This window comes from Cellulomonas pakistanensis (assembly GCF_016862755.1).
In the GTDB taxonomy this organism is placed as follows: domain Bacteria; phylum Actinomycetota; class Actinomycetes; order Actinomycetales; family Cellulomonadaceae; genus Cellulomonas; species Cellulomonas pakistanensis.
On the sequence record NZ_BONO01000026.1, the window covers coordinates 1 to 56,765 of the forward strand.

The 56,765-nt window shown below is 76.4% G+C and carries 50 protein-coding genes and 1 pseudogene (1 of these 51 running past the window's edge); 35 read left to right on the forward strand and 16 right to left on the reverse strand.

Annotation, left to right across the window (positions count from 1 at the left end; genetic code table 11):
* Positions 1–716, forward strand: a pseudogene (locus Cpa01nite_RS15230) (hypothetical protein); the annotation flags it as partial.
* Between the two features lie 194 nt (positions 717–910).
* Here Cpa01nite_RS15230 and Cpa01nite_RS15235 read toward each other — a convergent pair.
* Complete coding sequence (locus tag Cpa01nite_RS15235) at positions 911–2,467, reverse strand: methyl-accepting chemotaxis protein (RefSeq protein WP_203669605.1); 1,557 nt, start codon at positions 2,465–2,467, stop codon at positions 911–913.
* A 259-nt stretch (positions 2,468–2,726) separates the two neighbouring features.
* Here Cpa01nite_RS15235 and purB point away from each other — a divergent pair, with 259 nt between their 5' ends.
* The gene (gene purB / locus Cpa01nite_RS15240) at positions 2,727–4,193 is read left to right on the forward strand and encodes an adenylosuccinate lyase (RefSeq protein WP_203669606.1); all 1,467 of its coding nucleotides are present in this window, start codon (positions 2,727–2,729) and stop codon (positions 4,191–4,193) included.
* 180 nt (positions 4,194–4,373) lie between these two features.
* Here the strand turns inward: purB and Cpa01nite_RS15245 are convergent, their stop codons facing one another.
* Positions 4,374–5,633, reverse strand: coding sequence for a glutamyl-tRNA reductase (locus Cpa01nite_RS15245; RefSeq protein ID WP_203669653.1), 1,260 nt, complete (start codon positions 5,631–5,633; stop codon positions 4,374–4,376).
* Between the two features lie 52 nt (positions 5,634–5,685).
* Here Cpa01nite_RS15245 and hemE point away from each other — a divergent pair, with 52 nt between their 5' ends.
* The 13 genes from hemE to Cpa01nite_RS15310 all read left to right on the forward strand — a co-directional run bounded on the left by hemE (position 5,686) and on the right by Cpa01nite_RS15310 (position 22,903).
* The gene (hemE, locus tag Cpa01nite_RS15250) at positions 5,686–6,840 is read left to right on the forward strand and encodes a uroporphyrinogen decarboxylase (protein WP_203669607.1); all 1,155 of its coding nucleotides are present in this window, start codon (positions 5,686–5,688) and stop codon (positions 6,838–6,840) included.
* A 53-nt stretch (positions 6,841–6,893) separates the two neighbouring features.
* Positions 6,894–8,444, forward strand: a complete 1,551-nt coding sequence (locus Cpa01nite_RS15255; RefSeq protein ID WP_203669608.1) for a protoporphyrinogen/coproporphyrinogen oxidase — start codon at positions 6,894–6,896, stop codon at positions 8,442–8,444.
* Positions 8,445–8,510: 66 nt separating this feature from the next.
* Positions 8,511–9,497 (forward strand): hydroxymethylbilane synthase, encoded by a 987-nt coding sequence (gene hemC, locus Cpa01nite_RS15260; RefSeq protein WP_203669609.1) that lies wholly within the window; start codon positions 8,511–8,513, stop codon positions 9,495–9,497.
* Positions 9,494–10,390 carry a uroporphyrinogen-III synthase gene (locus tag Cpa01nite_RS15265; RefSeq protein WP_203669610.1) on the forward strand — a complete coding sequence of 299 codons (897 nt, stop codon included), beginning with the start codon at positions 9,494–9,496 and terminating at the stop codon, positions 10,388–10,390. Before hemC ends, Cpa01nite_RS15265 begins: the two co-directional genes overlap by 4 nt.
* Positions 10,387–11,436 (forward strand): porphobilinogen synthase, encoded by a 1,050-nt coding sequence (gene hemB, locus Cpa01nite_RS15270; RefSeq protein WP_203669611.1) that lies wholly within the window; start codon positions 10,387–10,389, stop codon positions 11,434–11,436. Before Cpa01nite_RS15265 ends, hemB begins: the two co-directional genes overlap by 4 nt.
* 5 nt (positions 11,437–11,441) lie before the next feature.
* A complete protein-coding gene (gene hemL / locus Cpa01nite_RS15275) occupies positions 11,442–12,764 on the forward strand; it encodes a glutamate-1-semialdehyde 2,1-aminomutase (RefSeq protein ID WP_203669654.1) in 1,323 nt (440 codons plus the stop codon).
* A 370-nt stretch (positions 12,765–13,134) separates the two neighbouring features.
* Entirely contained in the window at positions 13,135–13,845 is a 711-nt protein-coding gene (locus tag Cpa01nite_RS15280; protein ID WP_203669612.1) for a SipW-dependent-type signal peptide-containing protein, read from the forward strand.
* A 19-nt stretch (positions 13,846–13,864) separates the two neighbouring features.
* Positions 13,865–15,259: a S24/S26 family peptidase gene (locus tag Cpa01nite_RS15285; protein WP_203669613.1), complete on the forward strand. Its 1,395-nt coding sequence runs from the start codon at positions 13,865–13,867 to the stop codon at positions 15,257–15,259.
* On the forward strand, positions 15,249–17,021 hold the full coding sequence (locus tag Cpa01nite_RS15290; protein ID WP_203669614.1) for a choice-of-anchor G family protein: 1,773 nt from the start codon (positions 15,249–15,251) through the stop codon (positions 17,019–17,021). The genes Cpa01nite_RS15285 and Cpa01nite_RS15290 overlap by 11 nt, the downstream gene beginning before the upstream one ends.
* Positions 17,022–17,255: 234 nt before the next feature.
* On the forward strand, positions 17,256–18,920 hold the full coding sequence (locus Cpa01nite_RS15295; RefSeq protein ID WP_203669615.1) for an ABC transporter substrate-binding protein: 1,665 nt from the start codon (positions 17,256–17,258) through the stop codon (positions 18,918–18,920).
* 74 nt (positions 18,921–18,994) lie between these two features.
* Positions 18,995–20,128, forward strand: coding sequence for an ABC transporter permease (locus Cpa01nite_RS15300; RefSeq protein ID WP_203669616.1), 1,134 nt, complete (start codon positions 18,995–18,997; stop codon positions 20,126–20,128).
* Between the two features lies 1 nt (position 20,129).
* Positions 20,130–21,191, forward strand: coding sequence for an ABC transporter permease (locus Cpa01nite_RS15305; protein ID WP_203669617.1), 1,062 nt, complete (start codon positions 20,130–20,132; stop codon positions 21,189–21,191).
* The gene (locus tag Cpa01nite_RS15310; protein ID WP_203669618.1) at positions 21,188–22,903 is read left to right on the forward strand and encodes a dipeptide ABC transporter ATP-binding protein; all 1,716 of its coding nucleotides are present in this window, start codon (positions 21,188–21,190) and stop codon (positions 22,901–22,903) included. The genes Cpa01nite_RS15305 and Cpa01nite_RS15310 overlap by 4 nt, the downstream gene beginning before the upstream one ends.
* Positions 22,904–23,066: 163 nt before the next feature.
* Here the strand turns inward: Cpa01nite_RS15310 and Cpa01nite_RS15315 are convergent, their stop codons facing one another.
* Positions 23,067–23,471 (reverse strand): VOC family protein, encoded by a 405-nt coding sequence (locus Cpa01nite_RS15315; RefSeq protein ID WP_203669619.1) that lies wholly within the window; start codon positions 23,469–23,471, stop codon positions 23,067–23,069.
* 254 nt (positions 23,472–23,725) lie between these two features.
* Between Cpa01nite_RS15315 and Cpa01nite_RS15320 the strand changes: the two genes are divergently transcribed.
* Both Cpa01nite_RS15320 and Cpa01nite_RS15325 read left to right on the forward strand, forming a co-directional pair.
* Positions 23,726–24,673 carry a hypothetical protein gene (locus tag Cpa01nite_RS15320; RefSeq protein WP_203669620.1) on the forward strand — a complete coding sequence of 316 codons (948 nt, stop codon included), beginning with the start codon at positions 23,726–23,728 and terminating at the stop codon, positions 24,671–24,673.
* Positions 24,674–24,775: 102 nt separating this feature from the next.
* On the forward strand, positions 24,776–25,900 hold the full coding sequence (locus tag Cpa01nite_RS15325; RefSeq protein ID WP_373307447.1) for an NADH:flavin oxidoreductase/NADH oxidase: 1,125 nt from the start codon (positions 24,776–24,778) through the stop codon (positions 25,898–25,900).
* A 72-nt stretch (positions 25,901–25,972) separates the two neighbouring features.
* On the opposite strand, the gene Cpa01nite_RS18735 is transcribed toward Cpa01nite_RS15325, so the two are convergent.
* Complete coding sequence (locus Cpa01nite_RS18735; protein ID WP_239068829.1) at positions 25,973–26,611, reverse strand: DUF2510 domain-containing protein; 639 nt, start codon at positions 26,609–26,611, stop codon at positions 25,973–25,975.
* A gap of 186 nt (positions 26,612–26,797) precedes the next feature.
* On the opposite strand from Cpa01nite_RS18735, the gene Cpa01nite_RS15335 reads away from it, so the two are divergent.
* From Cpa01nite_RS15335 to Cpa01nite_RS15365, 7 genes are all read left to right on the forward strand, one after another.
* The gene (locus tag Cpa01nite_RS15335) at positions 26,798–28,996 is read left to right on the forward strand and encodes a glycoside hydrolase domain-containing protein (protein WP_203669621.1); all 2,199 of its coding nucleotides are present in this window, start codon (positions 26,798–26,800) and stop codon (positions 28,994–28,996) included.
* Between the two features lie 52 nt (positions 28,997–29,048).
* On the forward strand, positions 29,049–30,374 hold the full coding sequence (locus Cpa01nite_RS15340) for a glycosyltransferase (RefSeq protein ID WP_239068830.1): 1,326 nt from the start codon (positions 29,049–29,051) through the stop codon (positions 30,372–30,374).
* 142 nt (positions 30,375–30,516) lie between these two features.
* Entirely contained in the window at positions 30,517–31,689 is a 1,173-nt protein-coding gene (locus Cpa01nite_RS15345; RefSeq protein WP_203669622.1) for a hypothetical protein, read from the forward strand.
* On the forward strand, positions 31,686–32,087 hold the full coding sequence (locus Cpa01nite_RS15350) for a hypothetical protein (RefSeq protein ID WP_203669623.1): 402 nt from the start codon (positions 31,686–31,688) through the stop codon (positions 32,085–32,087). Before Cpa01nite_RS15345 ends, Cpa01nite_RS15350 begins: the two co-directional genes overlap by 4 nt.
* Positions 32,084–32,512 (forward strand): hypothetical protein, encoded by a 429-nt coding sequence (locus Cpa01nite_RS15355; protein WP_203669624.1) that lies wholly within the window; start codon positions 32,084–32,086, stop codon positions 32,510–32,512. Before Cpa01nite_RS15350 ends, Cpa01nite_RS15355 begins: the two co-directional genes overlap by 4 nt.
* 115 nt (positions 32,513–32,627) lie before the next feature.
* Entirely contained in the window at positions 32,628–32,828 is a 201-nt protein-coding gene (locus tag Cpa01nite_RS15360; RefSeq protein WP_203669625.1) for a hypothetical protein, read from the forward strand.
* Positions 32,821–33,627: a hypothetical protein gene (locus Cpa01nite_RS15365; RefSeq protein WP_203669626.1), complete on the forward strand. Its 807-nt coding sequence runs from the start codon at positions 32,821–32,823 to the stop codon at positions 33,625–33,627. The genes Cpa01nite_RS15360 and Cpa01nite_RS15365 overlap by 8 nt, the downstream gene beginning before the upstream one ends.
* On the opposite strand, the gene Cpa01nite_RS15370 is transcribed toward Cpa01nite_RS15365, so the two are convergent.
* Positions 33,615–34,070 carry a ScoMcrA-related endonuclease gene (locus Cpa01nite_RS15370; protein WP_203669627.1) on the reverse strand — a complete coding sequence of 152 codons (456 nt, stop codon included), beginning with the start codon at positions 34,068–34,070 and terminating at the stop codon, positions 33,615–33,617. The two genes, Cpa01nite_RS15365 and Cpa01nite_RS15370, sit on opposite strands and share 13 nt — an antisense overlap.
* A gap of 179 nt (positions 34,071–34,249) precedes the next feature.
* Here Cpa01nite_RS15370 and Cpa01nite_RS15375 point away from each other — a divergent pair, with 179 nt between their 5' ends.
* The 4 genes from Cpa01nite_RS15375 to Cpa01nite_RS15390 all read left to right on the forward strand — a co-directional run bounded on the left by Cpa01nite_RS15375 (position 34,250) and on the right by Cpa01nite_RS15390 (position 38,414).
* Positions 34,250–35,314: a TIGR03885 family FMN-dependent LLM class oxidoreductase gene (locus Cpa01nite_RS15375; RefSeq protein WP_203669628.1), complete on the forward strand. Its 1,065-nt coding sequence runs from the start codon at positions 34,250–34,252 to the stop codon at positions 35,312–35,314.
* Positions 35,311–37,071, forward strand: coding sequence for an alpha-amylase family protein (locus Cpa01nite_RS15380; RefSeq protein ID WP_203669629.1), 1,761 nt, complete (start codon positions 35,311–35,313; stop codon positions 37,069–37,071). Before Cpa01nite_RS15375 ends, Cpa01nite_RS15380 begins: the two co-directional genes overlap by 4 nt.
* A 75-nt stretch (positions 37,072–37,146) precedes the next feature.
* Positions 37,147–37,944: a hypothetical protein gene (locus tag Cpa01nite_RS15385; protein ID WP_203669630.1), complete on the forward strand. Its 798-nt coding sequence runs from the start codon at positions 37,147–37,149 to the stop codon at positions 37,942–37,944.
* Positions 37,945–38,192: 248 nt separating this feature from the next.
* Positions 38,193–38,414 (forward strand): hypothetical protein, encoded by a 222-nt coding sequence (locus tag Cpa01nite_RS15390; RefSeq protein ID WP_203669631.1) that lies wholly within the window; start codon positions 38,193–38,195, stop codon positions 38,412–38,414.
* Between the two features lie 43 nt (positions 38,415–38,457).
* Here the strand turns inward: Cpa01nite_RS15390 and Cpa01nite_RS15395 are convergent, their stop codons facing one another.
* The gene (locus Cpa01nite_RS15395) at positions 38,458–39,738 is read right to left on the reverse strand and encodes an alpha/beta fold hydrolase (RefSeq protein ID WP_203669657.1); all 1,281 of its coding nucleotides are present in this window, start codon (positions 39,736–39,738) and stop codon (positions 38,458–38,460) included.
* 138 nt (positions 39,739–39,876) lie between these two features.
* Here Cpa01nite_RS15395 and Cpa01nite_RS15400 point away from each other — a divergent pair, with 138 nt between their 5' ends.
* The 3 genes from Cpa01nite_RS15400 (at position 39,877) to Cpa01nite_RS15410 (ending at position 42,354) form a co-directional block, all read left to right on the forward strand.
* On the forward strand, positions 39,877–40,701 hold the full coding sequence (locus tag Cpa01nite_RS15400; RefSeq protein ID WP_203669632.1) for an SDR family NAD(P)-dependent oxidoreductase: 825 nt from the start codon (positions 39,877–39,879) through the stop codon (positions 40,699–40,701).
* 182 nt (positions 40,702–40,883) lie between these two features.
* Positions 40,884–41,954, forward strand: a complete 1,071-nt coding sequence (locus tag Cpa01nite_RS15405; protein WP_203669633.1) for a phosphotransferase enzyme family protein — start codon at positions 40,884–40,886, stop codon at positions 41,952–41,954.
* A 25-nt stretch (positions 41,955–41,979) separates the two neighbouring features.
* Positions 41,980–42,354 carry a nucleotide pyrophosphohydrolase gene (locus tag Cpa01nite_RS15410; RefSeq protein ID WP_203669634.1) on the forward strand — a complete coding sequence of 125 codons (375 nt, stop codon included), beginning with the start codon at positions 41,980–41,982 and terminating at the stop codon, positions 42,352–42,354.
* A 10-nt stretch (positions 42,355–42,364) separates the two neighbouring features.
* Here Cpa01nite_RS15410 and Cpa01nite_RS15415 read toward each other — a convergent pair whose 3' ends face one another.
* The 3 genes from Cpa01nite_RS15415 to Cpa01nite_RS15425 form a co-directional block, all read right to left on the reverse strand.
* Entirely contained in the window at positions 42,365–43,255 is an 891-nt protein-coding gene (locus Cpa01nite_RS15415; protein WP_203669658.1) for a ribonuclease Z, read from the reverse strand.
* A 166-nt stretch (positions 43,256–43,421) separates the two neighbouring features.
* A complete protein-coding gene (locus tag Cpa01nite_RS15420) occupies positions 43,422–43,889 on the reverse strand; it encodes a hypothetical protein (RefSeq protein ID WP_203669635.1) in 468 nt (155 codons plus the stop codon).
* Positions 43,890–44,058: 169 nt separating this feature from the next.
* Positions 44,059–44,481, reverse strand: a complete 423-nt coding sequence (locus Cpa01nite_RS15425) for a ribosomal maturation YjgA family protein (RefSeq protein WP_203669636.1) — start codon at positions 44,479–44,481, stop codon at positions 44,059–44,061.
* A 108-nt stretch (positions 44,482–44,589) separates the two neighbouring features.
* Between Cpa01nite_RS15425 and Cpa01nite_RS15430 the strand changes: the two genes are divergently transcribed.
* Entirely contained in the window at positions 44,590–45,336 is a 747-nt protein-coding gene (locus tag Cpa01nite_RS15430; protein WP_203669637.1) for an HNH endonuclease family protein, read from the forward strand.
* On the opposite strand, the gene Cpa01nite_RS15435 is transcribed toward Cpa01nite_RS15430, so the two are convergent.
* From Cpa01nite_RS15435 to Cpa01nite_RS15450, 4 genes are all read right to left on the reverse strand, one after another.
* On the reverse strand, positions 45,261–45,929 hold the full coding sequence (locus Cpa01nite_RS15435; RefSeq protein ID WP_239068831.1) for a PIN domain-containing protein: 669 nt from the start codon (positions 45,927–45,929) through the stop codon (positions 45,261–45,263). The genes Cpa01nite_RS15430 and Cpa01nite_RS15435 overlap by 76 nt on opposite strands.
* Before the next feature lie 48 nt (positions 45,930–45,977).
* Positions 45,978–46,400 (reverse strand): helix-turn-helix domain-containing protein, encoded by a 423-nt coding sequence (locus Cpa01nite_RS15440; protein WP_203669638.1) that lies wholly within the window; start codon positions 46,398–46,400, stop codon positions 45,978–45,980.
* Between the two features lie 76 nt (positions 46,401–46,476).
* The gene (locus tag Cpa01nite_RS15445; RefSeq protein ID WP_239068832.1) at positions 46,477–47,220 is read right to left on the reverse strand and encodes a M50 family metallopeptidase; all 744 of its coding nucleotides are present in this window, start codon (positions 47,218–47,220) and stop codon (positions 46,477–46,479) included.
* Positions 47,217–47,924, reverse strand: coding sequence for an LmeA family phospholipid-binding protein (locus tag Cpa01nite_RS15450; protein WP_203669639.1), 708 nt, complete (start codon positions 47,922–47,924; stop codon positions 47,217–47,219). The genes Cpa01nite_RS15445 and Cpa01nite_RS15450 overlap by 4 nt, the downstream gene beginning before the upstream one ends.
* A 171-nt stretch (positions 47,925–48,095) precedes the next feature.
* Between Cpa01nite_RS15450 and Cpa01nite_RS15455 the strand changes: the two genes are divergently transcribed.
* A complete protein-coding gene (locus tag Cpa01nite_RS15455; RefSeq protein WP_203669640.1) occupies positions 48,096–48,353 on the forward strand; it encodes an antitoxin in 258 nt (85 codons plus the stop codon).
* Between the two features lie 8 nt (positions 48,354–48,361).
* Complete coding sequence (locus Cpa01nite_RS15460) at positions 48,362–49,777, forward strand: glucose-6-phosphate dehydrogenase (protein ID WP_239068833.1); 1,416 nt, start codon at positions 48,362–48,364, stop codon at positions 49,775–49,777.
* Here Cpa01nite_RS15460 and Cpa01nite_RS15465 read toward each other — a convergent pair.
* Together Cpa01nite_RS15465 and Cpa01nite_RS15470 are read right to left on the reverse strand one after the other, a co-directional pair.
* Positions 49,764–52,307 carry an ABC transporter permease gene (locus Cpa01nite_RS15465; protein ID WP_203669641.1) on the reverse strand — a complete coding sequence of 848 codons (2,544 nt, stop codon included), beginning with the start codon at positions 52,305–52,307 and terminating at the stop codon, positions 49,764–49,766. The genes Cpa01nite_RS15460 and Cpa01nite_RS15465 overlap by 14 nt on opposite strands.
* Positions 52,307–53,104 carry an ABC transporter ATP-binding protein gene (locus tag Cpa01nite_RS15470; RefSeq protein WP_203669642.1) on the reverse strand — a complete coding sequence of 266 codons (798 nt, stop codon included), beginning with the start codon at positions 53,102–53,104 and terminating at the stop codon, positions 52,307–52,309. The genes Cpa01nite_RS15465 and Cpa01nite_RS15470 overlap by 1 nt, the downstream gene beginning before the upstream one ends.
* A 173-nt stretch (positions 53,105–53,277) precedes the next feature.
* Here Cpa01nite_RS15470 and Cpa01nite_RS15475 point away from each other — a divergent pair, with 173 nt between their 5' ends.
* On the forward strand, positions 53,278–53,721 hold the full coding sequence (locus Cpa01nite_RS15475) for a hypothetical protein (protein WP_203669643.1): 444 nt from the start codon (positions 53,278–53,280) through the stop codon (positions 53,719–53,721).
* Between the two features lie 93 nt (positions 53,722–53,814).
* Here the strand turns inward: Cpa01nite_RS15475 and Cpa01nite_RS15480 are convergent, their stop codons facing one another.
* On the reverse strand, positions 53,815–56,765 hold the 3' portion of the coding sequence (locus Cpa01nite_RS15480) for an AAA family ATPase (protein ID WP_203669644.1). The gene runs 139 nt beyond the window's last position; only the last 2,951 of its 3,090 coding nucleotides appear in the window; its start codon lies off the right edge, out of view — the gene reads right to left on this strand; it ends in the stop codon at positions 53,815–53,817.

The following is a 56,765-nucleotide window of genomic DNA, read 5'->3' on the forward strand; positions in this document are numbered from 1 at the left end:
CCGGCACCACCGGCGGCAGCACCACCGTCGGCGGCGGCGACTCCGAGGGCATCGGCTCGGGCACCGGCATCGCCGCCCCGATCGACATCCCCGTCACCATCGGCGACATCGCCCTCGGCGTGATCGGCGACGCCACCACCGACTCCGGCACCGGCTCCACCGGCACCGGCACCACCGGCGGCGACACCACCGTCGGCGGCGGCAGCTCCGACGGCCTGCTCGGCTCCATCGGCGTCGACCTGCCGATCTCGATCCCCGTCGCGATCGGCGACGTCGCGGTCGGCGTGGTCGGCGAGGCCGCGGTCACCGACCCCGGCACCGGCACCACCGACCCCGGCACCACCGACCCCGGCACCACGGACCCGGGCACGGTCCCGGGCACCGGGACCACCGACCCCGGGACCGTCCCGGGCACCGGCACCGGCACCGACGACGGCACCTCCACCGCCGACGGCACGGCCTCCGGCGTCGCCGACGGCACGACCTCCGGCACCACGGTCGCCGCCGTCGCCGCCCGGTCCGAGGTGCTCGCCGCGGGCGAGCTCGCCACGGCCCTCGAGCGGTCCGCCGCCTCGGCGGCGGGCGTCCCGGCGGCCACCGCCCCGGCGGCCCTCGCCACGACCGGCGGCCCCGCCGGCCTCACGACCCTGGCGGCGCTGAGTCTGCTGGCCCTGGGCCTGCTGCTCCGCCGCGTCCCGCGGGTGGTCCTGCACTGACCGCCCGCCGCTGAGCCCGTCGGCCGGCGACGGGTGCGGGACCTCCGCCGGCCGACGGATCCACGTGATCCGGACCCCGCAGCACCGGGGGGCACACGCTGACGCCACCCCCGGGACCGAAGGAGAGGAGAGGAACCGGCCACGACGGTCGGCGACGGGTGCGGGCCCGTCGCCGACCGTCGGCGCGCCCGGCGTCAGGACGCCTGGAAGCTCCGCGCCATCTCGCGCTGCTCGTCCAGCACCTCGCCGATCCGCGCCTGGACCTCGTCCATCCGCCGGATCGTGGTGCTGACGGACTCGATCCCGCGGGACACCGCGGCGGTGTTCGCCTGGATGTCGGCGACCTGCTGCTCGACGCGGGACGTCGCGGTCGACGTGCCGCCGGCGAGGTCCTTGACCTCGGTGGCCACGACCGCGAACCCGCGGCCGGCCTGGCCGGCGCGCGCCGCCTCGATGGTGGCGTTGAGCGCCAGCAGGTTCGTCTGGTCGGCGATCGACGAGATGACCCGGATGACGTCGCCGACCGCGGAGGACGACGCCTCGAGCGTGCGGACCTCCTCGGCCATGGCCGAGGTCTGCGCGACCGCCTCCTCGGCGACCCGGACGGCCTCGGACGCGCTCTCGGACAGCCGGGCGACGCTGCCGAGGAGCGCCTCCGCAGCGGTGCGGTCGCGCTGGGCGGCCCGGATGATGTCGACCCGCTGGGAGACCAGCTTGGCGACGTTGCGCAGCGAGCCGCGCCGGCTGTCGCTGAGCTCGATCGTCTCGGTGGTGAAGAAGTCCATGGTCCCGAGCACCTCGTCGCCGACGACGACGGGGAGGCACACCCCGGACCGCACGCCGGCGCGCTGGGCGGCGGGCGCCCGCACGCAGTCGGTCAGCTCGCCGAGGTCCCGGACGAACACGAGGTCCCGGGCCCGCCACGCGCGCCCGGCGAGGCCGACGCCCTCCGCGAAGCTCGCGGCCAGGGTCACCCGGCGGAACTCCTCCCCGGCGCTGCCCGACTCGACCTGGAACCGCAGCACGCGCGCCGCGGGGTCGACGGCCCAGTAGGAGCCGTACTCCCAGCCGAACTCCTCGCGCACGGTGTCGAGCGCGGTCCGGAGGGCCTGCTCCTCGTCGGTGCAGGCGCCGACCTTGGCGACCGACGTGGTCACGGCCTGCTGGTCGCGCGCGACCTGCGCGATCTCGTCCGCGGCGCGGCGCGCCTCCAGCGCCTGGGAGACGGTCCGCGCGAGCACGTCGAGGACGAGGGTCTGCTCGGTGCCTTCGCTCCGGACGGACGTCGACAGGAAGTCGAGCACGGCGACGACCTCGCCGCGCTCCCACAGCGGCATGGTCATGGCGCCGCGTGCGCCGGCGCGGAGGAACGCCTCGCCGCGCGAGCAGTTCGTGGCGTGCTCCCGGAGGTCGGCGACGGGCAGCACGCCGTCGCGCTGCCAGGCCAGCCCGCACAGGCCGACGCCCTTCGGCATCCGGTAGCCCGGCGTCATCTCGGTGAGCTCGCGGGACAGGTGCCCGGTCTGCGCCACGAAGGTGAGCGCGCCCTGCGCCCGGTCCACCCGCCAGGCGGACGCGTACTCGAAGCCGAGCGCGCCGCGGATCGTCTCGAGGATGTCGCCCAGGTCGCCGCAGCCGGTCGACGCGCCGAGGCCGCGGACGACGTCGTCCAGCGCCCGCAGCTCGCGCTGCACGTCCGCCGCCGGCGCCGCCTCGACCGCGCGGCCCCGTCGCCCCCTCAGTCCTGCCATGTCGATCCCCTTGCTGTACGCCCGCGCGCCCCTGCGTCTGCTCCGCACGGCCTCCCCCTGGGTGGCCACCCGATCGGCAGCCGCCCTCGGACCGTGAGGGGTTGGGTGAGCGCCTTCCGCCCCCGCCAGCGCGCGTCACCCCCACGAGGGACGGGCCCGAGTGCACCCGGGCGCCGCTGGCCTGCGCGGACGGGCGACGCCGCCCCTGGCGGCGACAGCTCCGGATCACCCGGTCGCCCGCCGTGGGAGGATGCGGCCCATGCCCGCGCACGAGAGCAGCCCGTCCGCCGCGCCCGTCGCCCGCACGTCGCTCGCCGACGTCGAGCCGCCGATCGCCCTCGGCCCGCTGGACGGCCGGTACCGCCGGACGGTGGCGCCGCTGGTCGACCACCTGTCCGAGGCGGCGCTGAACCGCGAGCGGGTGCACGTCGAGGTCGAGTGGCTGATCCACCTGACCGCGCACGGCGTGGTCCCGGGCGCCCCGGCGCTGTCCGACACCGACCGGGCGTACCTGCGCGCCGTCGTGACGGACTTCGGCGCGGCGGACGTCGCGCGGCTCGCCGAGATCGAGCGGACCACGGTGCACGACGTGAAGGCGGTCGAGTACTTCCTCAAGGAGAAGATCGCCGCCGCCCCGTCCGTCCTCGGCGAGGGCACGGTGCTGCCGTCGGTCTCCGAGCTCGTGCACTTCTGCTGCACCAGCGAGGACGTCAACAACCTGTCGTACTCGCTGATGGTCCGCGGCGCGGTGCGCGACGTGTGGCTGCCCGCCGCGGCCGGCCTGGTCGACGACCTCGCCGCGATGGCCCACGACCTCGCCGACGTGCCGATGCTGGCGCTGACCCACGGCCAGCCCGCCACCCCGACGACGCTCGGCAAGGAGCTCGCCGTGCTCGCGCACCGGCTGCGCCGCCAGCTCCGGCGCGTCGAGGGCGCGGAGTTCCTCGGCAAGCTGAACGGCGCCACCGGCACGTACGGCGCCCACGTCGTCGCCGTCCCGGGCGCGGACTGGCCCGAGGTGAGCCGCACGTTCGTCGAGCACCTCGGCCTCACGTGGAACCCGCTGACGACCCAGATCGAGTCGCACGACTGGCAGGCCGAGCTGTACGCGGACGTCGCGCGGTTCAACCGGGTGCTGCACAACCTGGCCACCGACGTCTGGACCTACATCTCGCGCGGCGTCTTCACCCAGATCCCGGTGGCGGGCGCGACCGGCTCGTCGACGATGCCGCACAAGGTGAACCCGATCCGGTTCGAGAACGCCGAGGCGAACCTCGAGCTCTCGTGCGCCCTGCTCGACACTCTGGGCGCGACGCTGGTGACCAGCCGGCTGCAGCGCGACCTCACCGACTCCACGACGCAGCGGAACATCGGCCCGGCGTTCGGGCACTCCCTGCTCGCGGTCGACAACGTGCGCCGCGGCCTGGCGGCGCTGTCCGTGGATCGGGACCTGCTGGCGCGCGAGCTCGACCAGAACTGGGAGGTGTTGGGCGAGCCCGTGCAGTCGGCCATGCGCGCCGCCTCCGTCGCGGGCGTCACCGGCATGGAGAACCCGTACGAGCGGCTCAAGGAGCTGACCCGCGGCCGCCGGCTCACGGCGGACGACATGCGCGAGTTCATCGGGGGCCTGGGGCTGCCGGACGACGTCGCGGCGCGGCTGCAGGCCCTGACCCCGGGCTCGTACACCGGCCTGGCGGCGGACCTGCTCCGCTACCTGGAGGACTGACCCGGCTCGGCATCGACGCCGAGGGAGGACCATCGCGTCGAGGTAGGACCGTCTCCGGTCCTACCTCGACGCGGACGTCCTACCTCGACGAGCGCACGCGGGCGTCACCCCGCGGCTCGGCCCACCGGCGCGGGTGGGACCCGCGCCGAGCGCCGACGCCGCGGCAGCCGAGCGCCCGGGTCAGCCACGGGCGGCGGCCGGGGTGAGGTCCGCGCGCGGGACCTCGACCGCAGCCAGGTCCGCGAGCGCCGCGGCGTACGCGGCCGCGTCGCCGGCGCTGGCGGCCTCGCGCGCCCGGACGGTGGGCTCGTGCAGCGCCGCGCGGACCGTCCGGCGCAGCGCGCGGGCGGCCCGCTCGTCGAGGCCGTCGGCGGCCGCGGCCAGCTCCTCCAGCACGCGCCGGCGCTCGGCCACGACGGGCGGGTTCCACTGCCGCGTGCGCAGGTCGCGCTCGAACGTCGCGGCCTTCTCCGTGACGACCGCGCGCGCCTCGGCGACGGTCGCGGAGTGCCCGTCGGGCGCGTGCTCGGCGACGGTGGTGAGGCTGACCAGCCGGACGCCCGGCAGCTCGCCGACGGCGGGGTCGACGTCGTGCTGCAGCGCGAGGTCGAGGACGGCCAGCGGGCGGGCGCCCACCGCGGCCTCCGCGGAGCGGGCCCGGATCAGGGCGTCGACGTCGAGGACCGCGCCGGCCGCGCCGCTGCAGGCCACGACCAGGTCGACGCCGGCGAGGCTCGCGGCGAGGTCGTCGGTGGCGGCGGTGACCCCGCGCTGCGCGGCGAACTGCCCGGCGCGGCCGCTGGCGGAGTAGACGAGCACGTCCTCGCAGCCACGGGCCTTGAGGGCGGCAAGGCTCGCACCGGCGTAGGAGCCGGTGCCGATCAGCAGGCAGCGGACGTCCTCCCACGCGGGCAGGCCGTCCTCGACCAGGTCGAGCGCGACGCCCACCACGGAGCGGCCGGCGGCGCCGAGGCCGGTGCGACCCTCGACGGCGCGTGACGTGCGGGACGCAGCCTGGAACAGGCCCTCGAGGTCGGAGGTCGTGGTGCCGTCGCGGCGGGCGGCGGTCAGCGCGCGGCGCACCTGCCCGGCGATCTCGCGCTCCCCGACGACCATCGACTCCAGGCCGGAGGCGACGGCGAACAGGTGCTCGACGACCCGGGGGCCGGTGGCGGGGACGAGGGCGTCGGCGACGCGCTGCCGCGGGTACCCGGATCGGGCGGCCACCGTGCCGGCGACCGCGGCGCGGGCGGCGTCGGCGTCCGCGGCGTCGGCGACGTCCAGGTACAGCTCGAAGCGGTTGCAGGTCGCCAGGACGACCGCCCCCGCGATCGAGTCCGAAGCCGTCACGATCTCCCGCCCGACGGCGTGGGTGTCGGCGGACAACCGCTCCAGCACGGACAGGTCGAGGTCGTGATGGCTGGCCACCAACGACAGCATCACCACGCCCAGAATTTAATCACTCCAGGGAAGACGGGGCACAATCGTCCTGATGTCGACTCCGTCACGCCCCGACGCGCCCACCGGCGCCCCGGCGACCCCCGCCCCCGTCCTCCCGTCGCACCCGGACGGCACCGGCCTGCCCGCCGACCACCCGCTGGTGGACGGCCGGACGGCGCACGCGCCGCTGGTCGACGCGTACCGGGGCCGGACCCCGTCGCGCCGCCCGGTGTGGTTCATGCGCCAGGCCGGCCGGTCGCTGCCCGAGTACCGCGAGGCCCGCAAGGGCACCGCCATGCTCGACGCCTGCCTGACGCCGGACCTCGCGTCGGAGATCACCCTGCAGCCGGTCCGCCGGCACGGGGTGGACGCCGCGATCTTCTTCTCCGACATCGTGATCCCGCTGCGGCTGGCCGGCGTGGACGTCGACATCCAGCCCGGCGTCGGCCCGGTGATGGGCTCCGCGGTGCGGACGGCCGACGACGTCGCCCGGCTGCGCGCCGAGCACCCCGCCGAGTCGCTGACCCCCGAGGTGCTCGCGCCGGTCGTCGAGGCCGTGCGGCTGACCACGGCGGCGCTGGGGTCGACCCCGCTGATCGGGTTCGCGGGCGCGCCGTTCACGCTCGCCGCGTACCTGGTCGAGGGCCGGCCGTCGCGCGACCACCTCGCCGCCCGCACCCTCATGCACGCGGACCCGGCGACCTGGCGGGCGCTCACCGGGTGGGCCGCGGACGTCACCGGCGCGTTCCTGCGCGCCCAGGTGCTCGCGGGCACCAGCGCCGCCCAGCTGTTCGACTCCTGGGCCGGGTCGCTGTCCCTCGCGGACTACACCGCGCACGTCGCGCCGGCCTCGACCCGCGCCCTGGCGCACGTCGCCGACCTGGGCGTGCCGCGCGTGCACTTCGGCACCGGCACCGGCGAGCTGCTCGCCGCCATGCGGGACGTCGGCGCGGACGTCGTCGGCGTCGACCACCGGATCGGCCTCGACGAGGCGGTCCGCCGGCTCGACGGGCGGGTCCCGGTGCAGGGCAACGTGGACCCGGCGCTGCTCGCGGCGCCGTGGCCGGTGCTCGAGGCGCACGTGCGCGACGTGGTGGCGCGGGGCGCGGTCGCCCCCGGGCACGTGGTGAACCTGGGCCACGGCGTGCCGCCGGAGACCGACCCCGACGTGCTGACCCGCGTCGTGGCGCTGGTGCACGAGATCTGAGGGCGGGTCCCCGGTCCCACGGAGGAGGGGCCGGGAACCGGCACGGTGGACGGATGAGGAAGGACGCGGCCACGAGCCAGCACGAGGAACGGACCGGGCACGGGGCGGGCACCCCGGCGCCGGACGCCGGGCACCACGACGCGATCGTGGTCGGCGGCGGCGTCGCCGGCCTGGTCGCCGCGCGGGAGCTCGCGCTCGCCGGCCTGCGGCCCCTGGTGCTGGAGGCGTGGTCCTCGCCGGGCGGCGTCGTCGGGCGGCACGAGGTCGACGGACTGGCGCTGGACGCGGGTGCGGAGTCGTTCGCGACCCGGGGCGGCGTCGTGGCGGCGCTGGCCGACGAGCTGGGCCTGGCCGACCGCGTCGTCACGCCGGAGCGGCACGGCGCGTGGGTCCGGCTGCCCGGCGGTGCGGGCCCGCTGCCCCGCACCGGCCTGCTCGGCATCCCCGCCGACCCGTGGGCGCCGGACGTGCGCCGGACCATCGGGGTCCTCGGCTCGCTGCGCGCGTCGCTGGACCGGCTTCTGCCCGCGCGCGTCGGCACGGCCGACGGGACGACGCTCGGCGCCCTGGTGCGTGCGCGGGCCGGGCGCCGGGTGCTGGACCGCCTGGTGCGGCCCGTCGTCGCGGGCGTGCACGCGGCCGAGCCGGACGACGTCGCCGCCGACGCCGTGGCCCCCGGGCTGGTCGCCGCCGTGCGCCGGGAGGGGTCGCTCGCGCGGGGCGTCGCGGCCCAGCGCGCGCTCGCCCCGGCCGGCTCGGCGGTGGCCGGGTTCCGCGGCGGGCTGCACGTGCTGGTCGACGCGCTGGTGGCCGACGTCGTCGCGCGCGGCGGGGCCGTGCGCACCTCGGCCGCGGTGCGCGCCGTCGCGCGGTCGGGCGACGGGTTCGCCGTGACCCTGGGCGGACCGGCCGACGCCGAGGGCCCCGACGGCGCCGACGCCCCCGGCGGCGGGACGCTCACGACCCCGCGCCTCGTGGTGGCGACCCCCCGCGCCGTCGACCTCCTCGCCGGCGTGGCCCCCGGGCTCGCCGGCCTGGCGACCGACCCCGGGGCGGACATCGTGCTCGTGACGCTGGTGCTCGACGCCTCCGCCCTGGACGCGGCGCCGCGCGGCACCGGCGTGCTGGTCGCGCGCGGCGTGCCGGGCGTGCGGGCCAAGGCGCTCACGCACGCGACGGCCAAGTGGCGCTGGCTCGCCGAGGCGGCCGGGCCGGGCCGGCACGTCGTGCGGCTGTCCTACGGGCGCGCCGGCGACGCCGCGGGCGCCCGCGCCGGGGTCCCCCGCGACCTCGACGCGCTCACGGACCTCGCGCTGCGCGACGCGGCCGCGGTGCTGGGCGTGCCGCTGCGCCGCGAGCAGGTCCGGGCAGCCGCCCGGGTGCGCTGGCGGCAGGGCCTGCCGGTGCCGAGCGCCGCGCACCGCGAGACCGTGCGGCGGGTCCGCGCCGCCGTCGCCGACGTGCCCGGCCTGGCGGTCGTCGGCGCGTGGGTGTCCGGCAACGGCCTCGCGTCCGTCGTCCCCGACGCCCGCGCCACCGCGGCCGCCCTGGCCGCCGCCGTCCCCCCGGACCGCCCCGCCCCCACCGCTCACCCGGAGGCCTGACCCGTGCACCGCAGCCCACGACCCGCCGCTTCGACAGATCCGAGCGGGGTGGCCGAGACTGGGGGCATGCCCCAGACGGTCCGGGTCGGCACCCGTGCGAGCGCGCTCGCCCTCACCCAGACCGGGCACGTGGCCGACGCGCTGACCGCCCTCGGCGGCGGCGAGCACGAGCTCGTGCGCGTCCGGACGGACGGCGACCGGCTCACCGGCTCGCTGGCCAGCCTCGGCGGCACCGGCGTGTTCGTGACCGCGCTGCGCGACGCCCTGCTCGAGGGCCGGTGCGACGTCGCGGTGCACTCCTTCAAGGACCTCCCGACCGCGGTGTCGCCCGGGCTGGTCGTCGCCGCGGTCCCGGTCCGGGAGGACCCGCGGGACGCGCTGTGCGCCCGCGACGGCCGGACCCTCGCCACGCTGCCGCGGGGCGCCTCGGTCGGCACCGGCTCGCCGCGGCGGGCCGCGCAGCTCCGCGCCGCCCGGCCGGACCTGGAGGTCGTCGACATCCGCGGCAACGTGGACACCCGGCTGAAGCGGATCGAGGCCGACCTCGACGCGGTCGTCCTCGCCCGCGCCGGCCTGGCCCGCCTGGGCCGGCTCGACGCGGTGACCGAGGCGCTGCCGTTCGACGTGATGACGCCCGCCTGCGCCCAGGGTGCGCTCGCCGTCGAGGTGCGCGCGGAGGACGCCGCCGCCGGCACGCCGCTCGCCCGGGCGCTCGCCGCGCTGGACCACCGGCCCACCCACCTGGCGGTCCTCGCCGAGCGCGCGCTGCTCAGCCGGCTCGAGGCGGGCTGCGCCGCGCCGGTCGGCGCCCACGCGCACCTCGGGGCGGACGACGTGCTCACCCTCGAGGCTGTCGTCCTGCGCGTCGACGGCACCGCGGCGCTGCGCCGGACGGCCTCGACGACGCTGGCGGGCGGGGTCGCCGGCCCCGACGGCGCGGACCCCGCCGCAGCGGCTGGGCGCACCGCGCTGGCCGCCGCCGCGCTCGGGACCCGGCTCGCCGAGGACCTGCTGGCGGCGGGCGCCGCCGACCTCGCGGAGCTCGGCGCGTGACGGGCCCGGACGGCACGACGGCCACCGGACCGCTCGCGGGGCGCACCGTGCTGGTCCCGCGGTCGACCGACGGACCCGACCCCCTGGTGATCGCCCTGCACGCCGCCGGCGCCGAGCCCCTGGTGGTGCCGCTGATCCAGACGGTCCCCCCGCTCGACCCGACCGAGCTGGACGACGTCCTGCTCGCGCTCGAGGTCGGCTACTACGGCTGGGTCGCCGTCACCAGCGCCGCCGCGGTGCCCGTGCTGGTCGACCGCGCCGAGGAGACCGGCCACACCCTGGCCGGCCTGCTCGACGGCGTCCGGGTCGCCGCGGTCGGCGGGAGCACGGCGCGCGCGCTGCGCGAGGCCGGCGTCCGGGTGGACCTCGTCCCGGTCGGCCGCTCCTCCGCCGCCGCGCTGCTCGCGGCGTGGCCGCCCGCCGGCGAGGAGCCGGAGCGCGTGCTGCTGCCGCTCGGCGACCTCGCCGCGCCGACGATGGCCGAGGGGCTCGAGGCGCGCGGCTGGCCGGTCGACGTCGTCGAGACCTACCGGACCGTGCCGGGACCCGCGCCCGAGCCGGAGGTGCACGACGCCTACGCCGCCGGCCGGGTCGGCGCCGTGCTGCTCACCTCGGGCAGCACCGCGCGCAACCTGCTCGCCATGCTCGGCGCCCCGCCCCCGGGCACGCTGGTGTGCTGCATCGGCGAGTCGACCGCTGCGGAGGCCCGCCGCGCGGGGCTGCCCGTGCACGCCGTCGCCGACGACCAGACCCCGGGCGGGCTGGTGGCCGCGCTCGCGCGGGCCGCCGCCGCCCGCCCCGACCCCGACCCCGTCGCGGCCCACCCCGCCGCGCCGGGCGACGCCCCCGCCGCCGCACCCCGGGCGGCCGACCCCGACGGAGACCACGCATGAGCACCACGGAGCCCGACGCACCCACCCTCCCGCTGTCCCCCGCCGCGGCGGTCGCCGCGGCGCGGCCCGGACGGGTCCGCCCGCGCCGCATGCGCGGCACCGCGGCCCTGCGCCGCTCGGTCAGCGAGGTGCGGCTGCACCCGGCGGACCTCGTGCTCCCGCTGTTCGTCAAGGAGGGGCTCGACGAGCCCGCGCCGATCGCCTCGATGCCCGGCGTCGTCCAGCACAGCCGCGACTCGCTGCGCCGGGCCGTCGTCGAGGCCGCCGCGGCCGGTGTCTCGGCGGTCAACCTGTTCGGCGTCCCGCTGGTCCGGGACGCCGTCGGCTCCGGCGCGACCGACCCGGACGGCGTGCTGAACCGCGCCATCGCCGACGTGCGCGCCGAGGTCGGCGACGCGCTCGTCATCCAGGCGGACCTCTGCCTCGACGAGTTCACCGACCACGGCCACTGCGGCGTGCTGACCGCGGACGGCTGGGTCGACAACGACGCCACCCTGGTGCGGTACGCGGAGATGGCGCTGGTCCAGGCCGAGGCGGGCGCCCACGTGGTCGCGCCCAGCGGCATGATGGACGGCCAGGTCGGCGTGATCCGGGACGTGCTCGACGCCGCCGGCCGGGGCGACGTCGCGGTCCTCGCGTACGCCGCCAAGTTCGCCAGCGTGCTCTACGGGCCGTTCCGCGACGCGGTCGAGTCGACGCTCGAGGGCGACCGCCGGACTTACCAGATGGACCCGGCGAACCGCCGGGAGGCGCTGCGCGAGGTCGCCCTCGACATCGAGGAGGGCGCGGACCTCGTCATGGTGAAGCCGGCGGGCGCGTTCCTGGACGTGCTGGCCGACGTCGCCGCCGTGAGCACCGTGCCCGTCGCGGCCTACCAGGTCTCCGGCGAGTACGCGATGGTCGAGGCCGCCGCGGCGCAGGGCTGGCTGGACCGGCGGCGCGCGATCACGGAGTCCGTGCTCGGCATCCGCCGGGCGGGCGCCGACCAGGTGCTGACGTACTGGGCCGTCGAGCTGGCCCACTGGCTGCGGGAGGAGTGGCGGTGACCGAGGTGACGAGCACGAGCACGAACGAGGGGCTGTTCGAGCGGGCGCGGGGCGTCGTGCCGGGCGGCGTGAACTCGCCGGTCCGGGCGTTCGGGTCGGTCGGCGGCGCGCCCCGGTTCCTGGCGAGCGCCCGCGGGGCGTACGTCACCGACGTCGAGGGCCGCGAGTACGTCGACCTGGTCGGGTCGTGGGGCCCGGCGATCCTCGGCCACGCGCACCCCGAGGTCGTCGAGGCCGTCCGCGACGCCGCCGGCCGGGGCCTGAGCTTCGGCGCGCCGACGCTCGCCGAGGTCGAGCTCGCCGAGGCCGTCCGCGCCCGGGTTCCCGCGGTGGAGCGGCTGCGCCTCGTGTCCACGGGCACCGAGGCGACGATGACCGCCGTCCGCCTGGCCCGCGGCGTGACCGGCCGGGACACGGTCGTGAAGTTCGCCGGGCTGTACCACGGCCACTCGGACGGCCTGCTGGCCGCCGCGGGCTCCGGCCTGGCGACGTTCGCGCTGCCGGGGTCGGCCGGTGTCCCCGCGGCGATCGCGGCCGAGACCATCGTGCTGCCGTACAACGACGTCGCGGCCGTCGAGGCGGCGTTCGCCGAGCACGGCGCGCGGATCGCCGCCGTCATCACCGAGGCGGCCCCCGCCAACATGGGCGTCGTCCCGCCGGCGCCGGGCTTCAACGCCGCGCTGTCCCGGATCACCCGCGAGCACGGCGCCCTGCTCATCCAGGACGAGGTGCTCACCGGGTTCCGCGTGGGCCCCGCGGGCTGGTGGGGCCTGGAGGCGGCGCGCGAGGGCTGGTCGCCCGACCTGCTGACGTTCGGCAAGGTGGTCGGCGGCGGCATGCCCGTGGCGGCGCTGGGCGGCCGCGCCGAGGTCATGGACGCGCTCGCGCCGATCGGGCCCGTGTACCAGGCCGGCACGCTGTCCGGGAACCCGGTCGCGGTCGCCGCCGGCCTGGCGACGCTGCGCCTGGCGGACGACGGCGTGTACGCCGCGGTCGACCGGGCGTCGGCGACGCTCCGGGCCGCCGTGGACGAGGCGCTCACGGCCGTCGGGCTGCCGCACGCGGTGCAGAACGCGAGCAACCTGTTCAGCACCGTGCTCGGCACCGACGCCGGCGCCCGGGACTACGCCGAGATGCTCGCCACCGAGTCGTGGCGGTACCCGGCGTTCTTCCACAGCCTCCTCGCCGACGGGGTGTACGCGCCGCCGTCCGCGTTCGAGGCGTGGTTCGTCTCCGCCGCGCACGACGAGGCGGCGCTCGGCCGGGTCGTCGAGGCGCTGCCGGCGGCGGCGCGCGCGGCGGCCGAGGCGGTTCCCCCGGCCGTGTGAGGTCGATCACGGCGCCGCCCGGGCCGAGTGCCGGGGCGGCGCAGTGACCTGCGGCTTCGTCGGTCCCCGTGATTTCACCCTGGCGGACGGGGCGGCGTCACCCGGCCGGCCCACCGCGGTGCCGGCGCGCTGAACAGCACCGATGCGCACCGTCACCCGATCGGCCGTGGACATTCCGGGCATTGTGCGCGACATTTCGGACAATGCGGATAGATCGCGCCGATCGGTTGCGCGCAAACCCGGCGCTGCTCATCCTGGAGCCACGACGCGCGGCAGGGGGCTGGCGCGTCCACGTCCCGCGTGACCCATCGGGCCCGGGACCCGCGGCGGTGCAGGGGGCACCTCCGCCATTCCAGGGGGTACCAGGACCATGTCCGCAGACCAGACGACGCGCGCCCAGGACGAGACGACCGAGGTCCGCCGCGTGCGCGACCGCCGCTCCCGCGGCAGGCTCCGCGCGGTGCTCGCCGGGGCCGGTGTGCTCGGCATCGGCGCCGCGGTGACGCTCGCCGCGTGGACCGACACCGAGTGGATCTTCGGTGGCACCGACGACGACACGCCGATCGGCACCTCGGTCTTCGAGATCGAGCAGAACGTGTTCGACGGCGACGACTTCACCAACCGCGAGGACTGGCCGGAGGACGCCACCGCGGGCCGCCTCAGCTTCACGGTCGCGGCGGCGTCGCTGTCGCCCGGCGCGGTCGTGTACGCGCCGATGCAGCTGCGCGCGGCGGAGGGCTCCGTCGGCGGCACCGTCACGCTGAACGGCGCCGAGCAGGGCCCCGGCACCGACGCGGCGCTGTTCGACGCGCTCACCTACGAGGCGCGCACCGGCGTCCCCGCCGCGAGCTGCAACGCCACCGGCCTCGCCGCCGGCACGGTGCTCGCGCCCGCGGGCTCCACCCTCGGCGCGGACGGCGCGGCGACCTTCGCCGTCGCGGGCGCGCCCGACGACACGACCGCCGGCGCGCCGGTCGACGTGTGCTTCGCCCTGACGATGCCCGCGACCGCGACCGACTCGGCGCTCCAGGGCCTCACCGTGACCCCGGTGTGGAGCTTCCTGGCGACGTCGCAGTCCTGACCCTCCCGGGTCCGCCCCCGTGCCCGGCGCGCACGCGGCGCGGCCCGGGCCGGGGCGCGCCCGCGAGCGCGCCACCGACCTGGGCCGCGAGGTGCTGCTCACGCTGGCCGCGCTGTTCGGCGCGGTCTGCGTGCTCGTCGTCGTGCTCGTCGCCACGATGGACCTCGGGGTCATCGTGTTCCGGACGGGCTCGATGAGCCCGACCATCCCGACCGGCGGGGCCGCCGTCGTGCGGACGGTCCCCGCCGACCAGGTCGAGGTCGGCGACGTCGTCACCGTCCCGTCCCCGGTGGGCCCGCTGCCCGTGACGCACCGCGTGGTGCACGCGGAGCCGCTCGGCGACGGCAGCACGCGGCTGCGGCTGCGCGGCGACGCCAACGACTCCGAGGACCCGTTCCCGTACGACGTGACGGAGGTGCGCCGCGTGGTGGCCTCCGCGCCCGGCGTCGGGTTCGCGCTCGAGCGGCTCCGGGACCCGTGGGCCCTCGGTGCCGTCAGCGTCGGGCTCTCGCTGCTCGTCTCCTGGGCGCTGTGGCCGCGCGAGCGCCGGCGCCGCGGGCAGGCCGGGCGGGCGCCCCGCGGTTCCGCAGGCCACGCGCCGGGACCGGCCGGGTCGGCCGGCGTGACGCGGGCCGCCGGCCTCCTCGTCGTCGTGGCGGCCGCCGGCGCGCTCGGCCTCGGCTCGGCGGCGCCTGCGGGCGCCGCCGCCGCGCCGGTGCCGGCGCCCTCGCCGACCGCACCGCCGACCGCCCCGCCGCCCGGCGGCTTCGTGCCCGGGGGATCCGGCGGGCAGGTGCTCCAGCTCGCCTCGTCCTTGCCGCTCGGCAGCCCGTGGGACCTGTCGCCGGGGTCGGACCTGGCCTGGCGGGTCGAGTCGACCGTGCGCCCGCCCGGGGGCGCGGCCGCGGCCGCCGGCACGCTGTGGGTCAGCCTGCTGGCGGGCGGGCCGCTGGTCGAGCGCGGCGGCGTCGCCCTCGTGGTCCAGCTGTGCGACACCGGGTGGGCCGCCGACGGCGTGACGTGCCCGGGCGGCGCGCGCGAGGTGCCCGCGACGGTCGACGGCACCGGCGCCCACGTCGACCGCGCCGAGGTCGGGCCCGTGACGTCGGACGGCACGCAGGCGGTCGTCGTGCGGCTGCGGGTCCCCGCCGACCTCGGCGACGAGTACCAGGGCCTCGAGATGACCCTGGCCCTGCGGTTCGACGCGTTCGGCGAGGAGGTCTACCTCAGCGACGTGCTCGCCGCCGTGGACGACGAGCCGGGCTACACCAGCCAGGTCCTGGGCGTCACCGGCGCCGACCTGCGCCCCGCGCTGTGGGGCACGGCGGCGGTGCTCGCGGGCGCGTCGCTCGCCGGCTGGGCGCGCCGCCACCGGCACCGGGAGCGGTGGACGGAGGTGCGCGATGCGCCGTGACCGCGCCGCGCTGCGCGCGGCGGCGGCCCCGCGACGCCGGGCCGCGGCCGTCCTCGCCGCCCTCTCCGTGCTGGCCGGCGGGCTGCTCGGCACCGCGGGCGCCGCCCGGGTCGGGCTGACCGACGCCGCGTGGACCGACGCCGAGCACGTGAGCAGCACCCTCCGCACCCGGACCACCTGGTGCGACGCCGGGCTGTACCGGACGAGCGGGCGCGGGCAGCTGTTCGCGGGCGCCGTCGGCACCGGCACCACGGCCGGGGTCGCGGCCGTCGCCCCGGTGCGCGCCACCAACCCCGGCACCGGGTCGTCGGCGACGCCCGCCGGCGCGACGTCGCTCGGCTCCGCCGCGTACGCCGCGCCGCTGACGGCCGCCGCGCTCCAGCAGGGCGCCGCGCCGCTCGGGTCCGCGGTGACGCCCGCCGCCTCCGCGACGGCGGCGACCCTGAACCAGTACGCGCGCGCCGCGAGCTCCGGCGTCGGCGCGGGCGCGTCGGGCGCGGTGACGAACGGAGGCGCCGTGAACCCCGCCGCCCAGGCCGCCGGCTCGGGCCTGCCCGACCTCGCGACCGTCGACGTGCGGGCGCTCGTGACGCCCCAGGCCCTGGCCACGGGGATCGGCGCCGGGCCCGCCGCCGACCTCACGGGGCTGCGGCTGGTCCCCGGGACGGTCGCGTCGAGCACCGTCCGGGACGCCTGCATCTCCCGGCCGTCGACGACCCGCGCCTACGGGGTGTCCGCGCTGCGCCTCGAGGCGGACAGCACGGCGCTGCGCGCGGCGGCGACCTCGGCGACCTCCGCCGCGACGACGATCCGGTCGAACCTCGCGGCCACGGGGCCGACGGCGGCTGCGGCGGCGGCGAACGTCAACGCCGTGTACCGCTCGAACCAGGAGCTGCTCAACCTGCTCACGCCCGGGACGTCGACCGGGACGCTGACGATGACCGTGCCGGACCTGCCGGCCGCCGTCGCGCCCCTGGCCGGGCAGACGCTCGGCGCCGGCGGCCCCGTGCAGCTGAACCTGGCGACCGGCCGGATGACCGTCGACCTCGCCGCGCTGACCAGCGCGACCCAGGGGGTCAACGGCCGCCCGCCGAACAGCGAGGTGCTCACCGCCGCCGTCCTGGGGTCGGCGTCGTCCGCCGTCGGCAGCCTGCTGCCCGCGTACCGGACGTCGGTGCTGACCGCGGTGTCCACCGCCCTCGCGACCGGCACCGCCACCCTGGTGGTCTCGACGCCGATCACGCTGCTCGGGCTGTCGGGCGAGCCGACCTCCGTGACGTTCACGGGCACGCTGCCCCAGCTCCGGGACCAGCAGGGCACGGTCTCGGTCGTGGTCGGGAACAACAACCGGTGCAACGCCCTCACCTCCGGCTCGTGCACCTCCGTCCGCAACGCGCTCACCTCGGCGACCGGAACCGCCCAGCTCCGCGCCGCCGCCGCGAACGCGCTCGCGAGCACGGTGTACGGCGCCACGACCACGACCCCCTCGGCGCCGCTCGCCACGTTCGGCACCGCCGTCACGACCGCGACCGGCGCGCTGCAGCCGGCGCTGACCAACCTCCCCTCCGTGCTGTCGGCGCAGGTGAACGTCCAGCCCGACCAGCCCGGCGCCCGGACACCCGGCGTGGCGCTCGAGGCGGGCGAGCTCGGCGTGACCGCGCTGCGCGTCGGCGCCACCAGCACCACGCGGACCGCGTGGCTCGCCCTCGGCACGTCCACCGCGGGCCCCCTCGCCTACCGGCCCGCCGGGAGCCCGGGATGACCGGGAATCGCGACCGACCGGTCGGCTCTTCCGCATCGTGACCTCCCGGTAACCGGGGCGTTACACCGCGGTGCGGGAACCGCGGCGGACCTGTGCTTTCCTATGAGCCGCGTCACGACGTCTCAGGCGGCGGACGCGGCGTCTCGCGCCAGGAGACGTGGCCGCCGGGTCACGGCGGCACCTGCATGCCACGGGCGCTCCCGGAGAGCCCCACTTCAGGGAAGAGGTACACGCATGACTGCGGTCCCCCACAACCGGCGGCGCGCCGCCGCGACGGGCGCAGGCCTCGTCGCGACCGCGCTCGTCCTCGCCGCCTGCGGCGGTGGCTCCGGCGACGACTCCTCGGACGGCGGTGACGGCGGCGGCGGTGGCTCGCTCCTCATCGGCACGACGGACAAGATCACGACGATCGACCCGGCGGGCTCCTACGACAACGGCTCGTTCGCCGTCATGAACCAGGTGTACCCGTTCCTGATGAACACGCCGTACGGCAGCCCGGACGTCGAGCCGGACATCGCCGAGTCGGCCGAGTACACCTCGCCCACCGAGTACACGGTCACCCTCAAGCCGGGCCTGACCTTCGCGAACGGCAACGAGCTCACGTCCTCCGACGTGAAGTTCACGTTCGACCGCCAGCTCGCGATCTTCGAGTCGGGCGCGGACGAGGGCAACGGCCCCGGCTCGCTCCTCTACAACCTGGACAGCGTCGCGGCGCCGGACGACACCACCGTCGTCTTCACGCTGAAGGAGGCGGACGACCAGGTCTTCCCGCAGATCCTGTCGAGCCCCGCCGGCCCGATCGTCGACGAGGACGTCTTCGCGGCCGACGCGCTGACCCCGGACGACGAGATCGTGGACGGCCAGGCCTTCGCCGGCCCGTACACGATCACCGGCTACAGCCAGAACGACCTCGTGTCGTACGAGGCGAACCCGGAGTACCAGGGCCTGCTCGGCGAGGCGAAGACCTCCCAGGTCGACGTCACGTACTACGCCGAGGCGTCCAACCTGAAGCTCGCCGTCCAGCAGGGCGACGTCGACGTGGCGTTCCGCTCGCTGTCGGCGACCGACATCGAGGACCTGCGCGGCGACGAGAACGTCAAGGTCGTCGACGGCCCCGGCGGCGAGATCCGCTACATCACGTTCAACTTCAACACGCAGCCGTACGGCGCCACGACGCCGGAGGCGGACGAGGCCAAGGCGCTCGCCGTCCGCCAGGCGGTGGCCGACCTGATCGACCGCGAGGAGATCGCCGACCAGGTCTACAAGGGCACCTACACCCCGCTGTACTCCTTCGTCCCCGAGGGCCTGACCGGCGCGACCGAGCCGCTCAAGGGCCTGTACGGCGACGGCGAGGGCGGCGCGGACGCCGACAAGGCGGCCGAGCGCCTCGAGGCCGCGGGCGTCGAGACCCCGGTCCAGCTGTCGCTGCAGTACAGCAACGACCACTACGGCCCGTCCTCCGGCGAGGAGTACGCGCTGATCAAGGACCAGCTCGAGTCCACCGGGCTGTTCGCGGTCGACCTGCAGACCACCGAGTGGGTGCAGTACGCCAAGGACCGCACCGCCGACGTGTACCCGGCCTACCAGCTCGGCTGGTTCCCGGACTACTCCGACGCGGACAACTACCTGACGCCGTTCTTCCTCACGGAGAACTTCCTCGGCAACCACTACGACAACCAGGAGGTGAACGACCTGATCCTCCAGCAGGCCGTCACCGCCGACACCGCCGAGCGCACCGCGCTCATCGAGCAGATCCAGGACGCGGTCGCCGCGGACCTGTCCACGGTGCCGTACCTCCAGGGCGCGCAGGTCGCGGTCGTGGGTGCGGACGTGACCGGCGCCGAGGACACCCTCGACGCCTCGTTCAAGTTCCGCTACGGCGCACTCGCCATCGGCTGAACCACCTGACCGACGCCCGGCGCGGGCCGCTCCGACCGAGCGGCCCGCGCCTCGCGCGTCACCGGGAAGAAGAGATGACCTCCACCTCCACCACCGGTCCGCTGCAGCCCACGGGCGCCGCGGACGCGACCGCCCCCGGGGGCGACGCCGCACCCGGCCGCACGGAGCCCCGCAGGAAGAGCAGCGGCGGCGGTCTCGGCCGCTACCTGCTCGTGCGGTTCCTCCTGATCATCCCGACCGTGTTCATCCTGGTCACCGTCGTGTTCGTGCTCATGCGCGCGACCGGCGACCCGATCACGGCCGCCCAGGGCGGGCGCCTGCCCGCCGACCAGCTCGCCGAGCGGATCGCCCAGGCCGGCTACGACCGGCCGATCCTGGTCCAGTACTGGGAGTACCTCGGCAACATCCTGCAGGGCGACTTCGGCACCACCCTGAGCGACAGCCGGCCCGTGACCGAGGTGCTCACCACCTTCGGCGCCGCGACCCTCGAGCTCGCGTCCTACGCCCTGCTCGTCGCGTTCGTGGTCGGCATCCCGCTCGGCCTGGTCGCCGCGTACTTCCGCGACCGGTTCCACGACGCCGTGCTGCGCGTGTTCGCCATCGCGTGCTACGCCACGCCCGTGTTCTTCGCCGGCCTGCTGCTCAAGCTCGTGTTCGCGGTCCAGCTCGGCTGGCTGCCGGTGTCCGGGCGCGCCTCGACCCGCTCCGAGATCGAGATGCGCCGGCTGGAGAACCCGACCGGCATCTACCTGATCGACGCGATCCGCACCGGCAACGGCGAGGTCGTGGCGGACGTCCTCCAGCACGCGGTCCTGCCCGCGCTGGCGCTCGGCCTGCTCACCGCCGGCGTGTTCCTGCGCCTCGTGCGCACGAACGTCATCGGCACGCTCGGCTCCGGCTACGTCGACGCGGCCCGGTCCCGCGGCGTCCGCGAGTCCCGCCTGCTCCGCAAGCACGCGTACAAGCCGGCGCTGATCCCGATCATCACCGTCGTCGGCATGCAGGTCGCGATGCTGCTGGTCGGCGCGGTGCTCACCGAGACGACCTTCGAGTGGCGCGGCCTCGGCTTCCAGCTGTCCGAGTACCTGCAGGCGCGCGACTTCGTCGCCGTGCAGGGCATCGTCGTGCTGCTCGCCGTGATCGTCGCCGTGACGAACTTCCTCGTCGACGTCATCGCGGCGCTCATCGACCCGAGGGTGAGGTACTGACATGGCGACCACCACCGCCCCCGGGGCCCCCGCCGGTGCGGCGCCGCGCCGCGGCTGGCGCCGGCTGCCCGTCGTGCACCAGCTCCGGCAGAGCGTCGGCCTGCAGCGCGGCATGCTGATCGCTGGCCTGGTGCTGACCGGGCTGCTGATCCTCACGGCCCTGCTCGCGCCGCTGCTGGCGCCCTACGGGTTCAACCAGCTCCGGGACGCCGACGGCGCTTTCGGCGCGCAGCAGCCCCCGTCCGCCGAGCACTGGCTCGGCACCACCGTCGGCGGCTTCGACGTGCTGTCCCGGGTGATCTACGGGTCGCGCACCGCGCTGCTCGTCATGATCATCGCGATCGCCGCCTCGCTGGTCATCGGTGTGCTGCTCGGCCTGGTCTCCGGCTACTTCGGCGGCTGGCTCGACCGGGTGCTCGTCGTGATCGCGGACGCGGTGTACGCGTTCCCGTCCCTGCTGCTCGCCATCGTGCTGGCCATCGTGATCAGCGGCGGGCAGTCCAGCATGTGGGGCGGCGTCCTCGCGGCGGCGCTCTCGATCACCGTCGTGTTCACGCCGCAGTACCTGCGGGTCGTGCGCGCGGAGACCATCCGGATCAAGTCCGAGGCGTTCGTCGAGTCCGCCCGCGTCATCGGCGCGAGCAACGGCCGGATCATGCTCAAGCACGTGCTGCGCAACGCCACCCGCACGCTGCCGCTGATCATCACGCTGAACGCGTCCGAGGCCGTGCTCACCCTCGCCGGCCTCGGCTTCCTCGGGTTCGGCATCGAGCCGACCCAGGCGGCCGAGTGGGGCTACGACCTCAACCGGGCCATCGCCGACGTCACGTCCGGCATCTGGTGGACCTCGGTGTTCCCGGGCCTCGCGATCGTGCTGTCCGTCCTGGGCATCACCCTGGTCGGCGAGTCCCTCAACGACCTGGCCGACCCCCGGCTGCGCACCCGCCGCGCGTCGGCGGACGTGACCGGCGACGTCGCCGCGACCTCGGTCGTGCCCGGCGGCGCGCTGACCGCCCCCGGCGGACTGGAGGGCCTCGAGCCCGGGACGGAGGCGACCCGATGACCGCGCCCACGGGGACGACCCCCCAGCCGGCGACCGCGCCGGTGGTCGAGATCACGGACCTGTCGGTGTCCTTCGCCACCGACGCCGGCAACGTCCGCGCCGTCGACGGCGTCTCGCTGTCCGTCGCCGCCGGCGAGGTGCTGGCCGTCGTCGGCGAGTCCGGCTCCGGCAAGTCGGTCACGGCGAAGACCCTGCTGGGCCTCCTGCCCTCGACCGCCACCACCCGCGGCGCCGTCGTGCTGTCCTCCCGGGACGGCGCGGTCCGCAGCGACGTCGTGGCGCTGGACGGCTCGGCGCTCCGGCAGGTCCGGGGACGGGACGCCGCCATGGTGTTCCAGGAGCCGTCCACGGCGCTGAACCCGGTGTACCCGATCGGCTGGCAGATCATCGAGGGCCTGCGCGCCCACCAGAAGATCGGCCGTGCCGAGGCCCGGGCCAAGGCCGTCGACATCCTGCGCCGGGTCGGCATCCCCGACCCGGAGCACCGGATCGACCACTACCCGCACCAGTTCTCCGGCGGCCAGAAGCAGCGCATCGTCATCGCCCAGGCGCTGGTGCTCGACCCCGGCGTGATCATCGCCGACGAGCCGACCACCGCCCTCGACGTGACCGTGCAGGCCGAGATCCTCGACCTGCTCCGGCGCTGCCGCGACGAGTTCGGCGCGGCCATCGTGCTCATCACGCACAACATGGGCGTCGTCGCCGACCTCGCCGACCGCGTGGCCGTGATGTACCAGGGGAAGGTCGTCGAGCAGGCGCCGGTGCGCGACCTGTTCGGCTCCCCGCAGCACGAGTACACCCGGTCGCTCCTCGACGCCGTGCCGCGCATCGGCGGGGGCGGCGAGCACGCCCGCGCCCGCGCCGCCGCCCGGCCCGCCGGGTGGGCGGACCAGGCGCCGGTCGTCGAGGCGAAGGAGGTGGAGATCGTCTACCCGGGGCGGCTCCGGCAGCCCGGGTTCCGCGCGGTCGACAAGGTCTCGCTGGCCATCCGGCCCGGCGAGGTCGTCGGCCTCGTCGGCGAGTCCGGCTCGGGCAAGACCACCATCGGGCGCGCGATCGCCGGCCTCACCAAGGTGACCGGCGGCTCGCTCCAGGTGCTCGGGCTCGAGATGAACGGCGTGCGCGAGCGCGCGCTGCGGCCCGTCCGGCCGCGCATCGGGTTCGTGTTCCAGGACCCGGCGACGTCGTTCAACCCGCTGCTCACCATCGCCGAGTGCGTGGCCGAGCCGCTGGTCGTGCACGGCCGGGCGCGCGACGCCCGGGCCGCGCGCGCGAAGGTCGACGAGCTGCTCGAGTCCGTGCAGCTGCCGCGGTCCTACGGCGACCGCTTCCCGCACGAGCTGTCCGGCGGCCAGCGCCAGCGCGCGTCGCTCGCCCGGGCCCTCGCGCTGGACCCGGAGCTGCTCATCGCCGACGAGCCCACCTCGGCGCTCGACGTGTCGGTGCAGGCCCGGGTGCTGGAGCTGTTCTCCGAGCTGCAGGAGCAGCTCGGGTTCGCCTGCCTGTTCATCAGCCACGACCTGGCGGTCGTCGACCTGCTCGCCGACCGGATCGCGGTGCTGCACCGCGGGCGGCTGGTCGAGGAGGGCACCGGCGAGCAGGTGCTCGGCAGCCCCCGCGAGGAGTACACGCAGCGGCTGCTCGCCAGCCTGCCCGTGCCGGACCCGGCCGAGCAGGCCCGGCGGCGCGAGGCGTGGCGGGCCCTGGCCTGACGCACGGGCGCGTCGCGGCACCCGCGGCACCCGCAGGGGCGCGCTCCCGGACACCCGGGGGCGCGCCCCTGCGGCGTGCCCGGGGCGAGCTCGCCGGTTCCGCGGTCCCGCGCGGCGCGCCACCGGCGACCTCGCGCGCAGCCCGGCGACCTCGAGCACGGACTCAGGCCGGGAACACGCAGAACTCGTCGCCCTCGGGGTCGGCGAGGACGACCCAGCCGTCGTGCTCCGCGACCACCGCGGCCCCGCGTCCGACCAGCTCGGCGACACCCGCCGCCAGGTCCGGCACGGTGAGGTCGAGGTGCACGCGGTTCTTCACGACCTTCGGCTCGGGGACGCGCTGGAACCAGATCCGCGGGCCCGCCGCGGCGCCAGGACCGGCGGCGGGGTCCGGCTCGACCAGCACGGTCGGGTCGTCCTCCGGGTCGTCGACGCCCGCGGCGCGGAGCCGCGCCAGCTCGGCCTCGTCGTAGGGCGCGACCCGGTACCCGTCGAGCGTCTCCGCCCACCAGCGGGCGAGCGAGGCGGGGTGCGAGCAGTCGACGACGACGTCGCGCAGGGCGGCCACGGCACCGACCCTACGACCGCCACCTCACACCCCGCCCGGCCCGGAGCCTCGCCCCCGCCCGTGCCTGTCCCCAGCCGCGCTCCCCGAGACCCACTGATCCGCGCGAGACCCACTCCCGGGACCGGTGCCCTCGGTCGGATCAGTGGGTCTCGGGCCGCGCGCCGGGACCCCGGCACGCGGGTTCCCGTGGTCCGTGCAGCGATTCCGCTCAGCACCGGGCCCTCGCGTACCGATAGGTCCCGTGGGGTGAGGACATGGACCAGGGCATCGGCACGGAACGCACCGAGCGGCGCATGCGCCGCCGCGGACTCCGACGCGCGGCGAACGGCCGCGCGACCGGCGTGCCGTCGGCGCGCCCCGAGGTGGACCGGTCCGACGACTGGTTCGACGCCTGGCTGACCGAGGCCGCCGAGGTCGCCGGCGCGCGCGGCGCTCTCGCCGACGCCGGGGCGGCGGGCTGGACCGTCCTGCACGACCTGCACCGGCCGGGCGCCTCCGACGCGAGCCTCGAGCACGTGGCGGTCGGCCCGGGCGGGGTCGTCGTCATCGGGTCCGTGCGCTGGACCGGTGCGATCGCCGTCGCGGACGGCACGCTGCGGCACCAGGGCTACGGCCGGACGACCGACGTGACCGCGGTCGCCGACGCGGCGGGTGCCGTCACGGCGCTGCTCGCGCCGGCGCACCGGCGCGCCGTCCAGGCCGTCGTCTGGCTCAGCGGGCGCGAGCTGGCGCCGACCGCGGTGCGCGGCGGGGCGACGGCGGTGGGTGAGCGGGAGCTCGCGGCGCACCTCGTCGCGCTGCCGCCGGTGTTCTCCGCCGAGGACGTGGCGCTGGTGGTCGAGTACCTCACCGGCGAGCTGGCAGGCCCCGCCGGCCCGGATCAGCTGACGGTCGACGACGTGTTCCGTCCCGCGGCCGTGTGGCGGACGGGCGCCGACGCAGCGACCCGGACGGCGGACACCCGCGCCACCGACGCGGTCGCGACCCCGCCCCGGGCCGACGCCGTCCCGCGCTACGCGCAGCCCGCCAACCGGGCGGTCGCGGGGCTGCACGCCGGCCAGGCCGAGGCGCACGCCGACGGGCCGGGCACGGCCGCGCCCCGTGGCGCGCGCGGCGACGCTGCGCTGCGGGTCGGGCTGGTGGTCCTCGGGCTGCTGACCGTCGGCAACGTCCTCCTGGCGTGGCTCGACGCGGCGCACTGACGACCTACGGACCCCGGGACGCCCGCCGCAACGCGACGTGATCCGCGTCACGCTCGCGCGGCGCCGGGATGACCGGCCCGCCGGCCGCGGTTCGATGTCGTCGTGAGCCTGCTGATGAGCCCCCTGACCCTGCGCGGCACGACCTTCCGGAACCGGGTCTGGCTGGCGCCGATGTGCCAGTACTCCGCGGACGGGGACGGCGTGCCGACGGACTGGCACCTCGCGCACCTGGGCGCCCGTGCCGTCGGCGGCTTCGGCCTCGTGCTCGCCGAGGCGACCGCCGTCGTCCCGGAGGGCCGCATCTCCCCGCAGGACGTCGGCATCTGGGGCGACGAGCACGTCGCCGCGTGGCGCCGGATCACCGACTTCGTCCGCAGCCGCGGCGCCGTCGTCGGCGTGCAGCTCGCCCACGCGGGGCGCAAGGCCTCGACGTACCGCGGGTTCGGCGAGGGCTCGGGCACCGTGCCCGCCGGGGCCGGCGGCTGGGAGACGGTCGCGCCGTCGGACGTCGCGTTCGCCGGGTACGCCGCGCCGCGGGAGCTGACGCCGGAGCAGGTCGCGGAGGTCCCCGGGCAGTTCGCGGCCGCCACCCGCCGCGCGCTCGACGCCGGGTTCGACCTGGTCGAGGTGCACGCGGCGCACGGGTACCTGCTGCACCAGTTCCTCTCCCCGCTGTCGAACCACCGCACGGACGCCTGGGGCGGCGACCTCGCCGGGCGGGCCCGCCTGCTGCTCGACACCGTCGACGCGGTCCGCGCGGTGCTGCCCGAGGACCGGCCGCTGCTCGTCCGGGTGTCCGCCACCGACTGGACCGAGGGCGGCCTGACGGTCGAGGACGTCGCGCAGGTGGCGGTCTGGCTGCGCGAGCACGGCGTCGACCTGGTCGACGTCTCGACCGGCGGCAACGTGCACGCCTCGATCCCGGTCGGCCCGGGCTACCAGGTGCCGGCCGCCCGGGCGATCCGCGAGACCGCCGGCGTGCCGACCTCCGCGGTCGGGCTGATCACGACCCCCGAGCAGGCCGAGCAGGTGCTCGCCGAGGGGTCCGCCGACGTGGTCATGCTGGGGCGCCCCGCGCTGTTCGACCCGCACTGGCCGCTGCGCGCCGCGCACGCCCTCGACGACAAGACGCCCACGCTCGAGCACGCCGGCGACGCCGACGCGACCGTCGTCCCGGGCCAGCCGACCGGGTGGCCCGTGCAGTACGCGCGGGGTCACTGGGCCTGACGCACGGCCCGGTCGCGCGGACGCCCGCCCGGGTCACCTCCACGGTGGCGCGGGCGGGCGCCTGCGCCGCGCTCAGGTGGTCAGGGCACCGGAGGCGAGCAGGTACGCGAGCACGACCGTGACGGCCGTGCCCACGACGACGGCGAACACCGCGCGACCGCGCCCGTGGCCGCCGACCCGGCCCCGGCGGATCGCCCACAGGCCGAGCCAGACGGCGACCGGCCCGAGCGGCCACACCAGCAGCGCGAGCAGGCCCACGTAGCCGGCCGCGATCGACTGCCAGGACCGGCCGGTCGGGAGCAGCCAGTGCACGGGGTCCCCGGGACGGGCGCCCAGCCGCTCGGGCTCCGGGTACCAGGCGGTCGCGGGGGCGGCGGCGTACGGGCTGCCGCCGTGCGCCCCGGCCGGGGCGGCGTACGGGTGGCCGACCTCGGACGCGGGCGCGGCGGACGGTCGCGGGCGCGCGTGCGCCGGCGCCCCGGCGTTGGCCGCCGCGTGCGCCCCGGGCGGGCGGTGGGCGGGGGCGTCGAGCGCGGCGAACGGCGCCGCGACGGCAGCGGGGACCGGGGCCGGCACCGGCACGACCGGCCGCGCCTCCGGGTCCGGAGCCGTGTGCTCCGTCCACGCCGCGCCGTCGAACCAGCGCAGCACGCCGGCCGTCACCCCGTCGGGGTACCACCCGGCGGGCGGCAGCGGCAGCGCCTCGGTCATGCTGACACTCTCGGCGGGGGCGGCGTCGGACATGACCCGTTCGGCGCCGCAGTCCCCCGTTCGGCGCAGCGCACCCCCTCCCGACGCGCCCGCGCGCCGTAACCCCCCGGACACCTTCCGCGCGTACCGTCCCCCCACCGGCCGCGTGGAGGCGTCCGGACGGGACCGCGTCGGGAGGGAGAGCCGGTGTTCGAGCACGTCGACCCCTTCATCGGCACCGAGGCCACGGCGCTCCCCCCGCAGTCGGGCCTGGCGGCGACCTGGTGGTGGCCCAAGCCGCAGGTCGGCAACACGCACCCCGGCGCGACGTACCCGCTGGGCATGGTCAGCGCGTGCGCGTACTCCGGCGCGTACCCCACCGGCTACGGCCGGTACGACCTGTCGACGGAGGGCCTCCCGCCGGCCCTGCACGCGACGCAGCGGGCGTCGGGGTTCACGCACTTCCAGCAGTCCGGGACCGGCGCGATCCGCAAGTACTACAACTACGTGCGCGTCACCCCGATGCTGCAGCCGCTCGACGACCTCGGTCAGCTGTGGGAGGTCGCGGACGAGCGCGCCGAGCCCGGCTACTACGCCGCGACCCTCGACTCGGGGATCCGGTGCGAGGTCACGGTCGGCCCGAAGTCGGCGGTGCACCGGTACACGTTCCCCGCGCACCGGGACGCGCGGCTGGTCATCGACCTCAGCCTCGGCGGGCTGGACATCCCGTACGGCCGGACGGTCCCGCTCCGGGCGCACCTGGAGTCCGTCGAGCCGGGCGTCGCGCAGGGCGAGATCACGGTCGAGGGCGCGCCGCTGGCGGTGCACGTCGAGTGCGACACCCCGCACTGGCGGCAGCTGCTCTGGTACGACCGCCGCCTCATGCCCGGCGGCACGCGCCTCGACTTCGACCGGATCCGCCCGACGACGCTGCGCCCGTTCGGCCTGATGTGGGCCGGCCCGACCGAGCCCGGCCAGGTCGTCGAGCTGCGGTTCGGGTTCTCGCTGCGCGGGGTCGAGCAGGCACGCGAGAACCTCGTCCGCGAGTGCGGGCCCGGGCCGTCGTCCTTCGCGGAGCGCCGGGCGCGCACCGCGCACGAGTGGCGCCGCCAGCTCGGCAAGGTCCAGGTGGACACCCCGGACGCCGGCAAGCAGACCGTGCTCTCGACCGCGCTGTACCACTCGCTGATCAAGCCGTGCCTCGCGCCCGACGAGAGCCCGTTCTGGCCCACGGACACCCCGTTCGCCTACGACATCGCGACGATGTGGGACATCTACCGCACCCAGCTCCCGCTGCTCACGGCGCTGGTCCCGGACAAGGCGGTCGAGCTCGCGACCGCGATCCTGCACATCGCCGAGGAGGAGGGGAACTTCCCGATCGGCTACCGGATGGCGCGCGGCGCCGACCGGTTCTCACGGCAGGGCAGCGCGCTGGCGCACACGTTCCTGGCGGACCTGTGCGCCCTGGGGCTGCCGTTCGACTGGGACTGGGCGCTCGTGCACCTGCACAACGACCTGCGCCGCACGTACGGCGAGGAGTTCCTGCTGCACGGCCGCACCCACCCGATCAGCCACACCCTCGACCTGGCGTTCGGCTACTTCTGCACCGCGGTCATCGCCCGGCAGGTCGGCGACCGCGCGCTGCTCGACCAGTTCGCGCCGCTGGCGGGCCGGTGGCGCAACGCGTTCGACCCGACGACCGGGCTGCTGCGCGACTCGACGTTCTACGAGGGCGGCCGGTGGAACTACTCGTTCCGGCTGCTGCACGACATGGCCGCGCGGATCGACCTCGCGGGGGGTGACGACGCGTTCGTGGCGCTGCTCGACCGGTTCTTCGGGTACGGGGCCGAGCCGGTGAAGCAGCCGGGCCTGGCGCCGTCGGAGGACGAGATGCTCGCCGGGTACGGCCTGCACCGGTTCGAGGGCCTCAACAACGAGCCGGACATGGAGGCGCCCTGGGCGTACCAGTACGCCGGCCGGCCCGACCGCACCGCCGAGGTGGTGCACGCCGTGACGCAGCAGCAGTTCGGCACCGGCCGCGGCGGCCTCCCCGGCAACGACGACTCGGGCGGCCTGTCCTCCTGGTACGTGTGGGCGACGCTCGGGCTGTTCCCGGTCGCCGGGCAGAACCTGTTCCTGGTGAACGCGCCCGCGTGGCGCGAGGCCCGGATCGACGTCGGCGGGAAACCGTTCACGATCGAGACCAGCGGGTTCGTCGAACCGGAGCCCCACGGCCCGGCGCAGTTCGTGCAGCGGGTCCGGCTCGACGGGGCGGACCTCGACCGCACGTGGCTGACCGGCACCGAGCTGCACGCCGGGGGGCGGCTGCAGGTCGACCTCGGCCCGGAACCGGGGCCGTGGACCGCCGCCGCCCGGCCGCCGTCCCTCAGCGCCAGCCGCGCCTGACACCAGCGCCGCACGTCCCATCCCTGCCGCACGATCCTCCCGGAGGCCTGCCGTGACCGACGCGACCCTCAGCACCACCGCCGACGCGGCACCCGCGCGTCGGATCGACCGCCGCCTGGTGATCGTCGTGCGCGCCGACCCGGTGATCTGCGGCCACTCCGGCGAGGCCCGCAACCTCGCGGAGGCGGCGCTGGACCGCGGCTTCGACGAGGTCCGGATCGTCACCTGGCCGATCGACCGCCTGCAGGCCGCGGGCCTGCCGCTCAAGCCGCTCGACCGCGTGCTGCCGTACCGCGAGGGCGTCGTCGTCGAGCGGCCCGGGCCCGTGGGCGACTACAAGGTGCCCGACGGCCGCTGGGTCGCCGGGCTGATCGGCCGCCTCGTCGAGCTGTTCACCGACGGGGTGCCCACGGTCGCGCTGTCCCTGTACCTGAGCCCGCACGCCACGGCCGTCGCGGACGCGGTGCACGTCGCCCGGCGCACCGGTCTCCCGGTGAACGTGACCACCGTCGCCGAGGCGGTCGGCTCGGACGTCACGAACGTCGTGCGCGCGTGCGTCGAGGCCGACCAGTTCGGCGCCGCGGCGCACGTGCTCGCGTCCTACCTCGAGCACGACGTCTGCCTCGCGGTGTCCGAGTACACCCGCGACCTCATCGTGTCGGAGGCCGAGGCCCTCGACGCTCAGCACGGCACCACGTTCGCCGCGCAGTGCCGCGAGCGGGTCCGGATCTCCTACCCCGCCGTCGACGTCGCGCAGTACCTCGGGCGCGACGACGCCGAGACCGACGCCGTGCTGGGCGCCCGCGGCCTGGACCGCGACGGCTACGTGCTCTACCTGTCCCGGCTGGCCGCCGCCAAGGGCGTCGACGACCTGATCGACGGATACGCCGCGAGCGGCGCGCCGGGGACGCACCGCCTCGTGATCGCCGGCAACGGGCCCGAGGCCGCGGCGCTGCGCGCGCACGCCGCCGCGTCGCCGGTCGCCGACCGGGTGCTGTTCCTCGACGACGTGTCGGACGACGAGAAGCCGCACCTGATGGCCGGCGCCGCCGCCTACGTGCTGCCGAGCAAGCCGCGGCCGGAGTTCGTCGAGACGTTCGGCATCGCGCTGGTGGAGAAGATGCTGTCCGGCGGCGGCCCGGTGATCACGACCGACACCGGCGGCATCCCCGAGGCGGTCGGCGACACCGCGACCATCGTGCCGGTCGAGGACCCGGCGGCGATCGCGGCGGCGCTGGACCGGGCGCTCGGGCTGGCGGCCGAGGAGCGGGCGGCGCAGGCGGAGGCGGCGCGCGCGTTCGCGCTGCAGTTCGACCGGGCCGTGGTGCTGGACAAGATCCTCGAGGCGGTGGACCTGGTCGCGACGCCGGTCGGGTGAACCACCTACGGGTCCCCGGTGTACCCCGCCACCAGGGGCTGAGCCCGTGGGTAGAGTCGCGCGCGGACGGGAGACACACACGCGGGGGGCGAGCATGACGGAGCTCGAGACCGAGCTCGACACGGTCGGGCTGGCGGGGCAGGTGCTGGCCCGCCAGGCGACGCACTGCCGGGCTGCGGCGCAGTACCTGAGCGGACGAGGGTCGATCTCGGGGTCGACCGGCCTGATCCTGGGAGGCCTCGCGCCCGTCTCCGACGTGGTCGTCCGACTGGGCGTCGCAGGGCTCCGAACCGCGGGGGCGATGTGCGACGGCACGGCATACGCCGCGCAGCGCTCGGTGGCGGACTACCGGCAGGTCGACGAGGACGCAGGTGCGCGGTTCGCGCGACTCGCGACAGACCTCGCCGTCGGCTGGTCCTCCGGGGCACCGGACGCCGCGCCCGGCGCGGCGCAGCTGGGGCCGGCGGAGGCGGTCGCTCCGAATGGGTGGGGAGACACCGACTCGTGGTTCTGGCAGAAGGCCGCGTCCGCGGGCTCCAGCGTCGGTGACGCCGTGACCGAGGCGCTCGGGCTCGCGGACCGCGCCGCCGGCTGGAGCAGCCCGGGCGGATCGGTCGCGGAAGCCGTGGACGCCGCGTCGTTCCTGGTGGAGCCGACCGCCAGCGAGAACTGGGCACAGGACATGCGCTGGAGCGCAGGCCTCGTCCTCGGCAGCGTGGACTGGGTGTTCGAGCAGCTCTGCGGTTACTCCGTCCTCGAGGAAGTCATCTTCAAGCCGTTCGCCGGCGACTCCCGAGAGGTGACCAAGGCTGCGGGGACCTGGACGAACACCGGCGCATGCCTCTCCGCCATCGGCGTCAACCACGCTCGCCTCGTCTCCGGGACGGTGGACGGATGGCGCGGCGAGGCCGGAGACGCTTTCCGCGCCGCGATGGCGGTGATCTCGGAGGGGTTCCACCAGCTGACGTTCGTGTGCGACGCCGTAGCGTCCGCGCTCGACGCGGTGTCCGTCGGGATGAAGGGCATCTGCGCAGCGATCGGCATGGGACTCAAGAAGCTTGCTCAGCTCCTGATCGAGATCGCCGCCGAGGCCGCCGTGCCCGGTGTCGGCTGGGGCGTGCTCCTGGCCACCGCCTACTGGAAGGTCGAGAGGATCGTCTCGGTCGTCCGGCTCATCTACACGCTCGTCGAGACGGCACTGAGCCTCGTCGCGGCTTTCGCCGAGGCCAAGGCCGCGTCGATCAGCGGGATCGCCCGCTTCGAGGATCTCGCGGAGGGCGTCGTCCGCCGGGCGTCCCAGGCGGTGACCGCATGAACGGGCAGCTTACGGACGGGCTCGCCGAACGGCTCCACGAGGCGGAAGACCTCGTCCGCCGCACGACCGCCGAGCTCGCTCGCCTGGACGAGCCCGACGAGCGGGACACGGCGGACGCCCGTCGCCGGGCCGAGGCGGCGCGCTCTGGCTCTCTCGGACCGGACTGGCAGCGTGTCCAGCAACGCATCGACGGCGGGCGGACGACGCTCTCGGACGTGTTCTCCGGCACCGACACGTCGCCCGAGGCCCAGCGTCTCGTCGGACGCTCCCGCGCGGTGCTCACCGAGGCGCGGGCGGACGCGCAGGACGACCCCACCGGGATGACCGCCACCGTGCTCCGCGACATGGACGAGCTCCGCGAGCGACTCCGTGACGTCGTCACCGGACGTCGATCGTGACCGGAGGACGAGTCCGGCCGTGGCCGGCCCGGGAGAGTGTGTACCCGACGTGCACGGTCCTCACGGTCGCGAATGCGGCGCAGGCGCTGCACGTCTTCGAGCGCGTCGCCCGATCCGTCGGCTACCGGACCGGAGTCCACGCGCCGGGGCACATCCGGGCCGTGCTGGGCCGCCGCTGGCTCGGCCTGGTCGCCGAGACGGTCGGCCTGCCGCCGGTGCGGCCGTTCCTGCACGTGGAACTCGACGTCGTCGCGCTCCCCGCCGCTCCCACGGGGACGCGGCTGCAGATCACGTGCGGTCGGGGCGGGCAGGAGCTCGGGGTGGCCACGCGGGTCGCCGGCCTGGTAGAGCGGCTGCTTGCCGAGCTCGACGCCCCCGGCCAGCCCGCTCAGGCGTCGGCATGGGCGTCGGGGCCACCGGCCTGAGCCGTCGAGCGACGACGGAGGGGCTGGACAGCGCAGAGCGCGGTGCGGTTAGCGTGGGCGGCGTCGATCCGGCAGCCGCCCCGAGGGATCGCCCGTCGACGCCCGAGGAGCGACCGTGCAGGTCATCCCCAAGAGCTACGGCAAGCTCATCATCATGACCGCGGAGGAGATGCGGGAGAAGCGGGAGCAGGAGCTCGCGAGCATCGGCCTCGACCTGGAGACGATCGAGGAGCGGTACGAGACCTGGCAGCTCTCGCCCGAGCAGCGCATCGCGTACGAGGAGTACCTCCTGCTCGGGAGGCTTCTCGGTGAGTGACGACGCACCGGGGAGGCTGCCGGCCGCTCCGGACGAGGCGGCGACCGGTGTCGACCGGCCCGATGGCGACCGGCTGCGCGGCGAGGTCGACCGGTTCGCCGACGAGCTGCGTGCCACGCTCAGAAGCACCGTCCCCGGAGAGCCGGGCACCTTCCGGGTCGTGCCCGCATCCGGCCCGACGCCGTACCTTGCCGTCCAGCAGACGCCGGTCGAGGGCATCGGGCTCGCCGTCGACGCGGTGGTCGTCCTCCGGCTCCGTGCGACCTTCGAGTGCGGGTGGGACCACACCGGCACGTTCCTGGCCGTCCGTCGCTCGACCATGAGCGCCACGGCCGAGGGCACCGACGAGCCGCTGTTCCGGTACGACTACGACGCCGGCTCGGACGAGAAGGTCCCGGCAGCGCACCTCAACGTGCACGGGCACCGCGACGAGCTCGTGTTCGCGATGATGGCCGCCGGCCACCGGCTCCGCGGCCGCGCCCGCACGTCGGCGGTGCGCCGCGGCCGTGTCCCTCGGGTGTCGACGCTGCACTTCCCGCTCGGCGGCCACCGGTTCCGCCCGTCGTTCGAGGACGTCCTCGACATGCTGGTCCGCGAGTTCGGCCTCGACACCCGGCCGGGCTGGCGTGCCGCGATCTGCGCCGGGCGGGCGCGCTGGCGCGCGGTCCAGCTCCGGGCGGCCGTGCGGGACGACCCCGGTGCCGCGGTGGAGGCGCTGGCCGGGCTCGGCTACGAGGTCCGGCTACCGCCGGTGGCAGCCGTCGCCCGCGCGGACGCGGCGCCCGGTCAGTCGCAGTAGTCGCACTTCCCGGTTGCCGGCAGCACCATCGAGCACGTCGGGCACGTGGCGGTGAACTCCACGGGCTCCGGCTTCTTCGCGCGCGGCGTCGTGGCGGCACGCGGCGCGCGCGGGGCCTTAGGCGCCGTCGACCGCGTCCGGGCCGGTGCCGCGGCGCGCGCGGCCGCGGCGGCCTGCGGCACGTCGAACCCGCGCCGGCCGAGCAGCGCCTGCGCCGCCTCCTCGCCGCCGTGGAACTCGTCCGCGCCGGCGAGCCGGCCGGTGGCGAACCGGTGCGCGACCCCGAGGATCGCGATCGCCGGGTAGGGCCGGTCCTCGTGGAGGAAGAACCCGCCGCCTGCGGGGAAGCCGTAGACGCCGAGGAAGCCGTCGGCCCCGCGGGAGTCGTGCTCGGCGATGGCCTGGAGGATGTGCGCGCGCGTCACGGCGGAGAAGGTCGCCACGTCGCAGAAGCCTACGTCGTCGCCGGCGACCCATCCCGTGCCGGGGGCCGGCCGCGGCTGTGACGTCCCTTGCACCCGGCGGGCGCGCACCTGCCCGGCCTCGTCCGCGGGCGGTCACGCCGGGCCCCGATCCCCCGCTCACCGCGCGGACCAGCGCCCCAGCCGGTAGGAACAGGGGGATGACCACCCGCGTCGGCTTCCACAGCTCGCACGAGCAGGTCCATCCGTCCGCCCTCCTCGCGGCGGTCCAGCACGCGGAGGAGGCGGGCTTCGACGCCGCCATGTGCTCCGACCACTGGGCTCCGTGGGGAACCAACCAGGGTCACTCCGGCTTCGCCTGGACGTGGCTCGGCTCCGCGCTGGCCACCACCCGCCTGCCGTTCGGCACGGTGAACGCCCCGGGCCAGCGGTACCACCCGGCGATCATCGCCCAGGCGGCCGCGACGCTGGCCGCGATGTACCCCGGCCGGTTCTGGGTCGCGCTCGGTTCCGGCGAGAACATGAACGAGCACATCACCGGCGACCCCTGGCCGCCGAAGCCCGAACGGGACGCCCGGCTGCGCGAGTGCGTGCAGGTCATCCGCGCCCTGCTCGCCGGCGAGGAGGTGACCCACCACGGCCTGGTGACGGTCGACCGCGCGCAGCTCTGGACGCTCCCGGACGTCCCGCCCCGGCTGATCGGGCCCGCTGTGACGCCCGAGACGGCGCGGGCGCACGCCGACTGGGCCGACGGCCTGGTCACCGTGAACCAGGACCTCGAGACGATGCGCCGCGTCGTCGGCGAGTACCGCGACGCCGGCGGCCGCGGGCCGATCTCGCTCCAGGTGCACGTGTCCTACGCGACGGACCCGGGCGAGGCCTGGCGCCTGGCCCGCGAGCAGTGGGCGGGCAACGCCGCCGGCCCGCCGGCCGCGTGGGACATCGCGACGCCCGAGGCGTTCGACGAGCTCGCCGCCACGGTCGACGACGACACGCTCGCGACGGGCGTGGTGATCGAGCACGACCCGGCCCGGCTGCGGGACCGGCTCGTCGAGCTGGTGGAGGTGGGCTTCGACGAGGTCTACCTGCACCAGGTCGCCACCGACGTCCGGCCGGACCACGGGAAGCACGACGACGCCGCGCCCACGGTGACGCACCCGCCGTCGTCGCTGGACGCGTTCATCGACCTGGCCGCCGAGCACGTGCTGCCCGCGCTGCGCGCGGTCGAGGCGGGCACCGCCGGCGACGAGGACGCCGCGTCGTGAGGATCCGCGACACCGGCGACCTGTGGTGGAAGAACGCCGTCGTCTACTGCCTGGACGTCGAGACGTTCATGGACTGGAACGACGACGGCGTCGGCGACCTGCCCGGGCTGGTGCAGCGGCTCGACCACCTGGCCGACCTCGGGATCACCTGCCTGTGGCTGATGCCGTTCTACCCGACCGCCGACCGGGACGACGGCTACGACATCACCGACTTCTTCGGCGTCGACCCCCGGCTCGGCGACGCCGGGGATCTGGTCGAGCTCGTCCGCACCGCTAAGGACCGCGGCATCCGGGTCATCGCCGACCTCGTCGTCAACCACACGTCCGACCGGCACCCGTGGTTCAAGGCCGCGCGGAGCAGCCCGGACAGCCCGTTCCGGGACTTCTACGTCTGGCGCACCGAGGAGCCGCCGCCCACCGGCGACCAGGTCGTGTTCCCCGACCAGGAGGACGGCATCTGGACGTACGACGAGCAGGCGGGCGCCTGGTACCGGCACCGGTTCTACAAGCACCAGCCCGACCTCAACACGGCGAACCCGCGCGTCCGGGACGCCATCGCGAAGGTCGTCGGGTACTGGGCGGAGCTGGGCCTGTCCGGGTTCCGGGTCGACGCGGTGCCGTTCATGCTGGCCGACGCGGCGAGCGGCCCGCACGACGACATCGAGCACCCGCACGAGTTCCTCAAGGCGCTGCGGTCGTTCCTCAGCCGCCGCACCGGCGACGCGATCCTCATGGGCGAGGTCAACCTGCCCTACGAGGAGCAGCGGCTGTTCTTCGGGGACCTGGACGCGGACGGGTCCGCCGAGGGCGAGGAGCTCAACCTGCAGTTCGACTTCGTCGCCATGCAGCAGATGTACCTGTCGCTGGCCCGGCAGGACGCGGGCGCGCTGGCGCAGGCGCTGGCGGACCGGCCGCACATCCCGCGCGACGCGCAGTGGGCGACGTTCGTCCGCAACCACGACGAGCTGACGCTGGACAAGCTCACCGACGCCGAGCGCGCCGAGGTGTTCGCGGCGTTCGGCCCCGACGAGGACATGCAGCTCTACGGGCGCGGGCTGCGCCGCCGGCTGCCCCCGATGCTCGACGGCGACCCGCGCCGGGTCCGGATGGTCTACTCGCTGCTGTTCACGCTGCCCGGCACGCCGGTGCTGTTCTACGGCGAGGAGATCGGCATGGGCGAGAACCTCGCCGCCGACGGCCGGCTCGCGGTGCGCACGCCCATGCAGTGGACGTCGGGGCGCAACGGCGGCTTCTCGGCGGCGCCGCCGCGCCGGCTCTCGGGCCCCGTGGTCGAGGGCGGCTTCGCGCCCCAGCACGTCAACGTCGCGGACCAGCGCCGGGACCCCGACTCCCTGCTGTCGTTCGTCAAGACGCTCGTCCGCCGGTACCGGGAGTGCCCGGAGCTGGGCTGGGCGGAGCGCGCGGAGGTCCTGGACCAGCCGCACGCCGCCGTGCTCGCGCACCGGTCGACGTGGCAGGACGCGTCGATGATCGCGCTGCACAACCTCGGGCCCGAGGCGGTCACGGTCCCGCTGCGGCTGCGCGACCTGGCCCGGGAGCCGGGCGACGCGGGGCCGGCGGACGACACGGCGACCACGCGCAGCGCGGCGGGCGACGACGAGCCGGTGCGGCTGGTCGACCTGCTCGAGGACGGCGCGTGCACGGTGGACCCGGACGGGCGCGTCGAGCTGGAGCTGCCGGCGTACGGCTTCCGCTGGCTGCGCGTGGTGCAGCCGGGCTCGCGCCGGCTGCTCTGACCGGTAGGTGCTGTCGTACCGCCTGTGGGCCTCTGAGCAGTCGATACGATCCCGGGGACCACCGGAAGGAGCATGATGGCGGCGCTCGACGTCGATCTCGACACGGTCTCCCTGGCCGGGCAGGTGCTCTCGCGTCAGGCGGGGCACTGCCGGTCGACGGCCGCCTACCTCAGCGTTCACGGGTCCATCAGTGGATCGACCGGTCTGATCCTCGCAGGCTTGGCACCGGTGTCGGACGCGGTGACGGCCGCAGGGACAGGGGTCCTGCGCACCGCGGGATCCGTGTGCGACGCGACCGCGCACGCCGCGCAGCGATCGGCCGACACGTACGCGTCGACCGATCACGACGCCAGGACACGATTCGAACGCCTCAGCGGCGCAGGCACGCACATCCGTCTTCGACAGCATCGCCCGGTTCGAGGACCTGGCCGAGGGCGTCTTCCGCCGTACCGGGCAGGCGGCGGCATGAGTACGGACCGCATACGTCTGCAGCGGGAGCCGCTCGCCGGGCGCCTCCGGGAGATCGAGGAGCTGGTCCGCGCCGCGACAGCACAGATCGAGCAGCTCGCAATGCCCGACGACCGTGACGCCCGCCTTGAGGCCGAGCGTGCGGAGGCAGCACGATCCGGTGCCCTCGGGCGGGACTGGCAGCGCGTCCAGGAGCGGATCGACACGGGTACCGTCACGCTCGCCGACGTCTTCAGCGGGGTTGACGACTCCCCTGAGGCGGAGCACCTCCGCGCCAGGTCCTCCGCCACCCTGCGTTCTGCGTCGGAGGAGTCGGAGCACGACCCCGACGGTTCGGCGGCGGAGCTGCTCCGCGAGATCCTCGCGGCCCGTCGCCCGATCGCCGACCGCAACCCGACGTCGTGACCGGCTCGTCCTCGCTGGTTCCCCCGTGGCCGCAGGACGCGTCCGTCCACCCCGGCTGCGAGATCAGGTGCGCCCTTCCCGTCGGCCCCGCGCTCGAGACCGCGGCGCGCGTGCTCTCGGGCCACGGGTACCGGGTCCACCGCGAGTCCTCCTCGACCGTCGTCGCCGAGCTGGGCGGTCGGCTGCGGGCGGAGTGACTGGAGGCGCTGATCGGGTTCACCCCGGCGCGCGGACCGTTCCAGCACGTCGTGATCGAACTGCAGGCAGCACCGGCAGGCACCGCCAGCACCGCCACATCCGTCGTGCTGACGTGCCGCAACGGCTTCCGCCAGGTCGGGGCGCCGCGCCGCGTCGCGAGTCTGGTGCACGAGGTCGTCGACGCGCTGGCCACGCCCGGGGCGCCGGCGTCCTTCTCCGGCTGGCGAGCGAACCCGCCGTGGGATCCCGAGTGGCCGTCCGCGGCGTGGTGAGACGTCGACGCCGGGCCGCGCGGTACCGGCCGTGCGCCGTGGCTCAGCGGCGCGTGACCGTCCAGCGGCCCGCGGCGAGGTCCACCAGGCGCGGCAGGATCACGTCGCCGGCCGCGCGGAGGCCGTCGTGCAGGTACTCGTTGGTCACCCACACCTGGGCGTTGCCCACCGCGTCGGCCGTGCCGAGCGCGAGGTCGAGGTCGACGTACGGGTCGTCGACGTACTGCACGGCCGCGACCGGCACCTCGTTGGCGGCGAGCCGCTCGGGGTCGTAGAGCGCCGGCCACTCGGTGCGCGCCGCCAGCGCCTCCGCCGCCGCGGCGAACGGTCGCAGCGCCCGGATCTCGGAGAACATCCACGGGAACACCGCCTCACCGGTGAGCGCGAGCGGCCGGGCGTCGGGCGCGTGGTCGGGCCGGCGGTCGAGCTCGGCCTGCGCGGCCCAGCCGCCCGCGCGCCCGCCCTGGTGGTAGATGACCTCCTGGAGCGCGGCGTACAGCGGGTTGGCGTCGAAGCCGGTCTGGGTCTGCACCGCGAGCGAGAACGCGTCGTCCGGCACCCCGTCGCCGTCCAGCTCGACGGTGTCGAGCAGCCAGTGCAGCGCGTCGACACCGGTGCTCATGCCGAGCGGCATCCCGAGGTTCTGCAGCCGGCGCACGGTGAACGGGTCGCCGTCGGGGAGCGCGACGTCGCCCGCGCCGAGCCGGTCCGCGAGCGCCCCGAGCAGCGCCACGTCCTCGGGGTACCGCCGGGCGAACGCGGCGACCCGCGCGGCCTGCCGCGGGAAGGTGCGGGCGTAGACGTCCTCGGCGGTCGCCCCGACGCCGGGCAGCCCGCCGGTGACGTAGCAGGCGGTCAGCGCCTCGGGGTGCCGGGAGAGGTACGTCAGCGTGAGGAACCCGCCGTAGGACTGGCCGAGCGTCGCCCACCGCCGGCCGCCGTACACCGCGCGGCGCACCGCCTCGGCGTCCTCGACGATCGCGTCGGCCCGGAAGCACGCCAGGTAGTCCGCCGCCTCCTCGCCCGAGCCGAACCGCGCCATCGTGCGCCCGTCGACGCGCGACGACCGCCCGGTCCCCCGCTGGTCGAGCAGCACCACGCGGTGCGTCCGCAGCGCGGTCGACCACCAGCCGGAGCCGAGGGGGCGAGGGCCCATGCCGCCCGGGCCGCCCTGGAGGAACAGCAGCAGGGGCAGCTCCTCGCCGTCCCGCGCCGGGTCGACGAGCTCGCGCGCGAACACCTCGATCGTCGGGTACCGGGACGGGTCCTCGCGGTCGACCGGCACCCGCACGCGGTGGTCGCGGACCAGCACCGGCGGGACCAGGCGCGGCTCCGAGGTGCGGACGGCGGAGGTGCGGGCGCGACGGCGGGCGGCCGGGGAGGCGGGGGTCACGGCAGCACCCTAGGGTGTCGCGGACCCTGCCCGGACCCCCCGGGTGGGCACCCCGACGCGGAGGACCACGTGCCCGGACGGACGATCGTCATCACCGGTGCGAGCGACGGCATCGGCGCGGCCGCGGCCCGCCGGCTGGCGCGCGAGGGCGAGCGGGTGGTGCTCGTGGGGCGGGACCCGGCGCGCACGGCCGCCGTCGCCGCGGAGCTCGGCGCGCCGCACCACCTCGCCGACTTCGCCGAGCTCGACCAGGTGCGCCGGCTGGCCGCCGAGCTGCTCGACGCCTACCCGCGGATCGACGTCCTGGCGAACAACGCCGGCGGCATCATGGGCCCGCGCTCGGTGACGGCGGACGGGTTCGAGCGCACGCTCCAGGTGAACCACCTGGCGCCGTTCCTGCTCACGCACCTGCTGCTCCCGACCCTGGTGGCCGGCCGGGCGTCCGTGGTCGCCACGTCGAGCGTGGCCGCGCGGGCCTGGGGGCGGATCGACCTGGACGACCTCGGCAACGAGCGCCGGTACCGCCCGCAGAAGGCCTACGGCGACGCCAAGCTCGCGAACGCCCTGCACGTCGTCGAGCTCCAGCGGCGGTACGGGGGCGACGGGCTCGCGGCGGTCGCGTTCCACCCCGGGATCGTGGCCACGAGCTTCGCCAAGGAGACGAACCACCTGATGCGGCTCGTCTACCACACGCCGCTGCGCCGGCTGCTGACGATCACGCCCGAGCAGGGCGGCGGCTACCTCGCTGACCTGGCGGCGGGGACGCCCGGCGTCGACTGGCCGCCGGGCGGCTGGGTCGAGCAGGGCCGGGTCGCCGTGCCGCCGCCGCGGGTCGCCGACACCGACCTCGCGCGCCGGCTCTGGGACGCGAGCGCGGCGCTCGTCGGCGTCTGAGGCGCCGGCGTCCGAGGCGCGCCCGCGACGGGCGTGTTTCCCCCGCGTCACCGCCGCCGGTCCCGGGTGACGCCTGCGTGAAATCCCGGGCCGACCCCTGGCCCGGCCGGTCCCGCCCCGTCGACACTCGGCTCGGGCCGCACGGCCCGGCGACGACGCGAGGCACCCGGGGGCAGGTGGCGATGACGACCGACGACACGCTCGGGAGCACCGGGCTCGCGGACCCGGGCCCGCCGTCCGGGCCGCTCGCGCCCGGGGCGCCCGCGCCGCGGTGGCTGCACGCCGCGCTCTGCGCCGCCTGGGGCTGGGACCCGGCGCGCACGACGGTCGACCTGCTGGCGCTGTCGCACAACGCGACGTTCCGGGTGTCGGCCGACGGTGCGCCGGTCGCGGTCACGCGCGTCGCACGGCCCGCGTACATGGACGACACCGCCGCGGTGGAGTCCGAGGTGGCGTGGATGACCGCGCTCGGGGCCGCGGGGACGGTGCGGGTCCCGACGACGGTCCCGCCGGTCGACGGCCGGGACGTCGCGATGGTCGCCGACCCCGAGGACCGGCACTGGGTGTGCCTCACCTGGCGGTACCTCCCCGGTGCCGCGCTCGACGACGTGCTGCCGGGACTCGCCCACCCCGACGCCTGGCACCGGCGCGTGGGGACGACCGCGGCCCGGTTGCACGAGCACGCGCTGGCCTTCCACCGGCCGCGCGACTTCGTCCGGCCGACCTGGGAGCCGGCCGACATGGTCGGGCCCGACAGCCGGTGGGGCGCGTGGGAGCAGGCGTGCCTGCCGTCGGCGGACCTCGCGCTGCTGGGCCGCGCGCGCTCGGCCGCCCTGGACGCCCTGCACGACGCCTCGCGGGCGCCGGACGCCTGGGGCCTCGTGCACGCCGACCTGCGACCGGGCAACCTGCTGGTCGACGGGGACGACCTCACGGTCCTCGACTTCGACGACTGCGGGTTCTCCTGGTTCGTGCTCGACCTCGCGGCCGCGCTGTCGTACGTCGAGCACCTCCCGGACGCGCCGGGCCGCGCGCAGGCCTGGGTCGCCGGGTACCAGGAGGTGCGCCCGCTGACCCGCCAGGACGCGCGCACCGCCTGCGCCCTGTCCATGCTGCGGCGGCTGCAGCTGCTCGGCCGGACGGTCACGGACCCGCGGGGCGGCCCGTCGGGCGCGCTGCGGGCCGAGCAGCCGGCGGGCTCGGTCCTGGTGGCGGAGCGCTACCTCCGCGACCCGGCCTGGCTGCTGGCCTGACGCCGACCGTGCCACGCTGGGCCGCGTGACCGACGCACCCCCGGCCGGCGGACCCGGCGACCTGGCCCGGCTGACCGCGCTCATCCGCGAGTTCAGCCGCGAGCGCGACTGGGAGCAGTTCCACGACCCCAAGTCGCTGGTGCTCGCCCTGGTCGGCGAGGTGGGCGAGCTCGCGGAGCTGGTGCAGTGGCTGCCCGCGGGCGACGCGGTGGCGCACTTCGCCGACCCGGACCGGCACCGGCGCGCAGGCGAGGAGATCGCCGACGTGCTGGTCTACCTGCTCCGGCTCGCGGACGTGCTCGGCGTGGACGTGCTGCAGGCGACCCTCGACAAGCAGGCCGAGGCGCGGCGCCGGTTCCCGGTCGACGACGTGCACGGGGTGGCGCCCCGAAAGGAGTGAGGGCCCGGGGTCAGGCCGTCGCGCGCCGCCGGGGCAGGCCGAACCGGTCCAGGTCGTGCGCCACGTGGACCGTCGCCCCGCCGGCGGCCGCCCGCGCCTGCACCCCGAGGGGCGCCAGGTCCTCGTACCGCCCGGAGAAGTGGCTGAGCACGAGCGTCCGCGCACCCGCCGCGGCCGCGAGCGCCCCCGCCTGGCCCGCCGTCAGGTGCGCGTACTGCGCCGCGAGGTCCGCGTCCTCGTCGGCGAACGTGCACTCCGACAGCAGCAGGTCGACCCCGTCCGCGAGCGCCTCGGCCCCCGGGCACGGCGCGGTGTCCATGACGACCGCCACCCGCTGCCCGCGCCGCGGCACGCTGACGTCCTCGAGCCGGAGCGACCCCAGCCGCCCGGCGCGCTGCAGCTCCCCGACCGCGGGCCCGGTGATCCCGGCCGCGGCGAGCCGGTCGGGCAGCAGCGTCCGGCCGTCGGGCTCCGCGAGGCGGTAGCCGAAGGTCTGCACGCGGTGCCGCAGCGGCTCGACGGTCAGCCCGTCCGCGACCTCCCCGGCCGACCCGTGCGGGTGCAGCCGGAGGTCGAGCCCCGGGGTGGCCAGCCCGACCAGCGCGCGCACGACCTCCTCGCCCTCCGCCGGGTAGTGCAGGTGCACGGGGTGCTCGACCCGGTCCAGCACCAGCCGGGACAGCACGCCGGGCAGGCCGAAGCAATGGTCGCCGTGCACGTGCGTCAGGCAGATCCGGGTGATCGACGGCGGCGCGACGCCCGCGAGGGTCAGCTGGCGCTGGGTGCCCTCGCCGGGGTCGAACAGGAGCGCGTCGCGGTCCCAGCGGAGCAGGTAGCCGTTGTGGTTCCGCGTCCGGGTCGGGACCTGGGAGGCCGTCCCGAGGACGACGAGCTCGCGCACCACGCGGCCAGTCTGGCGCTGCGCCGGTCGGGACGCGAGGCCGGTCCGGCGCCAGACGTACCGGCGGTCCGGTCGCCGAGAGAGCACGCGACACGTCGAGTGAGCATCCACCCGGTACTCGTTCGACGTGTCGGGTGCTCGCTCGAGGCGGAGGGAGGGGCGGCGGTCAGGGGTCGGCCGGGGCGTCGTCCCGGTGCGGGGCGTCGGCGGCGGGCACCGTGTCCCCGACCCCGGCCCACTCCTGCAGCCGCGGGATCAGGACGCGGGCGTGCACCTCGAAGTTGCCCAGCCGCACGGGCCGGTCGCGGCCGCGCACCGTGACCACCACCGCCTCCGACCACGACGGGCGCCCGTGCACGTTCCCGTCGACTGCCAGCACCGCGTCGCGCGGGATGCGCAGCGGGCGCCAGCGGCGCTCGAGCAGGAGGGCGTCATCGGTGAGGACGAGCGAGGCGCGGAGGTCGACGAGCGCCAGCACCAGCGCGCTCACGACCAGCACGCCGGAGGCGCTCACCATGACGATCGCGAGGCGATGCTCCTCGCCACCGAGCCGCCGGAGCCACAGCGCGAGCAGGAGCGCCTGGGAGATGACGATCGACCACGACCACGCCCCGGGCCGCTTCGTGGTCGCCACGACCTCGCGCATCGGTGCCCCCGGTGTCGGGCCCGGCGCGCTGCGCGGCGGGCGGCGGACGACGTGCGCCCCATGATGCCGACGCGGTGCCGGGACGACCACAGGACGCGGAGCGGTGCGTCGTCCCCAGGCAGGCCGCACGGCCGCGCCGCGGGCGGGCCAGGAACCGTCAGCCTCGGACCACCGCGGGGCGCCGACCCGCATCGACCCGGGAGGCGAGCGCCGTGCCGCACGAGGCGACCAGCACCCCGACCGCGTACCAGAGCAGGTCCGTGGCGACGAAGGTGGTCCCGAGCAGGTACCGCAGCGGCGGCCACGCGGAGGACGCGGCGGCGGGGACGCCGGTGAGCTGCAGGAGCTCGACCGCCCAGCACAGCGCGACGGCGACCCCGGCACGCACCGCCCGCGGCCACCGCGGCGCCGCGAGCGCGACCAGCAGCAGCACGAGCGCCGCGTACAGGGCGTCGCCGAGCGCGTCGGCCGTGCCCCCGCTGCCCAGGCGCGCCGTCGCCAGCCCGAGGACCACGACGACGGCGCCGGCGACCGCCGTCGCGAGCCACGGCCGTCCGCCCTGCTCGGACCTCCTGCGCACCGTCCCACCTCCCGGGCCGACGCTAGGGCCCGCGCGCGGCGGTCCGGCGGCGCGCCGGCCCGGGTCGCGAGGGGGTGTCGTGTCGGTCCCGTGTGCGACCGTTCCGCGGTGACCCGCACCGGCCGCACCGCCCGCTCCGCCCGCGCCCGCCGTCGACCCGCCGCCGGGCGCCGGGCGGGGCGCATCGGCTGGGTGTGGCTCGTCCTCGTCGTCGCCGTCGCGCTCGGCGCCGGCCTGCCGGTCTGGTCGGAGGCGCGGGAGTCCGCCCGGTTCCCCGTCACCGCGGCGGACCTGGACCGCGCCCGCACCGAGCTCGCCGCGCTCGAGGTGAAGGGGCGCGCACCGAGGACCGGGTACGACCGCGACCAGTTCGGCCCGGCGTGGGCGGACGTGGACCGGAACGGCTGCGACACCCGCAACGACGTCCTGGCGCGCGACCTGGCCGACGTCACGTTCGAGGACGGCACGCACGAGTGCGTCGTGCTCACCGGCACGCTCGACGACCCGTACACCGGGGACGTCATCGACTTCGAGCGGGGGCCGAACAGCGCCGACGTCCAGATCGACCACGTCGTCGCCCTGTCGGACGCCTGGCAGAAGGGCGCCCAGCAGTGGGACGCGGAGACGCGCCGCCGGTTCGCCAACGACCCGGCCAACCTGCTCGCGGTCGACGGCCCGGCCAACGGCGCCAAGGGCGACGGCGACGCCGCGACCTGGCTGCCGCCGAGCACCGGCTACCGCTGCGCGTACGTCGCCCGCCAGGTCCGGGTCAAGGCCGCCTACGGCCTGTGGGTGACCCACGCGGAGCGGGACGCCATGAGCCGGCAGCTCGACGCCTGCGTGGTCGCGCGCTGACCCGTGCGCCCGGGCTCAGATGTCGTCGTCCTCCAGGAGGTGACGGCGCACCCGCTCGGCGAAGCCGGGGCACCCCGCCCGGCGCAGGGCCCCGTCGAGGTCGGCCGCTCCGTCACGAGCGCCGTAGTAGCGGGCCTGGGCACGCCCGGCGGCTGCACCAGGTCGGGAGCCGCCGCGTCGACCCGCACGAAGAACGCGTCGGGGGCGCACACCTCGTACGTCGAGATCGCACGGACCGCCGGCGCGGAGAAGCCGGAGTCCGACGTCAGGACGACGTCCATCCCGGCTGCCACGGCCGCGGCGTGCACGTGCTGGTCGTGCCGGTCGCCCGGGAACTCCCCGTCGACCGCGAAGTCCTCGATGCGACCGCCCTCCAAGGACCCGCAGATGCGGTCGCGGACGAGCGCGATCCTCCTGCCGTCCCACTCCGGGTGCGCGCGACGCTGGCGGTACAGCACCTCGGCCACGATGTCCTCGGTCCAGTAGGTCCGGTACGGCGGGGCCTCGGCCTGCAGCTGGATCAGGACGAGCCAGTCGCGGAGCGTGCGGGAGTACAGGACGTTCGCGTCGGCGAGGACCCGCAGCGTGCGCACCACCGGAACGCTAGGCCCGCGTCGGCGCACTCAGCCGGCGCGCAGCACCTACGCGTCCTCGGCGGCGAGGAGCTCCTCGAACGCCCGCCTCTGCCGGGCGAGCCGCTCGCGCCGGAACGCCACGACGTCCTCGGCGAGCAGCCGGGTGTGGGTGCCGACCTTGTGCGCAGGGAGGTCACCGTTCGCGATCAGCTTCATCAGCGTCGGACGGGACACGCCGAGCAGCTCGGCGGCGGCCGTCGTGGTCAGCTCGTCGGGCATCGCGCCGACCGTCACCGTGCCGCCGGCCGCGACGGCGTCGACCACCGCCGTGATCAGCCGGGAGAGCTCGGCGGGGGCAGGACCGGCGACGCCCAGGGCGTCGAGGACCGCCCAGCCCTCGCCCCGTGCGGCCCGTGCCATGGCCTCCTGGGCCTGCTCGCGCTCGCGCGTCGTCGTCACGAGCCGCCGGGCGGCGATCGTCGTCGCCATGGGGACCTCCTCACCTCTGCAGATGCAAGTGTCGTCGACTGCACCTGCAGGTGCAACCCCGCACCCGAGCGGCCCGTCAGAGCAGCGGCCGCTCCAGGATCCACGACCCGCCCAGCACCAGCGCCCCGCCGCACACGAGCAGGAACACCGCCACCCACACCCCGCCCGGCACCCGGGTGAGCCGCGCCAGCATGTCGGCGTCCGAGGTCCCCCGCCCGCGCGCCCGTCGCCGCTGCGCCTGCATCTCCAGCACCGCGCGCGGTGCGCCGAGCAGCAGGTACCAGGTGACCGCGTACGCCACCGCGACCTGCACGGCCGCCGTCCCCCACCACGAGACGCCGACGAGCACGACGCCCGTGACCAGCACCGCCCACAGGCCGTACCAGTTCCGGATCTGCACCAGCACGAGCACCAGGACCACCAGCAGCGCCCACAGCAGCCCGACGGCGTACCCGCGGCCGAGCAGCCACGCGGCGCCGAGCCCGAGCACCGCCGGCCCGACGTAGCCGGCGAACGCGGTCGCCACCATGCCGGGACCCCGCGGCTTGCCGACCGAGACCGTCAGGCCGGAGGTGTCGGAGTGCACGCGGATGCCGGACAGCCGCCGGCCGGACAGCACGGCGACCAGGCCGTGGGCCGCCTCGTGCACGATGGTCAGCAGGTGCCGGGACAGGTGCCAGAGCGTCGGCACGGCCAGGCAGAGCAGCGCGGCCGCGAGGGTGCCGAGCAGCACCGCCTGCCCCGGGGCGGGCTGGACGGTCGTCGCGCGCTCCCAGATCTCCCCGGGCAGCGCGCGCAGGCCGTCGACGGACGCGCTCACAGGGCGTCGAGCGTCACGTCGTCGAGCTCGACCCTCACGTGCAGGCCGTCGTCCCGGACGGTGGCGCCGGTGACCCGGGCTCCCTCGGGCAGCTGGTCGGTGACGTCGACCTCGGTGATCCGCGACGCGAGGCCGTCCGGCAGCACGCCCGCGTCGACGACGAGGCCCCCGAGGGACGCGCTCGTGATCGTGGCGGTCAGGCCGTCGGCGCCGGCCGGGGCGAGCGTCAGCCCCACCGCGACCGGGATGCCCGCGACGGCGCCGCCGGCCACGAGGCCCTCGCCCTCGGTCGCCAGGGTCAGGTCCCAGCCGGTGCGCTCGCGGAGCAGCGCCTCCAGCGTGGCGGTCGGCACCGTGGCGGTCGCGACGACGTGCTCCGCGCCGCGCGGCTCCTGGACGGCGACCCCGGTCGCGGTGACGTCGAGGTTCGTGACGTCGAGGCCGCGCAGCGTGGCCCCGGGCGCCGTCAGGTGCACGTCGTCGAGGGTGCCGCGGGCGAGCTGGGTGAGGAACGGGAAGCCGGCGATCGACACGTCCGGGTCGGTGGCGCCGAGCTGGGAGCGCACCGCGTCGGCGGCGACGTCCTGCGCGATCCCGTGCGTCACCCGGTCGGCGAGCACGGTGCCCCCGACCAGCACGACGACGGCGAGGGCGAGGCCGACGGCGCATCCGACGCGGCGGCGGGGGCTGCGGGTCCGGGTCACGCCCCGAGGGTACGGGTCGGCCCGCCCGCCGGGGGCGGAGTCGCCTCCGGCCTCGCGGGACCTTCACCCGTCCCGCGCACCCGCAGCGCGTGGCCCGCCCGGTTGCGGGGGTCCGGGGCCCGACGTTGACTCGTGAGCAGGCAACCGACCGGCAGCACGACGGGAGCGGACATGGGCATCGGGGACTTCGTGGACAGGGCCAAGAAGGCCGTGGCGGGCAACGAGGACAAGATCGCCGGCGCGATCGACAAGGCCGCCGGGGCGGTGAAGGGCCGGACGTCCGAGGGCACCGACCGCAGGATCGACCAGGCGACCGCCAAGGCGCGCGAGTACCTCGAGAAGCAGAAGGGGGACGCCGGGGCCGAGCCCCCGGCCCGGACCGCACCACCGGTCCGGCACCCCGAGCGCACCGACCCGCCGGCCCTCTGAGCGCCGGCGTGGCACCCGAGACGCCGGCTGAGCCGCCGGTCCTGCTCGTCCTGCACGGCGCCCGCGGCGACCTCGCGGAGCGCATGGTCTACCCCGGCCTCGCGCAGCTCGCCACGCGCGGGCTGCTGCCCGAGCGGTGGGCGGTCATCGGCACGGGCCGCAAGCCGATCGGCGACGACGAGCTGGCGGACCTGGTCAGGTCGTCGCTCGAGGAGCACGGCGACCCGGAGCACGCCGGCGCCCTCGACGGGCACGTGTCCTACGCGACCACGTTCACCGAGGACGACCCGGGCGAGCTGGTCGACGCGATCCGCGACGCCCGCCGCGACCTGGCGGACGGGGGCGACGAGGCCGGCGTGACCGTCGTGCACTACCTCGCGGTGCCGCCGTCGGCGTTCGAGCCGACGACCCGCGGGCTGCGGGCGCACGGCCTGGCCGAGGGCGCCCGCGTCGTCTACGAGAAGCCGTACGGCACGTCGCCGGAGTCGTTCGAGCGGCTCGACGCGCTGGTGCACGAGGTCCTCGACGAGGAGCAGGTGTTCCGGATCGACCATTTCCTCGGCAAGGAGGCGACCCAGAACTTGCACGTGCTGCGGTTCGGCAACGAGCTGTTCGGCGGGGTGTGGAACCGCCGGCACGTCGCCCAGGTGCAGGTCGACGTGCCGGAGACGCTCGACGTCGCCGACCGGGCCGACTTCTACGACGAGACCGGCGCCGCGCTGGACATGCTGGTCACGCACCTGTTCCAGATCGCGGCCGAGGTCGCGATGGAGCCGCCCACCGCGCTCGACGCGGACCACCTGGCGACGGCGCGCGAGGCGGTCATCGACTGCTTCCGCCCGCTCGACCCGGCCGAGGTCGTGCTCGGGCAGTTCGACGGCTACCGGGACATCGACGGCATCGCCGACGACTCGACCACGGACACGTTCGTCGCGGCGCGGCTGTGGGTGGACAACGACCGCTGGCGCGGCGTGCCCTTCCTGCTGCGCACCGGCAAGCGCATGGCGGCGTCGGCGCAGCGCGTGACGCTGGTGCTGAAGACGCCCGACGAGCTGTTCGGGGAGCCGGTCGGCCCGGGCCGGATCAGCCTGTCGCTGGCCGGCGACGGCGCCATCGACATCACGACGACGGTGAAGCAGCCCGGCCCCGACCTGACGCTCGCGACCGGGACCGCGTCGCTGGCGCTGGACGACGTGGAGCCGGGCGAGCCGCTGACGCCGTACGCGTCGCTGCTGCACGACGTGCTGGCCGGCGACCGGACGCTGTTCACCACGCCGCACGGGCTCGAGGCCGCGTGGCGGGCGTTCGCGCCGCTGCTCGGCCCGGACCGCCCGGACCCGGAGCCCTACGAGCCGGGCACGTGGGGCCCCGCCCGGGCCGACGAGCTCGCCGGCCCGGACGGGTGGGTGCTCACTCGTAGCTGACGGCGTCCAGGACCCGCATCCGAGCCGCCCGGGTGGCGGGCCACAGCGCCGCCAGCACCCCGACGACGACGGCCAGTCCGACCATGCCGGCCAGGTTCCCCCACGGGATCACCAGCTCGGACAGGCCGTCGTCGGCGTACACGGACGGCAGCGCGGACGCGAGCGCCACCCCGACCACCAGGCCGACGACGGTGCCGAACACCGCCGTGAGCACGGACTCGACGGTGACGGTCCCCGCGAGCTGCAGCCGGCCCAGGCCGACGGCGCGCAGCAGCCCGATCTCCCGGGTCCGCTCGATCACCGACAGCGCGAGCGTGTTCACGATGCCGAGCACCGCGATCACGACCGACAGGCCGAGCAGCGCGTACAGGATGACGAGCACCTGGTTGACCTGGTCGGCGATGTTCGACACGAACTCGTCCTGGGTCAGCACGGACACCACCACGTAGGGCGCGACCGCGGCGGTGACCGTGTCCTTGAGCGCGTCGACCCCGACGCCCGCGGCGGCGTCGACCGCGAGGGTGTCGACCAGCTGCTGCTCCGGCGGGACGAGGGCGTCGAGCGTCTCCGCCGACACCACCACCGGCGCGCCGATCACGTTCGTGGTGAACACCGCGCCGATCGTCACGTCGCGCGGGCCGGTCGCGCCGGCGATCCGGAGGGTGTCCCCGACCGCCCAGCCCTGCTCGTCCGCGGGGTCCTCCTGCACCGCCGCCTCGCCGGCCGCGAGCGACGCCAGGTCGCCGTCGATCGTCTCCGCCCGGATGGTGCCGTCGAACAGGTCGTCCCGGACCCCGGCGACGTACCGCGTGCCCGCGTCGGCGCCACCGCCGGACGACACCTCCAGCGGCGCGGCCGCGAACGCGGCGGTGGCGCCGACCTCGGGCAGCGCGTCGACGTCGGCGATCGCGCCCTTCGGGATGTCGAACGTCGCGGACTGCAGCACCAGGTCGGCGCGCAGCTGCGACTCCACGACCCCGGCGACCGACGCCTGCGCCGAGGTCGCGATCACCGACACCCCGCCGACCAGCGCCATGCCGATCATCAGCGCGCCGGCCGTGTTGGCCGTGCGGCGCGGGTTGCGCACCACGTTGCCGCGGGCGAGCCGGCCGACGGGCCGCAGCAGCCGCACGAACGGCCACGCGAGCACCCCGAGCACCGCCCGGGCCAGGCCCGGCGCGAGCATGAGCACGCCCACGAGCACCGCCGCTGCCCCCGCGCCGAGGGCCGCGTCGAGCGTCCCCTCGCCGGTGTGCAGCACCGCAGCGAGCACCCCGGCCACGCCGAGGCCGGTGACGAGCGCGCCGAGCACCGCCCGCACCCGGATGGACCGCTCGGGCACCGCGACGTCGTCGCGCATCGCCTCGACCGGCGGCACCAGCGCGGCGCGCCGGGCCGGGACCGCCGCGGCGAGCACGCTGACCACCGTGCCGACGACCAGCGAGACGCCGATGGTGGCGCCGTCCACCGGGATGTCGCCCGCCAGGTCCATCCCCATCGCCTCGAACACGGACTTCAGCCCCTGCACCAGGCCGAGGCCGCCGGCGATGCCGAGGGCGGAGCCGATCAGGCCGACCACCGCGGCCTGCACGAGTATCGACGCGAACACCTGCGCGGGCGAGGCGCCGACCGCCCGCAGCAGCGCGAACTCCCGCATCCGCTGCCGGACCGACATCGCGAACGTGTTGGAGATGATGAACGCGCCGACGAAGAGCGCGATCGCGGCGAACACCAGCAGGAACGTCGTGACGAACCCGAGCATCTGGTCGATCGCGGCCTTGTTCTCGTCGCGCAGCTCCTGGCCCGTCACGACCTGCAGGTCACCGGGGACCAGCGGGGCGATCGCGGCGACGAGGTCGTCCGGCGTGGTGCCGTCCGCGGCGTAGACCGCGATGTCCGCGACCTTCCCGTCCGGCGCGAACAGGGCGTAGCCCGTGCCGGGGTCGACCACGACGAGGGTCGCGCCGGCCATCGGCGCGCCCATGTCGAAACGGCCCACCACCTCGGCGTCCCCGACCTGCCCGCCGAGCACGACCTGCGTGGTGTCGCCGACCGCCAGGCCCGAGGACTCGAGCGTCGCCGTCTCCAGCGCGATCTCCCCCGCGCGCTCGGGGCCGCGGCCCTCGACGACGTCGAGCGACGGGTCGTCGGGCAGGTAGGAGAACACCAGGCTCGGCGCCTGGGTGCTCTGCACGGCGGTGCCGTCGGCGCCGACCAGCACGATCGAGCCCTGCGCCTCGGGGATCGCGTGCGCGACGCCGTCGAGCGCGGCGATGTCGTCGGCGAGCTCCATCGGGACCGCCGGCGCCGCGCCGGTGCCCTCCACGACCGAGGACCCCTCGGCGGGCTCGGCCCGCACGTAGGCGTCGCCGGGCGCGCCCGCGTCGACGATGCCGTCGAACGTGCTCGACATCATCGTGCGCAGCGAGAACGTCCCCGCGACGAACGCGACGCCCAGGGCGACCGCGAGCAGGGAGAGCAGGAACCGGACGACGTGGGCGCGGATGCCCCGCAGCGCCACCCGGAGCATCAGCGCGGCCCGCGACTGGCCGCGGGGACCGGCGCGGGCGCGGCGTGGGTGCCGGCCGAAGGCCGGAGCGCGGCCAGCGCCGCGAGCACGGAGTCCGGGGTGGGGTCGGTGAGCTCGCCCACGAGGCGGCCGTCCGCCAGGAACAGCACGCGGTGGGCGTAGGACGCGGCGGTGGGGTCGTGCGTCACCATCACGACCGACTGACCCAGGTCGTCGACGGACCGGCGCAGGAAGCCCAGCACCTCGCCCGACGAGGTGGAGTCGAGGTTGCCGGTGGGCTCGTCCGCGAACACCACCGCCGGCCGGGACACCAGGGCCCGCGCGCAGGCGACGCGCTGCTGCTGACCGCCCGACAGCTCCGTGGGCTTGTGCCCGAGCCGGTCGGCGAGGCCCACGGCCTGCACCACGGCGTCCAGGTGCGCGCGGTCGACCGGGCGCCGCGCGATGTCGAGCGGCAGCGTGATGTTCTCCAGCGCCGTGAGCGTGGGGACCAGGTTGAACGCCTGGAACACGAAGCCGAGCCGGTCGCGGCGCAGCCGGGTCAGCTTCCGCTCGCCCATCCCGCTGACCTCGAGGCCGTCGACCACGACGGTGCCCGCGTCCGAGCGGTCGAGGCCGGCCATGCAGTGCATGAGGGTCGACTTGCCGGACCCGGAGGGGCCCATGATCGCGGTGAGCTCGCCGCGACCGAAGTCGACGTCGACCCCGTCGAGGGCCCGCACCGCCGTGTCGCCGGAGCCGTAGGTCTTCACCAGCCCGCGCGCGCTCGCGATCGGCGTTCCGTCGTGTGTGGCCATGATCCCCGTCCTGAGTGTGCGTCCCTGCCCGACCCGTGGATCGTCCCGCGCCGCCGTCGCAGCCAGGCATCCGGGAGCACCCTGGTCCGCCCCTGACCGCGCCCCCGAGGGACCCAGGTCCCGACTGTGGCGCGCGTCACACCGGCGACCTACGCTGGACGCGAGGTGCTCCGATGACGTGGTGGCTGATCCTGTGGCTCGTCGCGCCCGCGCTGACGTTCGGCGTGGTCCTCCGGCTGATCCCGGGGACCGAGACGTCGCCGCGGCGCCGGGCCGCGCGCGAGCGGCGGAGGGCGCGCGTCGCCGGGGCGCTCGACCGGGTGGCCGGCCGGGTCCGGCACGGCCGGCACGGCGCCCCGCCGCCCGCTGACCCGTTCGACGCGCTGCACGTGCAGATGCGGCTGGGGATCGTCGCCGACCACCTGCGACGGCTCGAGGACGACCCGCACGCGTGGGCCCGGGCCGAGCGGATCATCGCGAGCCAGCTCGCCTACGACGCGCTGCTCGCGGACGCGTGCCGGCTGGCCGGGGTCGAGGTGCTGCCGCGCGCCAAGGGCGACCCGTGGGAGCGCATGCGCGAGGAGGTCGAGCTGGCGTCGCGCGGCTGGACGTGGTGAGGCGCGCGACCTCCGGGCGCCGCGGCGCCGTCGTGCGCGCGGCCCACGACCGGCCGCCGACCAGCCGCCGACCAGCCGCCGACCCGGGCCGGCTCAGCCCGCGACGACCGTCAGCGTGCTCGACCCGTCGCCGCGCCGCCGCACCTCGATCCGCTCGGCGACGGCCTGCTTGAGCGCCTCGACGTGGGACACGACGCCGACCACGCGGCCGCCCGCGCGCAGCTTCCCGAGCTCGCCGAGCACCGCGTCGAGGGTGTGCGGGTCGAGCGTGCCGAAGCCCTCGTCGATGAACAGCGTGCCGAGCTCGACGCCGCCGGCCTCCGCCGTGACGACGTCCGCCATGCCGAGCGCGAGGCAGAGCGAGACGTAGAAGGTCTCCCCGCCGGACAGGGTGCGCGGGTCGCGCGCGGCGCCGGTGGTGTGGTCGACCACTCGCATCGCCAGGCCGGTGCGCCGGCTGCGGACGTCCTCCCGCTCGTCGCTGCGCTCCAGCTCGTACCGGCCGTCGGACATCTCGCGGAGCCGGTCGTTCGCCGCGGCCACGACGTCCTCGAACCGGCGGACCAGCACGTAGGTCGCGAGCGACAGCGCCCGCGCGTTGTCGGCGTCGGCGCCGCCGGCGAGCCGGGCCATCCGGGTCACGGGACCGGCCGCGGACTCGGCGCTCGCGAGGGCGGCCGCCGACGCGGTGACGTGCTGCGCGGCGTCCAGGGCCCGCGCCGCGCGGTCCCGGACCGAGCCGAGCAGGGCGCCCGCGGCGTCGGCCGCGCCCAGGGCGTCGGCGAGGGCGCGGTCGAGCTCGGCGGCCTCCGCGGCGAGCGCCTGGGGGTCCCCGGCCGCCAGGTCGGCGAGCTCCGGGTCGCGCAGGCCTTCCTCGACGCGCGCGACGGCGGCGCGGTACGCCTCCACGGCACGCTCGGCGGCGGCGACACCGGCGGCCTCGGCGATCGCGGCGCGCGCGTCCCCCTCGTCGCCGAGGTCCTGCTCGGCGAGCACCGCGGCGAGCTCGTCCGCGCGGTCCGCGACGGAGCGGGCCGCTGATGCGCGCCGGTCGAGCGCCTCGCGCACCGCGTCCGCCGCCTCCACGCGCGCCTGCTCCGCGCTCTGCCGGGCGAGCACCGTCGGGTGCCCGGCCCGCAGCTCGGCCACCTCGGCGGCGTCGCGCTCGAGGTCCTCCTCGACCCGCGCGAGCGCGTGCCCGGCGGCGACGTGCTCCTCGCCGAGCGCGGACCGGGTGAGCCGGAGGTCGTCCGTCACGCGGTCGTGCTCGGCGACCTCGGCGCGCAGCCGGTCCCGGGCCGACTCGGCGGTCCGGGCCTCCGCCAGCGCCGCCCGGGCGTCGTCGACCGCCGCCGCGGCGACCGCGTCCTGGTCGGCGCGCAGGCCGCCCGTGCGCTCCCGCAGCGCCGCGCACCGCTCGGTGCGCCCCACGACGAGCGACTCGGCGGCGCGCACGGCGTCCTCGGCGGCCTGCCGCGCGACCTCGGCGGCGGCCACGTCCTCCTCGGCGACGTGCCCCTCGGCCAGCGGGGCGGGGTGCGGGTGCTCGGTGCCGCCGCAGACCGGGCAGGGCTCCCCGGGCGCGAGGCCGGCCGCGAGCTCGCCGGCGAACCCGGCGAGCCGCCCGCGGCGCAGCCGTGACTCCTCCTCGACCGCCACGACGGCGGCCCGGGCAGCGGCGGCGCGGGCCTCGGTCGCCGCTGCCAGCCCCGCCTCCGCGGTGGCGAGGTCGCGGACGGCCGCGAGCACGGCCTCCGCGTCGGCCACGTCGCGCGCGCGGGCGGGTGCGGTGGCCGCCAGCTCGGTCGCGGCGTCGAGGTCGGCCACGAGCGCGGCACGGCCCTCGGGCCGCACGGCGAGGAGGTCGTCGGCCTCCGCCATCGTGCGGGTGCGCTGCGCCTGCACCTCGCGGAGCCGGTCGCGGTCCCGGGCGCGCTGCGGCAGCGTGCGCTCCAGGCCCACGACGCGGGTGAGGGTGGCGACGAGCGCGGCGCTGGCGTCCCGGGCCGCGGCCAGCGCCGCCGGCAGCCCCGCGTCGGCGAGCGCGGCGGCCGGGTCGTCCGGCGCCAGGCCCGCCGGTGCGGCGTCGAGGGCGGCGCGCAGCTCCTTCTCGGCGCCGCCCAGCGCGCCGCGGGCGTCGTCGAGCCCCCGCAGCACGGGGCGCACCACGGCGGCCCGGCGGGCGCGGTCCACGCGGGCGACGTCCTCGGCGTGCCGGTCGGCCGCCTCGGCGAGCCGGGCCCGCTCCTCCTCCAGCGCGGCACGGCGTCGGGCCAGCCGGAGCCGGGTCCCCGCGCCGTCGGCGGCGGCACGGGCGGCGGTTGCGCGCTCGCCCGCGTCGGCAGCGGCCGCGCGCGCGGCCTCCGTCTGCGCGCGCAGCGCGGCCAGCCGGTCGGCGACCAGGGGTGTCAGCGCCGCGGTGTCCTCGGCCGCGGCGGACCGCAGGGCCGCGACGCCCTCCTCGTCGACGGCGGCGGCGCCGGCGAACCGGGAGGCGCACTCCTGCACCTCGGTCCGGGCGTCGGCCACCGCGCGCTGGGCCTCGCGGCGCAGCTCGTCCAGGCGCTGCTGGACGCGCTCGTAGACCTCGGTGCCGAAGATCCGCTGCAGCAGACCGCGGCGCTGCTCGGGGTCGGCGCGCAGGAACGCGGCGAACTCGCCCTGCGGCAGCACCATCGTCTGCACGAACTGGGCGCGGTCGAGCCCGACCACGCGGGTCAGCTCCGCGCCGGCCTCGTCGAGGCGCGTGGACAGCAGCTCGCCCGGCGGGTCCCCGCCGTCGGCCGCGGCCTCGGGGTCCGGGGCGCCTTCCGGGGCGGCGGTCAGCCGCCACAGCTTCACGGTCGCCTGCTGCTTCGCCCTGCCGGTGCCGCGCTTCTTCGCCCGCTCGTAGGCCGGCGTCCGCCGCACCCGGTACACGCCCGAACCGGTCTCGAACACGAGGTCCACGACCGTCTCGGTGTCGTCCGCCGCGAACGCGGAGCGCAGCCGGTCCTCGCTGGCGGACGCCGAGGCGACCTTGCCGTAGAGCGCGAACACGACCG

Bases quoted from the DNA above. Each gene is read 5' to 3' on its own strand.
- Cpa01nite_RS15235 (WP_203669605.1), bottom strand. From the start codon at position 2,467: ATGGCAGGACTGAGGGGGCGACGGGGCCGCGCGGTCGAGGCGGCGCCG.
- purB (WP_203669606.1), top strand. From the start codon at position 2,727: ATGCCCGCGCACGAGAGCAGCCCGTCCGCCGCGCCCGTCGCCCGCACG.
- Cpa01nite_RS15245 (WP_203669653.1), bottom strand. From the start codon at position 5,633: ATGCTGTCGTTGGTGGCCAGCCATCACGACCTCGACCTGTCCGTGCTG.
- hemE (WP_203669607.1), top strand. From the start codon at position 5,686: ATGTCGACTCCGTCACGCCCCGACGCGCCCACCGGCGCCCCGGCGACC.
- Cpa01nite_RS15255 (WP_203669608.1), top strand. From the start codon at position 6,894: ATGAGGAAGGACGCGGCCACGAGCCAGCACGAGGAACGGACCGGGCAC.
- hemC (WP_203669609.1), top strand. From the start codon at position 8,511: ATGCCCCAGACGGTCCGGGTCGGCACCCGTGCGAGCGCGCTCGCCCTC.
- hemB (WP_203669611.1), top strand. From the start codon at position 10,387: ATGAGCACCACGGAGCCCGACGCACCCACCCTCCCGCTGTCCCCCGCC.
- Cpa01nite_RS15280 (WP_203669612.1), top strand. From the start codon at position 13,135: ATGTCCGCAGACCAGACGACGCGCGCCCAGGACGAGACGACCGAGGTC.
- Cpa01nite_RS15290 (WP_203669614.1), top strand. From the start codon at position 15,249: ATGCGCCGTGACCGCGCCGCGCTGCGCGCGGCGGCGGCCCCGCGACGC.
- Cpa01nite_RS15295 (WP_203669615.1), top strand. From the start codon at position 17,256: ATGACTGCGGTCCCCCACAACCGGCGGCGCGCCGCCGCGACGGGCGCA.
- Cpa01nite_RS15300 (WP_203669616.1), top strand. From the start codon at position 18,995: ATGACCTCCACCTCCACCACCGGTCCGCTGCAGCCCACGGGCGCCGCG.
- Cpa01nite_RS15305 (WP_203669617.1), top strand. From the start codon at position 20,130: ATGGCGACCACCACCGCCCCCGGGGCCCCCGCCGGTGCGGCGCCGCGC.
- Cpa01nite_RS15310 (WP_203669618.1), top strand. From the start codon at position 21,188: ATGACCGCGCCCACGGGGACGACCCCCCAGCCGGCGACCGCGCCGGTG.
- Cpa01nite_RS15320 (WP_203669620.1), top strand. From the start codon at position 23,726: ATGGACCAGGGCATCGGCACGGAACGCACCGAGCGGCGCATGCGCCGC.
- Cpa01nite_RS18735 (WP_239068829.1), bottom strand. From the start codon at position 26,611: ATGACCGAGGCGCTGCCGCTGCCGCCCGCCGGGTGGTACCCCGACGGG.
- Cpa01nite_RS15350 (WP_203669623.1), top strand. From the start codon at position 31,686: ATGAACGGGCAGCTTACGGACGGGCTCGCCGAACGGCTCCACGAGGCG.
- Cpa01nite_RS15375 (WP_203669628.1), top strand. From the start codon at position 34,250: ATGACCACCCGCGTCGGCTTCCACAGCTCGCACGAGCAGGTCCATCCG.
- Cpa01nite_RS15385 (WP_203669630.1), top strand. From the start codon at position 37,147: ATGGCGGCGCTCGACGTCGATCTCGACACGGTCTCCCTGGCCGGGCAG.
- Cpa01nite_RS15405 (WP_203669633.1), top strand. From the start codon at position 40,884: ATGACGACCGACGACACGCTCGGGAGCACCGGGCTCGCGGACCCGGGC.
- Cpa01nite_RS15440 (WP_203669638.1), bottom strand. From the start codon at position 46,400: ATGGCGACGACGATCGCCGCCCGGCGGCTCGTGACGACGACGCGCGAG.
- Cpa01nite_RS15455 (WP_203669640.1), top strand. From the start codon at position 48,096: ATGGGCATCGGGGACTTCGTGGACAGGGCCAAGAAGGCCGTGGCGGGC.
- Cpa01nite_RS15465 (WP_203669641.1), bottom strand. From the start codon at position 52,307: ATGCTCCGGGTGGCGCTGCGGGGCATCCGCGCCCACGTCGTCCGGTTC.
- Cpa01nite_RS15470 (WP_203669642.1), bottom strand. From the start codon at position 53,104: ATGGCCACACACGACGGAACGCCGATCGCGAGCGCGCGCGGGCTGGTG.
- Cpa01nite_RS15475 (WP_203669643.1), top strand. From the start codon at position 53,278: ATGACGTGGTGGCTGATCCTGTGGCTCGTCGCGCCCGCGCTGACGTTC.